This window comes from Afipia sp. OHSU_II-C1 (assembly GCF_000497575.1).
Classification (GTDB): domain Bacteria; phylum Pseudomonadota; class Alphaproteobacteria; order Rhizobiales; family Xanthobacteraceae; genus Afipia.
Genome location: NZ_APJI01000018.1, coordinates 1 through 55,206 on the forward strand (window position 1 = coordinate 1; position 55,206 = coordinate 55,206).

A 55,206-nucleotide genomic window follows, 5' to 3' on the forward strand; every position below is an offset into this window, starting at 1 on the left:
GCACGCGAGATTTCATCGGGTTTTATGCAAGCGCGCCAGTGTCGGTCGACACCGGGAGGCGGCATCGGAGGAAGATCATGACCCACAGTTCGGATGTGCGGATGCGGACGTTGCTGAACAAGGTGCCGGAAGTCACCGTCTACTTCTGGATCATCAAAATCCTTGCGACGACCGTCGGCGAAACCGCCGCCGATTTGCTCTCCACCCGCCTCGGATTGGGGCTCACGGTTACGTCGTGGATCATGACCGGCGCCTTCGTCGCCGCCCTCGTGGTGCAGCTGCGCGCCAGTCGCTACATTCCCACGCCCTACTGGCTCACTGTCGTCCTGATCAGCGTCGTGGGAACGCTGATCTCCGACAATCTCGTCGACGGCATGGGGATTAACCTCGTCACCACGTCGACCGCGTTCGCGATCATTCTGGCTGCGGTCTTCACGCTCTGGTATCTGAGCGAACGGACGCTCTCCATCCACACGATTGTCACGCGACGGCGCGAATATTTTTACTGGGCCGCGATCCTGTTTACTTTCGCGCTCGGCACCTCGGCCGGCGATCTCATGGCCGAGCGGTTCAACCTCGGATACGGTCCGGCGGCGGTCGTGTTCGCCGCGATGATTGCGGCGACCTTTGGCCTCTATCGCTTTGCCCGGATGAACGCGGTGCTCGCCTTCTGGATCGCCTACATCCTGACCCGCCCGCTCGGCGCATCGGTCGGCGACTTCCTCGCCAAGCCGGTCATTGCCGACGGCCTGGGATGGGGCACGGTCAACACCAGCCTGCTGTTCCTCAGCGCCATCCTTGCGTTGGTCGTCTTTCTGACCGTCACCAAGGCCGATCGCATCGAGAGTGTCCCTGCGAACGTCGGCGCGAAACGCTCCGCTGAAGCCTGATCACCAGATCGAGGCTGGTGACCGGCGCCGCTCCAGCCCTGGCGCTCATGCGAGCGAAACAATCGACGGCCCATCAACAAACAGGAGACTTCAATGACACAATCGCTGATCAAGACCGCCATCCTCGCCGCCGCAATCGGGATTGCCGCCACGTCGGCCGCGCGGGCCGATTGCGAAAGCGATCTCAAGCAACTCGAGCACGCGTTCACGACGCCGAATCTCGCCGCGCCCGCCAAGGCGGCTCTCGACGTGGCGAAGACCAAGGCGGTGGCCGCGCTGAAGAAAGACGACGACAAAACATGTCATGCGGCGGTCGCCGAAGGGCTGAGCAAGGCGGGCCTCAAGATGAAATAGCGCCTGGGCGTTTCGCTGGTTGCACTCTTTCCAAGGTCTCGTTCCATGCTCGACACTCTCAATCGGTCTTGGCTGGAATGGATGGTCGCGTCGCCGGATCTTTCCGGCGGCGCGTTTCTGCTTCCGCTCGTGCTCGCCGAGTGGGCGATTTTCACCGGCCCAGCGGCGCTAATTCTGCTTTGGGTGCTGGGCGACAGGCAGGATCGGCGTGCTGCCGTGGGAGCCTGTCTTAGTGCGCTTCTGGCGCTGGCTTTGGCCGCCGGGATTTCATCCGTCTATTTTCATCCGCGTCCTTTCATGGACGGCCTGGCGCGCAACTATTTGCATCACGCGGCGGACAGCTCGTTTCCGAGCGACCACGCGATCGTTCTCTTTACGCTCGCCTGGTCGCTGCTCCTGACGCGACCGGGTTGGCTGAAGCGCGTTTGGCTGGCGTTGCTGCTGGTTGCCTGCGCCGTTGGCTGGTCGCGCATATATCTAGGTGCGCATTATCCGCTCGACATCGTCGGCGCTGCAGTGCTCGGTCTTGTGACCGCCTACGGCGTCAACCGGTCCTCGTTGAATCGTTGGCGCGACCTCGGTACGGACCTGGCCGAGAAGCTCTACAGCCTTCCCCTCGACCTCCTAAGCAAACGCAAAAACTGAGCTGCGCGCTCATTTCGTGCTCATTCTTCGTTGTTAGAGCTTCTGCATCGGCTTGTTGCGTTACGACAAAACAGGAGCTTTCCATGACATCTTCGCCTCTAACCAGACGGCGCTTGCACGCGATCGGACTGGTGCTCATCCTCGCACCGGCGATTGGGATCGTCGTTCCGGCCGCAGCGCAGGAAAGAGCCATCGCGCCGGAAATCAATCCGCCAGGGGACATTCCTGACAATCAGCAGTTCGTTACTTTCGAGGCGACGCAAGGTGCGGCTTTGAAGGTTCCGGAAGGGTGGGCTCGGACGGATACGAAGGAAGGTGCGATCTTTGCGGACAAATATGGCCGCATCGAACTCACCATCCGACCATCGACATCGCCGCTTACGATCGACATTCTGCGCGCACAGCAGATTGCAGATCTCGAAAGAAGCGGGCGCGCGGTCAAGGTCCTGAGGACCGAGCAAGTGAAGCTGCCCGCAGGGTCGGCGATCAAGGTCGTCTATACGTCGAATTCGGACCCGAACCCGGTCACGAACAAGCAGATCCGGCTCGAAAGCGAACGCTTTTATCTGTCGCGCAACGGGAAGCTCGCTGAACTCACATTCTCGGCGCCGGCCGGCGCGGACAATGTCGATCAATGGACATTGATGAGTAAATCGTTTCGGTGGAAGTGACATGACCCTGCTGGTGGCTGACGACCTGTATCGTTTCTTTCATGTCGGCGAAACCGAAGTGCGGGCTTTGCGCGGCGCCAGTCTCCGCGTCGATCGCGGCGAAACAGTCGCTCTCGTCGGAGCATCTGGGAGCGGCAAATCGACTCTCATGGCGTGTATCGCAGGACTCGACGATCCAGACGGCGGACTGGTTACCATCGATGGCGAGTGCATGACACGGCACGCCGAGGACGAGCGCGCGGCGCTGCGAGGGCGCTGTATCGGGTTTCTTGCGCAGTCGCGCAACCTGTTTGGCCACTTGAGTGTATCCGAAAACATTCGCCTGCAATTGGAACTCGGAGGCGCAAAGGATAGCGAAAAGCGGATCGGCGAGCTTTTGAGTCTTGTCGGACTGTCGGAGCGTCGCCATGCACGGCCGCAGACCCTGTCGGGTGGTGAGGCGGCACGAGCCGGGCTTGCCGTCGCCCTCGCCAACGACCCGCCTCTGTTGATGGCAGATGAGCCAACGGCGGAGGTCGATTCGGAAACCGAACGCATGATTCTCGATGTGCTCGAAATGCGGCGATGCGACGGGGCCGCAGCCTTGATCGCCACTCACAGTCAAGCGATAGCAGCTCAAGCCACCCGCATCGTTAGGATCGTGGACGGCCGAATCATCGCGGCGGATGTGCTCGCCGCAACAGACGGCGTTCCCAAAGTCAACCGATCGATTCGAGAGCAGCGTGACGGCGCTATCCTGGTCGCAGCGCACGACCTTTCTCGCAGTTTTGCGTCTGGCGACCGGAGTTTCAGGGCGATCTCGTCGGTCGATTTCAGTATTCGCGCAGGCCAAAGCATAGCATTGGTGGGCCGCTCTGGCAGCGGCAAGTCAACTTTGTTGAATCTGATGGCGGGGCTGGTCGATGCGGACCAGCCCGGGTCGATGAGTTGGCCGGGATTTGACGAATCACGGCCATTGCGGCCGCAACAGATCGCCATGGTCTTCCAAGCGCCTTCGCTCATTCCTGCTTTGAGTGTTATCGAGAATGTTCGTCTACCGCTCGAACTCGCCGGCAGCAACTCAGTCGATTTTCTCGATCCGATGCAAGTCATGCATAGCTTGTCGATTTCCGATCTCGCCGAAAAGCTCCCCGATCAGTTGTCTGGCGGGCAGATGCAGCGTGTTGCGATTGCCCGCGCGCTCGTTACACGTCCCAAATTATTGCTGGCCGACGAGCCGACGGGGCAACTCGATCGCGCGACCGCACATGAGGTCGTTGCCGCTCTCTTGAAGGCGGTCGCCGCCATCGGGGCCACGCTTGTTGTGGCCACGCATGATCAGGCTGTCGCTGTCGAGATGGAGGAACAATGGACCATCGAGCGCGGCCGCCTGGCCGTCAGTCCAAATGAAAGAGATGCGGCATGATTAGGCTCTGGTTGAAGGGCACCGTCACCGCGCGCTGGCGTCATTTATTGGCCGCCGGAGCCGGGATTGCCTGCGCCACGGCACTCATTGGTCTAATCGGCGTGTTTGGCATTTCGAGCGCGAGAACAATGACGTCCCGCGCGCTCTCCGCCGTACCCGTCGACTGGCAGGTCGCGCTTGTTCCGGGCGCAAACCCGGGGGAACTGACGAAGAAGCTGCGCGATGCCGCGCCGGTCCGCGCGGTCGCGACGATCGGCTATGCCGACACCGTCGCACTGAGTTCCAAGACCAGAGAATCAACCCAAACCACAGGATCGGGCCAGGTTCTCGGTTTGCCGCCAGATTATCAGTTGCTCTTCCCCGGCCAGATTCGACCTCTACTGGGCGCATCCAGCGGTGTGCTGCTCGCTCAGCAGACGGCGGCCAACCTGCACGCGACGGTGGGCAGCATCGTCACTGTGGCATCGGTTGGCGCGGCGCCATTCGACGTTACTGTCGCCGGCATCATCGATCTTCCCAATGCAGATGCGTTGTTTCAGGTCATCGGCCCGCAACGCGGGGCGTCACCGACCGCTCCGCCTGATAACGTCATTATGCTTCCCGATCCAATCTGGCGGACGCATTTTGGAGAGGCGGCCCGCCTGGCTGGCGGCGGCGCTCGGCTTCAACTTCACGTCGGTCTCGATCACGCTCGTCTGCCTGCCGCGCCGGATGTCGCATTCGCGACGACGACCGGTATGGCGAAGAATTTTGAAGTGCGCGCGGCCGGCGAGGCCGTGGTTGGCGACAACATTTCGGCACGTCTGGACGCGGTGCGGCAAGATGCGCTGCTGGCGCGCATTCTGCTCCTGTTTCTCGGATTGCCGGGTGTGGTTCTGGCGCTCTTGCTGACGATCTCGGTCGTGCGCGCTGACAGCGTCCGTCGCCGGCACGACTTTGCGCTGCTGTCATTGCGTGGCGCGGGAGCGGCGCAGGTGGTGTCGCTGGTTGCGGTCGGAACAATGGTCGTGTCGCTCCTCGCGGTGTCTTTCGGTGTCGCGGCGTCGATAGCCTTGTCGCGACTCGCTTTGCATGTCGACGTCGGCATCTATGGAACGGCGGCTTGGCTGAGCGTGACTGCGTTTGCGGCCATTGCCGTATCCAGTCTTGCCGTGATCGGCCCCGTAGTGGCTGACTTACGCCAGTCGAGCGTTTCGGGCCGGATGTGGCTTCCAATCGAACATGCGGCCTCATGGGAGCGCGGCAAACTTGACATTGTGCTGTTGTTGCTCGCGGCGCTTATCTATTGGCGCTCGGCCTCTACTGGGTATCAACTCGTGTTGGCGCCGGAGGGCGTTGCTTCGACGGCAGTTGACTATACCGCGTTTCTTGCGCCGCTTCTGTTTTGGCTCGGCGCCGGCCTCGTGACGATACGGCTCGGCCGCGCGCTGTTGCGGCGGGCCGGCTCCTGGCTGCCAAAGATGCTATCACCGCTGTCCGGTCGTCTGTCGACGTTGACCAGTTCCTCTCTGATCAGGCAGCGGAGCAGGCTTGCCTCCGGCATGGCGCTCATCGCGATTGCGGCTTCATTTGCGGTGGCGACGACAGTGTTCAATTCGACCTATCGCAGCCAGCAGCTTGTCGACGCCCGGTTGACGACAGGCGCCGACGTGGCGGTGACCGGGACTACGGCGATCCCCGCCGGAGCGGCGTTGAGCCGCATATCGACCATTACCGGTGTTCTCGCGGCGGAGCCGATGCAGCATCGCTTCGCGTATGTCGGCAAGGATCTTCAGGATCTGTTCGGTATCGACCCTGTCAGGATTACGAACGCAACCGATATCGTCGATGGATACTTCTCGAATATTGGCGCTCGCGAGGCGTTGGCGCGGCTTTCGCGACAACGCGATGGTATCCTCGTATCGCAAGAAACGGTGAACGACTTTCAACTCGCGATTGGCGATCTGCTCAATCTGCGCATGCGTGCCGCGGACGGTTCGGAAAAAACTGTCGCATTCCATCTCGTAGGCGTCGTGAAGGAATTTCCAACCGCGCCACGCGATAGTTTTCTGGTCGCCAACGCTCGCTACGTCGCGGACCAAACCGGTGCAAACCAGGAGGAAACAGTTCTGATTAGAGCCGACGGTTCTACAGCCGTGTTGGCTCAACGTATCCGGGAATCGCTGGGGACGTCTCCACCACTGAAAGTCACAGACATCTCTCAAGCCGCACATCTCATCGGCTCAAGTCTGACGGCTGTCGACTTGGCCACGCTCGGTGCAGTGGAACTCGGATTCGCCGCGCTATTCGTAGCAATGGCTACCGGGCTGATTCTCTGGCTTGGTCAATCAGAACGAACGAAATCGAACGCAATTCTGCTCTCGCTCGGTGCCTCACGCCGCGAGGTTCGCTCCTTCATCTGGAGCGAAACGCTGATTGTCGCCGGCATCGGCCTTCCGGCTGGCGCGCTCATCGGTGTGATCGATGCCTGGATGCTCGTGCGGTTGCTGAGCGGGGTATTCGACCCTCCGCCAGATTATCTGAATTTCCCATTGGGTTCCTTGAGCTTCATGTTTGTTGGCGCGATTGCTGCGGTCGCACTGTCCGTCCTCGCGCAAAGTGCCTGGACAAAGGATGGGATAGCTCGGGAGTTGCGGAGCTGAACAAAGATCGGAAACCGCAATTGCAAGGAACGAAGCGTGGGTAGGCAGCGCAATGAATTCTGCTCGTAAAATCGAAATTCGTCATTTGCGCTATTTCGTAGCGGCGACAGAGCATGGCAGTTTTCGTAAAGCGGCCGACACGCTTTCGATTCAAGAATCCGCGATTAGCCGGCGTATCCGCGACATGGAAGATCTACTTGGCGCATCGTTGTTCCAGCGATATAGCGGCGGTGTATTCCTGACGCTTGCCGGCCAGCGATTTTTACGCCGAGCACGCACGGCACTCCAGCAGATCGACGATGGCTCCAAAGAGGTTGGCGCAATTGGCCGCTCCGACGAAGGACGAATCCGGATCGGTATTTTCTCCTCGCTCGCTTCCGGCTTCTTGGCTGACCTGCTGCGCGCATATGACAGAGATCACGCAGGCGTTCTGATCGATTTGATCGACGGCAACCCGCCTGAACATGTAGCTGCCATCCGACAGCTTCGGCTCGACGTCGCGTTTATCACTGGGACATCTGAGTGGTCGGGGTGTGAGACGGAAAATCTTTGGTTTGAGCGCGTCTTTGTAGTGTTACCAGTCGACCATCCGCTAACTGCCAAAAGCAGGCTCGATTGGCCCGATCTCGCCCACGAATCCTTTATCGTCAGTGACGGTGCACCTGGGCAGGAGATCCGCGACTATCTGGTGCAACGGCTGGCCGGTCTCGGCCATCATCCCGATATCCATCTGCAATATGTTGGACGTGACAACATGCTGGCGCTCGTAGCGATTGGACGCGGATTGACACTGACCAGCGAAGCCACCACGGTCGTGCGATTTCCCGGCATCGTCTATCGACCGGTTGCAAACGAAATCCTTCCATTTTCTGCTGTGCGGTCGCCGGGAAATGACAATCCTGCCTGCCGGCGATTGTTAAGCCTTGCACGGTCGATGGCCAATCGATGAATCAGGTTGAAATCAGGCGTCCTGCTTTGGAACCGGCGCTTCGCCTTCGCAAAGCCCGATCTGTCGCAATGAACCTCTCCAGCATCGGCCCGATCAGGCGAACGGGTTCTGCGGGTGACGAAATCAGCAACGTGAACGCTCAACCGAGGGCTAGAAATCTAGGTGGATGCCTTTGGAGACCGAGAAGAGCGTCGCGCTTTTATGAACTCCCGATCCGTAACCATAAATCGCTCGAGCATGGGCCCAATGAGCTTGATGGGGTCGGCGACAGGCTGGCTCGTGTCGCGAGCCAGGATTTCGGCATAGAGCTTCAAGTCCCGAAAGACCGTTGCAGGCAATTCGTGCGTCACTTTCACGGGTTTGTCGTCGGCGATGTGACCGAGTTTCAACTTGGCCATGGTCAACTCCTGTAGGGTTCGAGGACGAGATCGCGGGTGACGACAATCCTGACCGGGAAGCCCGGCCGGATGGTGAGTGTCGGCGCGACCTGTAGCTGGCGGCGGATGATTTGCTGACCCGCATCGTTGATGGTGTCCTGACCGCCATTACGGATGGCGCGGAGCAGCCGGTTCTCGTCACTGACGGCAAGCTCGGCTCCGACCGACAACAGCGTCGACAGGCCGGCGGCCTTGGCGAGATCCCACCAGTGATAATCGACGCCGTCCTCGAGACCGGCGTAGCCTTGGCCGTCTGCGCCCGGTTGGCGTTCCAGAACGATGGAGCGGCCATTCGGCAGGATGAGCCTGTTCCAGACAAGCAGGACGCGGCGCTGGCCGAACTGCACGTTGTTGTCGTACTGGCCGATGACTCGCGTGCCTTGCGGCACAAGGAGGATGCGACCGGTCGGACTGTCGTAGATATTTTCCGTCACTTGCGCCGTGATCTGGCCAGGCAAGTCGGAGCGGATGCCGGTGATCAGGGCGGCGGAGATGACGGCGCCGGCCTGAAGGACATAGGGCGATGCCGGAGCCATGACGCGATCCGACGACGTCGTGCGCCGATCGACGGCGGCGTTGAGGAAAGCGAGTTGCTTATCCTGCGCGGTCTGCTTAGCGGGCTGGCCTGTCAGACCGAGTCCCGTGAGAGCCGGCATGGTCATATCTGGCTGTGTCCCGACCGTCGCCGTATGGCCCGGCGCGGTCTGGAAGAAGACGCGCGACGTCCGGGCAGCCTCTTCCTCGGCTCGTCGGCGCTGTTCGGCTTCATCGACCGCCGGCGTCGTGATGGACGGCGGCACGACGGGCTGTCCCTTGTTCTGTGCGTCGACGATCGGACGGCCGAGATCGCCGGGCAGCGGCGGGCCGAGCACCGGGCCGGTATAGTCGCGCGGCAGGCCAGCGAGACCGTCGGCGGGTTGCCGATTGGCGGTGGAATAGAGTTCCTGGCCGCTATTGCCTGCATCGCGCGTGTGAAGGGCGTAGATCAGCGCGCCGCCGATACCGAGGGACGCGACGACGCCGATGCTCCCGAGCATCTTGCGCGACAGGCGGGTGACGCGCGGCGGCTCCGCGCGAAGCCGCATCGAGGCGGCAGCGGTCGGTTCATTATTTTCGCTCATGACGGCCTTCCATCGGTTCGGACGATCCTGACGGTCTGTTGCTTGTCGCCGCCACCAAGGCGCAGCTCGGCCGCGCCGAACAGGCGATCGACGATCAGGATGTTCCGATAGATGCGGCTGTTTGCGATCTGCGCCTCGCCGTCGGGGCCGATGACGAAGATCGGCGGCATTTCGCCTTGCACGATACCGCGCGGGAATTCGACATAGACGCGCCTGCCGTCGTCATAGATTGCGATCGGCTTCCACGGCGGATTGTCGCCGGAGAGACCGTAGCGATAATTGCGTGCTGCCGCGGCGGGGATAACCGGCGCTGCCGGGACGCTCGCCCGCTGCCCGGCCGGCAGTTGCGGATAGGCCCACGACACGGACGGCATGTAGGGTTTCGGGCCGGAGCGCAGTTCGAGCATATAGGTGCGCCGATCGGTCGTGATGACCAGATTGGTGGTGATGTCGGCGCGCGACGGCTTCACCAGCACATGGACACGCCGCGTGTCGCCAGACCCGCTTTCGGTATCGCCGATGATCCAGCGCGCGGTATCGCCGGCGGCGATCGGTCCGGCGCCAGTCAGATTCTCGCCCGGCTCGAGCGCGATGTCGCTGATCTGGCTGGGTGCGGCATAGACCTGATAGAGCGCACCATCGCTCCAGGGATAAATCTGGATGGCGTTATAATAGCCTTCGCGGCGTGGCTGGACGCGGGCGGCGGCGTTGGCGCTTTCGACGCGTGCGGTCGGCGTGTTGGCCGCCGCTCCGCCGCGCGTCGGCGTCCAGGCCGGCGGGATATGCAGCGGCTTTGGCCGATCGTCGGTGACGGATGCGGGCAACGCCGGAAGGGCCGGCACATTGGAGTCGTAGCTGATCTGCGGCGGCCTTTGCAGTGTGGCGCACCCGGCGAGCGTGGAGCCAGAAAGCAGCAAAGCAGCCACTACGGATTTACGGAAAGGCGGCTTTCCGCTTCTGCGGATCATTGGCCAGCTCATTGGCTCATCTCCCGCGACCATGAGATTGCGTTGACATAAATTCCGAGCGGATTGGCCTTGAGCCGGTCAGCGTCACGCGGCGGCTGGATCACGATGGTCAGGATCGCGGTCCAGCGCTCGGTGGTGGAGAGCTGGCCGCTCTCGTAACGGCGTTCGGTCCAGGCGACACGGAAGCTATCCGGCGACGCACGAATGACGCTAGAGACATCGACGGCGATTTGCTGCTTGCCGACCTTGGCGAAGGGGTCGTTGGCGCGCGCATAGTCGTTGAGCGCCGCCGATCCGCGATCCGTCGTCCACTCGTAGGCGCGCAACCAGTTCTGCCGGACGATGATAGGATCGGCAGGGATCGAACGGACCTGCTCGATGAAGCGCGCGAGATGCCACGCCACTTGCGGATCAGTCGGCCGATAATCGGCCGTTGCTGGCGCGACGGCCTGCGCCTGACCGAATTTATCGACCTGCACCACCCAGGGAACGACGATCCCGCGCGCCGATTGCCAGACGAGCGCCGTGGCGAAGCCGGCCGAGAGGATCAGCGATCCGAAGGCCATAGCGCGCCAGTTGCGGGCCTGAACGCGGGCGGAGCCGATGCGCTCGTCCCAGACCTGCGCTGCACGCTGATAGGGCGTTTCCGGTTGAGGTGACTTGCCGTAATGCGTGGCGGGTCGTTTGAAGAAACTCATTTGCGATCGCTTTCGGAAAGATTGACGGAAGAGCCGGAGCCATGGCTGTCGCCGGAGCGGACGGCATGTGCGGTAGTCTGGACGGCATGACTCATGTGTCCGCCGCGCCGCATACGTTGCGCCCAAGCTGGCGGAGTGTTCGGAGCGCTGGCCGATGCGCTGGCGGAGATGGAGGCGTCATTAGCGGCTGCCGCGCCGCCGCCGACCGTGCCCATGGTCGAGGAGCCGCCGGTCGCTGCGAACGAACCTTTGGCACCGCCCGCATAGCTTGATTTAACGCTGTCGGCGGCACGCGCGGCGGCACGCTTAAGGGGCGAAACGGCTACGGAGCCGGCTGCGCGAGCAATACCGCCGAGTCCGGAAGCTACGCCGGCCGCGCCTGACTGCCCCAGCGAACCGAGCGTGTAAGCCGACGACGAGGCCCCTGCCGCGGCAGCGCCGCCACGCACTGCTGCCGCGCCGCCGGAAAGAGCTGCCGCTCCACCTCGCGCCGCCAGCATCGCGCCGCCGCCAGTGGCAAGGGCAGCGCCTCCGACCGCAAGGCCGGTGCCGATGGCTGCACCGGCGCCGAGTTGCGGGCCGCCGGACACGAGGCCGTTGGCGATGCCGGGGCCGAAGATGCCGAGACCGAGGAGCGACAAGGCAGCAAGAACAATGGCCATCGCGTCGTCAACGGACGGCGTGTTGCCCCCGAATCCTTGCGTGAACTGGCTAAACAGCGTCGAGCCGATACCGATGACGACGGCGAGCACCAGTACCTTGATGCCGGACGAGACGACGTTTCCCAGGACCCTTTCGGCCATGAAGGCAGTCTTGCCAAACAGGCCGAACGGGATCAGCACGAATCCGGCAAGCGTGGACAGCTTGAACTCGATCAGCGTCACGAAAAGCTGGATCGCCAGAATGAAGAAGGCGAGGATGACGAGCGCCCAAGCAAACAGCAGGCAGGCGATCTGGATCAGGTTCTCGAACACTGCGATCCAGCCCATCAATGGCGAGATGGATTCGAGCAGCGGCCGCGCAGCATCGAGGCCGGTCTGCGCGACCTTGCCGGGGCGGAGCAGATCCTGCACGGTGAAGCCGGTGCCGCTCGCCTTCAGACCAAGGCCGGCGAAACTGTCGAAGATGATCTTCGCGAGATTGTTCCAGTTGGAAATGAGATAGGCGAAGACGCCGACGAAGAGTGTCTTCTTCACCAATCGCGCCATGATGTCGTCGTCCGCGCCCCAGCTCCAGAACAGGGCCGCGAGCGTCACGTCGATGACGATCAGCGTGGTGGCGATGAAGCCGACTTCGCCGGACAACAGCCCGAAGCCGGAGTCGATGTATCGGGTGAATACCCCGAGGAAATTGTCGATGACGCCCGCGCCGCTCATGGTTCACCGCCTTCCGTTGGACGTCGGCGACGTGGATACCGACCTGTGGCCGAGGAATCTGTTGCGGGTTTCGGTCCAGACGCGCAGACATTCCGCGTCGCTCGCAGCCTGCTGGCCAAGCTCCTGGCACCGAAGCTGGCCCTCGCGCACCGGATCGCGCTCGGGCTGGATCAGCCGTGGCGGCTGCTCTGCCGGTGCGTCGTCCTTGCGAGTAAGCTCGATCACCGTCATTGTGATGGCGGTCGCGACGAAGACGATCGCGCCAATCCGCGCCAGCAACTTGCCGTCCATGCGCGCGCCCTCAGTTGCCGTTGAACATCTGCGCATTGCCAGGCTGGTAGCCCGAACCCGGCGTGAGGAAGCGGCGGCGTTGCTCGCGCGCCTGTTCGGCCGCGGTGGCACGCTCGGCCTCGGTCAGCGCGCTCGCGCGACCGTTGGCCGACAGAAGCGCAACGAGATCGGAAAGCTGCTGCGACTGGAGCGCGAGGATCTGGTTGCCGGCCTGCGTTGCCTGCAACGCGCCGGTCGCCCCTTGGCTCTGGGTGACGAGCGTGGCCATTTGCGTGCGATTGCCGTCTATGTTGCCGACCACGCCGGCTTGCACGCGCATCGCGTCCTGCAAGCTACCAACCGTATTCTGCCAGCGGGTACGGGCATCGGCGACGAGTTGCTGATCGCTCGCCGACATCGCCACATTGCCGTATTGTTTTTGGAACGCCTGGTCGATCTGCTGCGCATTGAACGCGATGCCCTGGGCCTGACTTAGGAGCTGCTGGGTGCGCTGGACGTTCTGTTGAAGTTGCTGGAGCGCCGAATACGGCAGGCTCGCCAGGTTGCGCGCCTGGTTGATGAGCATCTGTGCCTGATTTTGCAGGCTGGTGATCTGGTTGTTGATCTGCTGAAGAGCGCGCGCGGCGGTCAGCACGTTTTGCGCATAGTTCGACGGATCGAACACGATGAGCGCGTGTGCGGTCGTGACGAGGAAGGGCGAAATTATGATCGGCGCGGAAAGCAGCGCGATAGCGAGCCGCGCTGCACAGGACTGGCGCAGGGTCATGAGGACGTCTCCTTGTTGATGAGGTTGGGAATGAGATCGACCGCCCAGCTCACATCGCGAGCGTTGAGCCATGCCGTGAGGAAGCCATCGCGGCCGTGCTCGGCGACGATCTGCGCGATCAGCGTCTGGTCGGACTTGGACGACGCGGCGCAGAGCGCGAGCCCGATATCGGACAGGCCCAGCTCGAACAGACGATTGCCGCGCCGCGACTGGCAGTAGTAGTCGTGCTTCGGCGTCGCCCGCGCGAGGATTTCGATCTGGCGGTCATTGAGGCCGAAACGGCGATAGATCGCCGTGATCTGCGGCTCGATCGCGCGTTCGTTCGGCAACAGCAGCCGCGTCGGGCAGCTCTCGATGATGGCCGGCGCGATGGCGGAATTGTCGATGTCGCTGAGCGACTGGGTGGCGAAAATGACGCTGGCGTTTTTCTTGCGCAGGGTTTTCAGCCATTCGCGGAGCTGCCCGGCGAAGCCTTCGTCATCAAGGGCGAGCCAGCCCTCGTCGATGATGAGCAGCGTCGGGCGGCCGTCGAGGCGGTCGCCAATGCGATGGAACAGATAAGCGAGCACAGCAGGCGCCGCGCCGGTCCCGACGAGACCCTCGATCTCGAACGCTTGGCAACGCGAATTGCCGAGATGCTCGGATTCCGCGTCGAGCAGCCGACCATAGGGACCGCCGACGCAATATGGGCGCAAAGCCTGCTTCAGGTCGTTCGACTGGAGCAGCACGGTGAGGCCGGTAATGGTGCGTTCCTCGACCGGCGCGGAGGCGAGCGAGGTCAATGCCGTCCAAAGATGCTCCTTCACCTCGGGCGTGATCGCGACGCCCTCGCGCATCAAGATGGCGACGATCCAGTCCGCCGCCCAGGCTCGCTCGTAAGTGTCATGGATGCGGGCGAGCGGCTGGAGCGCCACGGAAGTGTCGGAGCCTTCGGTCAGTCCGCCGCCGAGATCGTGCCAGTCGCCGCCCATGGCGAGGGCAGCCGCGCGGATCGAACCGCCGAAGTCGAAGGCGAACACCTGCGATCGGTCGTAGCGTCGGAACTGCAAAGCCATCAGCGCGAGCAGCACGGATTTGCCCGCGCCGGTCGGCCCGACGACGAGCGTGTGACCGACATCGCCGACGTGGAGGGAAAACCGGAACGGAGTGCTTCCCTCGGTCCTGCCGTAAAGCAGCGGGGGTGCGCCGAAGTGCTCGTCGCGTTCCGGCCCCGCCCACACTGCGGAGAGCGGGATCATATGGGCGAGATTGAGCGTCGATATCGGCGGCTGGCGGACGTTGGCATAAGCGTGCCCCGGCAGCGAGCCGAGCCAGGCATCGACTGCGTTCACCGACTCAATCATGGCGGTGAAGTCGCGACCCTGGATCACCTTCTCGACGAGGCGCAGTTTCTCATCGGCAAGGCGAGGATCGGCATCCCAGACTGTAATCGTCGTGGTGACGTAGGCCATGCCTGCCACATCGGCGCCAAGTTCTTGCAGCGCGACGTCGGCGTCGGCCGCCTTGTTGGCGGCGTCGGTGTCCACGAGCACGGATTGCTCGTTGGTCATCACCTCTTTCAGGATGGCTGCGATCGACTTGCGCTTGGCGAACCATTGCCGCCTGATCTTCGTCAACAGCCTGGTCGCCTCCAGCTTGTCGAGCAGGATCGCGCGCGTGCTCCAGCGATAGGGAAACGGCAGCCGGTTCAGCTCATCGAGCAGACCGGGCGTCGTCGTGGTGGGGAACCCGACGATGGTGAGGATGCGCAGATGCTGGTCGCCAAGGCGCGGCTCCAGGCCGCCGGTCAGCGGCTGGTCGGTCAGTAGCGCGTCGAGATAGATCGGCGTTTCCGGCACGCGGACGCGATGACGCTTCGTCGAAACGCAGGAATGCAGGTAGGTCAGCGTTTCCGCATCGTCGAGCCAAGTACATTCCGGCATGAAACCGTCAAGCAACGCCAGCACGCGGTCGGTGCGATCGGTAAAGGCGCGCAGGATTTCATATGGATCGACGCCGGCACGTTCGCGGCCTTCGTAAAGCCAGGCTTCCGTGCGCGCCGCTTCCTCGGCCGGTGGCAGATAGAGGAACGTGAGGAAGTAGCTCGACACGAAATGCGCGCCCGCTTCCTCGAAGTCGGCCTTGCGTTCGGCATCGACCAGAGCGGAAGCCGGATCGGGAAACGTGCTGTTCGGATAGGTCGCGGCCTCATGGCGCTGCGCCTCGACGAAGATACTCCAGCCTGAGCCGAGACGGCGGAAGGCGTTGTTGATGCGGCCGGCGACCGCGACCAACTCGGCGGCCACGGCGGAATCCAGATCGGGACCGCGAAAGCGCGCCGTGCGCTGGAAGCTGCCGTCCTTGTTGAGGACGACGCCCTCACAAACGAGCGCGACCCAGGGCAAATAGTCGGCAAGGCGAGAAGCGGTGCGACGATATTCGGCAAGATTCATCATGTGCGTGTCTCCCTCACACCGCCAGAAAAGCCGGGATGCGCAGATGCCTTCGCCCGACTTCCACGAACAGCGGATCGCGCTTCGCCGCCCAGACGGCGGCGAAGTGACCGATCGCCCAGATGACGAGGCCGACCAGCCAGAGGCGCAGGCCGAGGCCGACTGCGCCGGCGAGCGTGCTATTCATGATGGCGATACTTCTGGGAGCGCCGCCGAGCATGATGTGCTCGGTCAACGCCCGATGGACGGGAGCGGTAAATCCCGGCACGGCGTCGAGTTGTTCGAAAGCCACCGCCATCAGACGAGCGCTCCGCCGCCGAACGAGAAGAACGACAGGAAGAAGCTCGACGCCGCGAAGGCGATCGACAGGCCGAACACGATCTGGATCAGGCGACGGAAGCCTCCGGACGAATCGCCGAACGCCAGCGTCAGGCCGGTGACGATGATGATGATGACGGCGACGATCTTGGCGACGGGTCCTTCGACTGATTGAAGGATCTTTTCCAGTGGCTGTTCCCACGGCATGGACGAGCCAGAGGCTTGAGCGGCGGGCACAAGGACGAGGTTGGCGTAGGTGAAAGCGGCGACCGTCGTTATCAAACGGCGGACGCGCATCGTAGTGCGAATCATTCGGATTCTCCTGTGTTCGGGGTGGCTGGAGTGATGCGGTAGTCGCCATCGGGACCGAGCCCGTCGACACGGGCCAGTTCGGCAAGCCGGCGCGCGGAGCCGCGGCCGGAGAGGACGGCAACGAGGTCGATGGTCTCCGCGATCAGCGCACGCGGAACGGTGATGACGGCTTCCTGGATGAGCTGTTCGAGACGGCGCAGCACGCCGATGCCGGTGCCGGCGTGAATCGTGCCGATGCCGCCGGGGTGTCCCGTCCCCCACGCTTTCAAGAGGTCGAGCGCTTCCGCGCCGCGTACCTCGCCGATCGGGATGCGGTCGGGGCGGAGGCGCAACGACGAGCGCACGAGATCGGAGAGTGTCGCGACGCCATCCTTCGTGCGCATCGCGACGAGGTTAGGCGCGGCGCATTGCAGCTCGCGGGTGTCCTCGATGATAACGACGCGATCAGCGCCCTTCGCGACTTCGGCGAGCAGCGCGTTTGTCAGCGTGGTCTTCCCGGTCGAAGTGCCGCCGGCGACGAGGATGTTGGCGCGGGACGCGACGGCCGCGCGCAGCGTTTCCGCTTGATCGACGGTCATGATGCCGGCGGCAACATAGTCATCGAGCGTGAACACCGCGACGGCCGGTTTGCGGATGGCGAAGGCGGGCGCTGCGACGACGGGGGGCAACAGACCCTCGAAGCGTTCGCCGGTCTCCGGCAGTTCGGCCGATACGCGCGGCGAGCGGGGATGAACCTCCGCCCCGACATGATGTGCGACCAGGCGGACGATGCGTTCGCCGTCAGCCGCCGACATCGTCTCGCCGGTGTCGGCCAGCCCTTCGGAGAGGCGGTCGATCCACAATCGCCCATCCGGGTTCAGCATCACTTCGACGACGACAGGGTCTTCCAGAAACCGCGCGATCGCCGGTCCAAGCGCGGTGCGCAACATGCGCGCGCCGCGTGCGATCGCTTCCGGCTTATGGTGGTTGGAAGTCATACCCGCCCCGTTTCCTCACGGGGCGCGACAGACAGGTCCCCGGATGGGGATGACTAAAAGAGACTCAAGTCGGGTTCGTTCAACAAATTTCGGTCGTAGTAGCAGCGTAGCGTGCAAATACAGGAGAACGGCGGTGTCGCCTGTGCCCGCGGGTCTTTGTGTGAGCGAATGGATTTCGAATCAGCGACCTGCGCGGATCTGGACTTTGTCGACAGATGGCCGAGCAACTGCGTTGCTGCGAGCATCAATCCTTGGTCCAATCCTCCAGCCGCAATCCGGCGACGCGCTCGAACTCGGCGGTGTTGTTGGTGACGAGCGGCAGGCCGCGCGCCATCGCTTGACCGGCGATCAGGACGTCATAGGGGCCGATCGGCGTGCCGCGCCGCGCAAGCTCCGCCCTGATCTCGCCGGCCGCCCGCGCATCGTCACGCTCGAGGTCGAGAATTTCGAGATCCGTAAAGAGCAGGCGAAGCGTTTCGAGGTTGAAGTCCACTCTCTGGCTGCAATAGGCGCCGAAGTAGAGTTCATGGGCGACCACGGAAGAAACCGCGAGCGCGCCAGGCTCGCTGGATTCAACCTTGCGCAAGAGCGCCTCCGACCGGCGCGTCACCAACGCGATGACAGCATTGGTGTCGAGAAGCCATGTCGTCATTGAAACGCCCGGTCGAGATCGGGACGCTTCTGTTCGTCTGGCTGCTCTCGGCCTTCGGCCATGAAATCCGCGCTAAAGCCGCGCTCGACGGCCGCCCGCAGCGACGCCCAGCGTCCGGAGGCATCTGGCCGCGGACGCAGGATCACGGCGTCACCCTCGCGTGAGACTTCGACCTCATCGACGGTGAAACGAAAATCCTTCGGCAACCGCACGGCCTGAGAGTTGCCGGACTGGAAAACCTTGGCGATGTGGGGCATGGCAACCTCCCGTAGATACGAGACTGTATATACGCCTTAACCCCGATCCCTACAAGGCCGCTATCCCTCCGCTTCATGACCGGCTCCGGCCGTATCGACATCCTCCGAAATCTCCTGCCGCAACTTCGGCCCTTTGGCGAGGCGTCGGCCGAGCGCGGTGATGAAGGCTTCATAGCGCTTGCTGGCGAGGGCACGCGCGGCCTGCGCGGCGGGTTCTGGCAAGGCAGGTGTGGTGGTGGTCCAGAATCGGACGAACACCGCCAGGGTCTCGACAGCAATGCCGACATCGCGCTCCAGCCGTGCCATGCGGCGATCGAGCTGGTCGAGTCGCTTGGCAACGACCGCTTCGCGACGCTCGGCATCGTCCGGCGACAGGAACGAGGCGATCGCGGCTTCCGCGATCATCGACTGCGACTGATCGCGGCGCGCGGCGAAATCGGCGAGCGACCTGGTGACATCGGGATCAAGATAGACTGTGAATTTCGTCTTCTTCCTGATGTTGGCCACGGCGTTCACAACTCCATGTTGTCGCCGGGATCGAGCGAGACCTGCCGGGCGAGACCCTGCATCTGACGGAGCATCCGTCGATTGCGCACAGCGTCGCCCTCGTCAGTATCGTCGGGCGGCTCGAACTCGTTGTCGATCGGCGCCTTCTTCTCCACCGGCTTCACGCGATGGAGTTCGTGTTGCAGCCGGCGTTCGGATTGCGTCGGGTCATCGTCGTCGGATCGTTTTGCCGATTGCGACTCATCCGGCTCCGGTCGCGCCGGAATCGGCAGGGTGCTCCAATCGTCGAGACGGTTTGTGTTGGGACGTTTCGGCTCTGGTGGCGACAGCACACGCTCCCGGAGGCGGGCGTCCTCGTAATAGCGCGCCTTCTTCGCCCGGATCGGCGGGATGCCCGCGACCATGACGATCTCGTCGGTCGGCGGAAGCTGCATGACTTCGCCGGGCGTCAGCAATTGGCGGGCAGTTTCCGAGCGCGACACCATCAGATGGCCGAGCCAAGGCGACAGCCGGTGCCCGGCATAGTTCTTCATCGCCTTCATCTCGGTCGCTGTGCCGAGGGCATCGGAGACACGTTTGGCCGTTCGCTCGTCATTGGTGGCGAAGCTCACCCTCACATGGCAGTTGTCGAGGATCGAATTGTTCGGCCCGTAGGCTTTCTCGATCTGATTTAGCGACTGCGCAATCAGGAAGCTCTTCAATCCGTAGCCCGCCATGAAGGCCAGCGCGGTCTCGAAAAAATCTAACCTCCCCAAGGCGGGAAATTCATCCAGCATCAGTAGCAGGCGATGGCGTCCGGCTTTCGCTTGCAGATCCTCGGTCAGGCGGCGACCGATCTGGTTGAGCAGCAACCGGATCAGCGGCTTGGTGCGATTGATGTCCGAGGGCGGCACCACGAGGTAGAGCGTGGTTGGCCGCTCGCCGCCAACGATGTCGCGGATTCTCCAGTCGCAGCGGCGCGTGACCTCCGCGATGACAGGATCGCGGTAGAGGCCGAGAAACGACATGGCGGTGGACAGCACGCCGGAGCGCTCGTTGTCGGATTTGTTGAGCAACTCGCGCGCAGCGCTGGCGACGACGGGATGCGGTCCCGCCTTGCCGAGATGCGCGGTCTTCATCATGGCGCGCAGCGTGGATTCGACCGGGCGTTTCGGATCGGAGAGGAAGCCGGCGACGCCCGCCAGCGTCTTGTCGGGCTCGGCATAGAGAACATGCAGGATCGCACCGACGAGAAGCGAGTGGCTGGTTTTTTCCCAATGGTTGCGCTTGTCGAGTGATCCTTCCGGATCGACCAGGATGTCGGCGATGTTTTGGACGTCCCGCACTTCCCATTCGCCGCGCCGCACCTCGAGCAGAGGGTTATAGGCCGATGATTTTGGGTTGGTCGGATCAAACAGCAGCACCCGGCCGTGCTGCGACCGGAAGCCTGCGGTTAGAATCCAATTTTCACCCTTGATGTCGTGAACAATGGCCGAGCCCGGCCAGGTCAGAAGCGACGGCACGACAAGGCCGACGCCCTTGCCCGATCGGGTCGGCGCGAAGCACAGCACATGCTCCGGGCCATCGTGGCGCAAATACTCATGCTCGTAGCGGCCGAGCACCACGCCATCGGGATCGAGCAGACCCGCGGCCTTGATCTCAGGCTTCTCGGCCCAGCGCGCCGAGCCATAGGTAGCGACATTCTTCTGCTCGCGCGCCCGCCAGACCGACATGCCGATGGCGACAGCGATGGCAATGATGCCGCCGGACGCTGCGATGATCCCGCCCGTCGCGAAGATCCCCGGCGCATAGGCGTCGTAGAAGTACCACCACCATATAATGGCGAGGGGAAAATAGACGGGCACGCCGAGCAGCTTAAACCACGGGTGGCCAAGCTGCGCCTGATAGCCGAGACTCCAGGCGACATATTGGGTCGCGCCCCATGTGGTGACGAGCACGATGAGGAAGACGACGGCGATCGGTCCCCACAGGATTTTGGTACCGGACATGGCGATGTTCCTTTCCGATTGGCGCTAGAGGCCGAGCCCGCGCTTGCGGCCGAAATCCCAGTCGATGCCGCCGTCGTCGCGGGCGACGCCGGAGACGTGGCGACCGAGTTGCTTTTCGAGGGAGGGCGACCAGGGCACGAGCTGGAAGCCGAGGCCGTCGTCGATCATGGCGAAGCGGCCGGAGGCGAGCGTGAAACGCTGGCGATAGGAGCCGGCGACATATTCGCCGCTGTCCGCGCGGTTGAACGGAAGGCCGGTCTCGGTCGCGAGCTTCTCGCCGAGCGCGCTCAGTTCCCGATCGCGCAAGGTGTTAAGCAGCCGGCGGGCGAAGACGACGCGCCCATTCTGGCGCTCGGCGAGCCCTTCACCGATCAGGTGCTCGGCGCGCTGGTCCATCGTCTCATGCACTTCGGCGCCGAAGCCTCCTTCGGAGAGAGCGATGGGATCGCGAGCGACAGCTTGGCGGTCGAGCCAGGTCGCACCGGTTGCATTCACCTGGGCCTGGATATCGAGATCAGCGCGCACCGCCAGCGCGACACGACGCTCGCCGCGCGCATCCTCAAAGGTGCGCAGCTCGACGATCGATCCGGGCCGGCTATCACCGGCGGCGTCGAGATGCGGCAGCTTGATGTGATGGGTCCGGCCATCCACCCCGTCGACAACGGCGTAGGCCGTGCCCTTCAGCTCGTCATCGAGGCCGCGTTCGATGAGGCGGCCGACGATGGGCACGTCGAGGCTTTCGCCGGCCAGGACATAGTTCGCCGAGCCGCGCTCGATGCCGCGTTCGGTGAGCGCGCGGTGCATCCGCTTGATGATGTCACCGCGCTCGCCGAGTTCGCGCAGGACGGTCTCGGCTTCCGGCTTGATGAACCATTGCGAATGCCCGACCTGTCCGGCGACGCCGAGGACTTCGAGGGTGCGCAGCCGGCCGACCTTCAGCGCATGAAACTCGTCGGGCTGGCGGTCGGCGCGCGGGGCGAGATCGATGATGCCGGATTTGCCGGCGTCGCGGACAAGCTGACGGTCGAGCTGCGTCCACCGTTCCGCCTCGATCTGACTTTCGAGTGTGCGGTGAATGTCGAAATCCGAGCGAAGCCCCAGCTCCTGGGTGACGAGATCCTGGGCGCGGGCACGCATCCCCTCCTTGATGTAGTCTCGCGAGATCACGAGATCCTGGCCGTCGTCGGTGCGGCCACGCAGGATGATATGAAGGTGTGGGTTGTCGGTGTTCCAGTGATCGACGCCGACCCAATCCAGCTTCGTGCCGAGGTCTTTTTCCATCTGCCCCATCAGCTCGCGCGCGTGTGCTTTGAGGTCGGCCATATCCGCGGCGTCCTCGGGCGAGACGATGAAGCGGAAATGATGCCGGTCGTTCTCGCAGCGATCGGCGAAGGCGCGCGCGTCGATGTCGTCGCTCTCCGGGCCGAACAGCCGCGCCTTCTCCCCGTCACGGGTCACGCCGTCGCGGTGCAGATAGTTCAGATGCGCGCCCAGCGGTGCGGAGCGTGCGGTGTGGCGGACAACGCGGGTCTTGATGACGACGATGCGCGAGCGGCCGGTCAGCAGGCGATTGGCCTGGATGCTGGCGCGCTGGCCGCGCCCGAAGCGCGAGCGGTTGCCGGGCGTGATCCTGCCGGAGCGCGACACGCGGCCTCCGGCCTTCTGCGCGGCGGCCAACGCCTGTGCGATGAACGGGCGGGCCTGCTGGGCGCGTGTCGAGCGGATGCGCCCCGGACGGACACGGAACTCGCGGTCATCGGTCATGGCGAAACCCCGCACGGTGCAAAACTGCTTGTGAAAAGAGAGAGATGAGTGCGAAGCGCACGGTGCGGGCGAGCGCCGCACGGCGCGGAACGCGCCAGAAAAACAAGCAGAAACAACCACTCGACCGAGGCGCACCGTGCGCCTTTTTATCTCGCCATCGGTCGGTTGTTGCGCCTGCCCCCACCCTCCGCGCCCTCCATGACACGCCGGCATACGCGGGGATGCGAATTGCCGCGCAGCCGGTCATGGCCGACCTCCATCGGTACTGGGAGCGACAAACAGCCCCCTCGACTGGAGCGCGGCAAGCGCGTCGGATGTTGCCGGAACGGGTGGGCGGGCTTTGTCCGGCGAGCCTTCCCGTGGCGCGGCATTGGCGGCGGAATCGCTGAACACGCTCACGACAAAGAGTGTCGCCTCGCGCCAGTCGAACGGTCGCGCCGCCGTCGACGCACCCTTCGATGGACGCTCGCCGCGCAGCGCGGGCGCAAGAAAATCGACATAGGCGCGCGTTTCGGCAGGCAACGGGCGCCCGGTTGCACGGTGCTCATCATAGCGTGCGGGGCCGGCGTTGTAGGCAGCGAGCATCGCACCGATGTCGCCGTAGCGATCCCACATCTCGCGAAGATACGCAGCGCCCGCGAGAATGTTGTCGCGCGGTGTATAGGGATCGCGGCCGAGACCATAGCGGGTGCGCAGTTCGGCCCAGGTGTCGGGCATGATCTGCATCAGGCCCACTGCGCCGGCCGAGGACACGGCGCGAACATCGCCTGCGCTTTCGCCGCGCATGACGGCGACGATCCAGCGCACCGGAATGCCGAAGCGCTGCGCGGCTTCGGAGAGGTGTGCGGCATGGACGTTGATCGAAGCGGCGCGGACCGGACGAGAGTTCTGCGCCAAAGCATGAGGCGCTGCGGCTGCGGAGAAGATCAGGCCGGAAAGAAGAAGGAGGAAGATGCGGCGGCGGTCGCCGCATCTTCTGATCGCGAAACGAACGCAGGAATTATCCATGGTCATTCCTGCTCGTCGCGTTTCTTCTGACGGGTCCAGTGCAGGCTCCACTCGCGGCCGTCTTCGTCCGCCTGGAACAGGCGGGCGCGGATCGGCTGCTGAAAGACGGGATCGTCGAGGACAACCGAAACGAACGGCCCGGCGCGATCGCCGGTGCGCTTCCATCCCGCGCCGACTTCCGGTCCGTCCTCGTCGCCAAGATGGATGCGATAGGCCGGCGCGTTCTCGACATCGGCGTTCTCGGCCGGAACGAAGGTCAGGTCGAGATCGAGCGAGAGCGTGCGGATATGTCCGGAATAACCGGACGGGGTGCGGGTGAATTGACCAATCTGCGCCATTGAAGGCTCCTTTCATGAGCGGTGAAGTTGATGCGGGCCACTCGGACAGCCCGCAGCGAGCGCGCGATCACCGCGTTGGCGCGCGCCATTCGAAGCGGCCGTCGCCTTCCTCGTCGGTCCACAGCGGGACCGCGCGGCCGATGATCTGGTCGGTGGAGAGAAGGCCGAAGTAGCGGCCATCGAGGCTGCCTTCGACCTGCCAGTTCATCGCGAAGAACTCGCCGGTCTGGATGCGTTGGCAGCCTTGCCATTCGGGCAGATCGCGGCCGGCGCGATCGCGTTCGAGCGCATGGCCCATGTCGACGCCATCGACAGTGATGACGAGACCCGTCCGGCAGACCACCTGTCCGGAAACCGCGAGCACGCGCTTCAGGAGCGGCACGCCCTTGGGCAGGTAGCCGCGCTTGTCGAGAAAGTCCGCGAGCGGCTCTGGCGCGTCGATGGCCACAAGGTCCGTGACCTCGAAAAGACCGTCGAAGTCGATCGTGTAGAAACCGATCGGCGCACTGGCCGAGGCGTTCCACATCAGCTTGATCGGCATCGGCGTGAGGCCCGGATAGCCGACGCCGAACGACGCGAGCGCCGTGCAAAGGAAGAGACTGACGCGCGTCATGGCGTCACCCGGCGGCGCATCAGCCACGCCTCATGACGTGCCGGCGTATAGGCGGACGGCTGTTCGCTGGCGCGCAGGCAATGGTGGACATGCCGCCAGTGATCGGGATCGACGTCGGCGGGATCGATGCCGAGGCTCTCGATCGCGTCGATGTGCTGCAGCACGCGCTCGACCGTGGGCCAGCTTTCCGCCTTGAGCAGGATTTCGCCGCCCGGACGCACGAAGGGCAGCGTCTGGAACGGCTCCCCGCGCCCGATGGCCCGCACGATGTCGATGCGCGAGACGATCGTGCCGTAGTCGTTGGCGGCCCAGCGGACGAACGCGAAGACGCTGTTCGGTGCGAAGCCGACGACGCTGCGATGTCGATCGAGAATCTGTTCGTGGCTTTTGTGGCCGAACCTGATCCAGTGCTCGATCGTCTTCTGACGCCATGTCAGATGTACGAGCGTGGTGAACGGTGCTGGTGCGTCCGGCGACGGACACCAGCGCGAGCGGCGTGCCGCATTGCCGGTCATGAGGGATCTCCTGACTTTTCGGGGAATTCGCGCGCGAGCAGGTCGCGCAGCATGTCGGCGACGGTGACGCTGCGGCTGAAGGCGGCGACCTTGATGCGGCCGCGCAGGGCTGGGGTGACGTCGATGGTCAGCCGGGCCGTATAGATCGCGGCCGCGCTGCAGCCGGCCGGCGGCGTGTCACCGGCCTTGATCCAGCCATCGGGATCGGCGGGTCGCTGCGCGAAGACGCGCTTCTCCGTGCGCGCCGTCATGATGCGCCTGCGTCATGGAACGGCAGCACGGCCGCCATGCGCGAGCAGGCGCGCTCGGCCATGGCGACGTCGATCTCACAACCGAGATAGCGCCGGCCGGACAGCCGGCAGGCTTCGCCAGCGGAGCCGGAGCCGGCGAACCAGTCGCCGACCAGGCCGCTTTCGGGACAACTGGTACGAATCAGAATTTCGAGCAGCGATGACGGCTTCTCGGTCGGATGGATCGCGCGACCGTGGCAGTTGCGGACATAGATGACTGACCGCATGAGGCGCGGCCCGCCGTCGTGGCTGACATAGTGGCCGGCGTCGATCTGGCCGGTGTGGGGAGGACGTTGCTTGCGCCGAACCGTGCGCGCTGTCGCATCCGGCGTGGTCTGGACGTCGTTGTAGATGTCGCGCCAGGCCGTCTCGGCGGGATAGAACTGGACGGCCAACTCATGCACGCGCTTGAAGCGGTCATTGTGGAAGCCGGTGCCGTTCTGCTTCTCCCAGACGATCTCCTGCGCGATCCGCAGCCCCGCCTCAGTGAACCGATCCGCAGTCGCCATGAAGCAACGGAGCGATCCGAACACCCACAGCGAGCCGGTGAGATTGAGCGCCTCACGCGCGAGCGCGATCCAGCCCTCGACGCGCCGGTCCCATGCAAGCGATGTGTCGCCATAGGGCGGATCGGCGAGGATCATGTCGAACGGACCGTGCGGCGGCATAATCTCGCGGCAGTCGCCGGTAAGGACCGTCATGGCGGGGTCCTCCCGATGCGCAGTCGCTCGATCTCGACGGCGAGCGCGGCGATCTCGCGTGCAGCAGGAGATCGGCTGTCGATGTCCGAGGCTAAACGTCCGGTCTGCGCGGCGTCGGCGAAGACAACGCGCTGGCCGATGGTGCTGGCGAGCACCGGCGGATCATGGTCCGCCAGCGTCTCGGCGGTCTCCCGCGCGATCACGGTGCGGGCGGCGCAGCGATTGAGCACGAAACGCGCCGCGAGTTGCGGCCGGTAGATGCGAGCCTCCGTGAGGAGCGAAAGCATCTCGGCCGAGGCCCAGCCGTCGAGCGGCGACGGTTGCACCGGGATCAGTACGAGGTCGGCGGCGAGGAGCGCGGAGCGCATCAGGCCGGCGACACGCGGCGGGCCGTCAATGACGACGTGGTCGGAATTGCGGGCGAGTTCGGGGGCCTCGCGATGCAGCGTGTCGCGCGCCAGGCCGACGACGCCGAAGGCGCGCGGCAAGCCCTCGCGCGAGCGTTGCTGCGACCAGTCGAGTGCCGAGCCTTGAGGATCGGCGTCGATCAGGGTGACGCGGTGTCCTCTCGCGGCCCACGCGCCGGCGAGGTGCAGCGCCAGCGTCGTCTTGCCGACGCCACCTTTTTGATTGAGCAGCGCGACGATCATCGGCGTCCTCCCGACGGATCGCGAGGACGATGGAGTGTTTCCGAGTGATCGGTGGTCGAGAGGTCGTCTTTACCGAGGGACGGAGTTGGCGCCGTCGTTGCGGGCGGGAGGTCCGCGCCCTTGCCGGCCTCTATGCCGAGGTTTCCGGCGGCGTCGCGGGCGAGGTTGTCCACATCGCGCGCGCGCTCTTCAAGGTTAGAATCTATGTTAGATTCTAAGTTAAGGGCGCGATTTCGTGTTTGATCTTCGGCCGTTAGACTCGGTTTGGGTTCCCGATAGCACGAGCCTCCGGTTCCCGATAGCACGATAGTCCGGGTTCCCGATAGCACGAGCCCGTCCACAGGCTGTCCACAGCGCATCGTCGGCTCGAAGGCGAGCAGCGTCCGGCCGCCGATCTCGACCTCGAGGAATAGCGTGTAGCCCGGCAGCGGCTGGCGCCGGATGATGTCGCGCAGCTCGAAGGCAAAGCGCTTGAACGGCGACAGGCTGCCGGACTTTTGATGGAGATGGCGAAAGTCGAAGCGCCATCCATTGCGCTGGCGGCCGCCGTGCTTGCGCACCAGGCGGTAGAGCCAGCGGTCGAGGCCGCCCGTCAGATCGAAATAAGCGCGGTCGATCGTGAGCACGAGCGCGTCGTCAAGAACGGCTTGGTAGAACCAGTCCGGCACGATCAGCTCGATGCCCTCCGGCCGGCCGTTGCGATCGGTGCGCTCCTGCCATTCGTTGATCCACGAGAAGCGATGGCGGCGGCCTTCCGCCGGCTGGCGGATCGATGTCGCAACGGTCGTCGATTGCAGCCGGTCGAGCGCCGCCTTCAGGCGCTGGTAGTCGCGCAGCGACGTGCCGCGCCCGACATAGGTGAGAATTTCGTAGGGCGTGGCGGCCATCAGCCGCGAGGTGCGAAGCCCGGCATCCCGCGCCTCGACGATCTGGCTCGCCGCCCAGATCAGGATGTCGGCGTCCCAGATTGTCGCCATGCCATGATCGGGCACGGCCTCGACGCGGATCGTCACGTTGCCGGCGACGAAATCGATCGGCGCAACGCGATGGGATTTGGAGAGCGAGAAGAACGGATAGGCCATGAGATCCTGCGCGTCTCGTAGCGCGAAGTCGCCGGGGCGTGCTCGGAACAGATCGAGTTGTCCGCGCTCCGAAAGGGATCGACGCCGCACCGCCATGAAGAAGTCCGGTTGCGGTCAGCGTGCGTAGCGACCGGCGTGGGTCGGCTGCGTGGGCGCGTGGCGTTTGGCGGGAAGGACCGAACCGCGCGGGTCCGACGTCGAGGTGACGGAGCCGCGCGCGGCCCAGGTTTCGAGATCGTCGATGGCGTAAACGACGCGGCCGCCGAGTTTGCGATAGGCGGGGCCGGTCCCGTAGGTCCGGTGCTTTTCGAGGGTTCGGGCGGAGAGGCTGAGAAATTCGGCAGCTTCCTTGGTGCGCAGGAAGCGCGGCGGCAGAACGACGGGTTCGTGTGGCATGGATCGGGCCTCCGTGGTGTCAGGGACGGTCGCTGCGGTTCAGGGGCGAACGGCGACCACGGTGGCGGAGGGAATGCGTCAGGGGGGATGGGGAAGTTGAGGGGGCTAAAATCCCCACCCTTCGCCCAGGCATCGACCGGCTAAGGTCGACGGCGATGCCGAAGGAGGTTCAGATAGCCGCCGCCGACCATGACGAGGCCGCTCTCGATCAGCCCGATGACGGAATCGCGCAACGGCGAGGTCTTCCACGGATCGGCGGTAACGCGCGCCTCGCCGTAGATCGCGCTGGCAATCTCGCGATAGCTTGCGCCGTTCATGCGGCCGTCGACCGCCTGAAGCATCAGGCGCAGGCGTCGGCGCTGCTGGCGCGTCAAGCGGGTGTCGGCGAGGGCTTTGCGGCCGTAGAGGGCACGCCAGAAGCGGGTCAGCGCATCGACGCGATCGAGCAGATCGATGTCGATCGGGACCAGGGCGACAAGCGCGCGGCGATCGCTGCCGGGAAGAAAAAGCAACTGTGCAGGCATGTCGGCCGGATAGACCGCGTAAATGCCCTCGGGGCCGTCGCGGAACGATTGGAGCCCGACCAGCTCAGGAGTCGGCGTGGCGGGCAAATGATCAGGTGCGGACGCAAACGTCAGCACGGACGGCGCGGCGGCCGGCGACCAGAAGATGGTTTGCGCGAGCGCAGACAGACTCGGTCGCGCCGGGAAACCGCAACCCCCAACGCCGCTGATCCTCTACAGGAAGCGGCGCGGTGTCCTCCCGAGCGCTGGCGAGTGCCTGATATTGATGTTGATAGGGTGTGTGCCGGCGCAAGCACTCCCACGCCAAGCCTTCGGTCGCGAGCTTGTCGAAGTAGTCGTAACTGCTGTGTTCTCTCCATCGAGAAGTATCGGGCCGCATCCCTTCGCCTCCCCTGTTTTATCAAGGTCGAGCAGAAAATGATTGCCGCACGCGAGAGGTGATGGAAGCTTGGTCAACGGCATTAGGCGATGCCGTAGCGGCATCGCCTTTGCGAAATAATCTCTAAATTGCAATTAATTACTCGGGCCAAGCAGAAGCTGGCGATAGCCGGTATGCGTCATCCAGCGGGCGCGCTGGAGATGGCTGTTGTGAACACGCCGCGCCCTGTCGGGCTCGCTGGCAGGATCGATTCCGAACAGCACTTCGACAGCCTCCCGCCAGTCGGCGCCATCGGCGTCGGCGTCGAGAAGGCGGACATAAAGCTTGACGTGCTTTCTGTCGTATTTCGTCAGATTCTGACAGGACGGGGCGATGTCCTCGAACGGCTCAATCATAGGGCGGCACGCTTGGTGTGGCGGTGTGGCGGGCGGAAGCTAGTGGAATTGAAGATGGAATATAACCGTTGGAAAGAGCACCGCTCGATGCTGTCCTGGCATCGCCGGCCCACAACCCATCAACCTTTCCGACCCTCGCGATCATCGACAAGCAGTACTCCCTGTCCGCGATCGGTGGTCAGGAGGACAACGCCTGCCGCTTCGATGGCCCGCCGAACCTGATCGCGCGTACCCTCATGCACCCGCAATCCGTTTTCGGATTCGAGGCGCTTGAGGGCGGTCAGCGCAACGCGGGCCTTGTCAGCAAGGGTCTCCTGCGTCCACCCCAGTAACGCGCGCGCGGCCCGTGATTGTCGGGAGGTGATCATGCATGATCACCTCCCACTCGGGCCTACGCGCACGCCAGATGCGAGCTGAAATCATCGCTCAGCACAATACCGCAGACAACACGGCCGAAACTGATTCGGTCGGCTTAAGGAAAAGCCAGCCCAACGCCGATTTCCCCATGTCGCCCCTCACGGGGCGAACGGGTCCATCTCGTCGACGATCGCATCATCCTCACCATCATATTCGGTTGCGGGCATCACGCCCATCGTGCCATCGCCGGCGCGGAAGATGACGATGGAGACCATAAGCGTGGAAGCGAGGCTGAAGGCGAAGGCGTGGGCATCTGCAAGGGACATTTTCCGGCTCCTGTTTGGAGGCGGGGACCATTCCCCGCTCGACAGGCGCCCGAAGTGTTTTGGTCTCGGCCGGGGTCATCGCGGAGGCAAAGCCGACGCGACCGCACGCTCGCGTAGCGGACCCCAAGCGGGTTGACCTTGGAAGGCCGGGATTGAACCAAGGTTGCGTCTCAAAGAGCGGGTGGTGCGCGCTGACCGAAGCCGAAAACCCTTGCCATGTCATCATGCTGAAATCTGACGCTGCTTTTATTCTGGTGGCCTCGATCATCTGCACTGAGATCGCCCATGTCGACGGGCTCGATCCAGCGACGGGCGATTACCGCACGCTCAATGCGCTGCTCCCATCCTCACACGCCGCAAAAGGAGACTCCGAATGATCCGACTTTCCCTGTCCCGTGTGCGCCACCGTCTTGCCGAGGCGACAGCGCTTGCCACCATCACGCTGCTGATGGCGGCACCCGCCCATGCCTCCGGCTCTTCCATGCCGTGGGAAGAGCCCCTTCAGAAGATCCTCGAAAGCATCGAGGGGCCGGTCGCCAAGATCGTCGCGGTCATCATCATCATCACCACGGGATTGACGCTCGCCTTCGGCGACACGGCGGGCGGCTTCCGGCGGCTGGTGCAGATCGTGTTCGGCCTGTCGATCGCGTTCGCGGCCAGCTCCTTCTTTCTCAGCTTCTTCAGCTTTGGCGGCGGAGCGCTGGTCTGATGGAGGAAGACGTCCGCGGCTTCTTCGCGCCGGTGCATCGCGCGCTCACCGAACCGATCCTGCTCGGTGGCGCCCCACGCACGGTCGCCATCGCCAACGGCACGCTCGCCGGCGCGGTCGGTCTCGGCCTGCGTCTGTGGATCGCGGGTCTTGTCATCTGGGCGATCGGGCATTTCGCGGCCGTCTGGGCCGCGAAGCGCGACGCGCAGTTCGTCGACGTCGGCCGCCGGCACCTGCGCTACCCCGCGCACATGGACGTGTGAGGTGCGCCCATGCTGAACCTCGCCGAATACCGGAAAAAGAGTGCGCAGCTTGCCGACTTCCTGCCCTGGGCTGCTCTGGTCGCGCCCGGCGTCGTGCTCAACAAGGATGGCAGCTTTCAGAGAACGGCGCGCTTTCGCGGTCCCGATCTCGACAGCGCCACCCCGGCCGAGCTGGTCGGCACGACGGCGCGTCTCAACAACGCCTTGCGCCGGCTCGGCTCCGGCTGGGCGATCTTCGTCGAGGCGCAGCGTCATCCCGCCACCGACTACCCGGAAAGCCTGTTTCCGGAACCTGCGCCCGCGCTGCTCGACATCGAGCGCCGCGAGCAGTTCGAGGACTCGGGCGTCCTGTTCGAGTCGAGCTACTTCCTGACTTTCGTCTGGCTGCCACCGGCCGAGGAAGCCTCGCGCATGGAAGCCTGGCTCTACGAGGGTCGCGAGCGCGGCGGCGTCGATCCGTGGGAGCTGCTGAAAGGTTTCGTCGACCGCACCGACCGCGTCCTCAATCTCGTTGAAGGCTTCGTGCCGGAAGCGGACTGGCTCGATGATCCGGAGACGCTGACCTACCTGCATTCGACCATCTCGACGAAGCGGCATCGCGTGCGCGTGCCCGAGACGCCGATGCACCTCGATGCGCTCCTGGCCGATCAGCCGCTCGCCGGCGGGCTGGAGCCGCGGCTTGGCGACTTCCATGTCCGCACGCTCACCGTCATCGGATTCCCGACCACGACATTCCCTGGAATCCTCGACGACTTGAATCGACTCGCGTTCGTGTACCGCTGGTCGACGCGCGCCATCATGCTCGACAAGACCGACGCCACGCGGCTGGTGACAAAGATCAGGCGGCAGTGGTTCGCCAAGCGCAAATCGATCGCGGCCATCGTGAAGGAGGTGATGACCAACGAGGCGTCGGTGTTGATGGACACCGACGCCGCCAACAAAGCGGCCGACGCCGATGCGGCCTTGCAGGACCTCGGCTCCGACCACGTCGGCGAAGTCTATGTCACCGCGACCGTCACCGTATGGAGCGCCGATCGCACTGTCGCCGACGAGCGGCTGCGGCTGGTCGAGAAAGTCATCCAGTCCCGCGACTTCACCTGCATCGTCGAAGGCGTCAACGCCATCGAAGCCTGGCTCGGTTCGATCCCCGGACAGACCTACGCCAATGTCCGCCAGCCGCCGATCTCGACACTGAATCTCGCGCATATGATGCCGCTGTCGGCGGTCTGGGCCGGGCCGGCGCGGGACGAGCATCTCGGCGCGCCGCCCTTATTCTACGCCAAGACCGAGGGTGCCACCCCGTTCCGCTTCGCGCTCCATGTTGGCGACGTCGGTCACACCATGATCGTCGGGCCGACAGGGGCGGGGAAGTCGGTCCTGCTGGCGCTGATGGCGCTCCAGTTCCGCCGTTATCGCAATTCACAGGTCTTCGTCTTCGATTTCGGCGGCAGCATCCGCGCCGCAACCTTGGCGATGGGCGGCGACTGGCAGGACCTCGGCGGTTCGCTCACCGACGACGCGGAACCCACATCCGTTCAACTCCAGCCGCTGGCGCTCATCCATCACGTTCCGGAACGGGCCTGGGCCGCCGACTGGATCGTCGACATCCTCCTGCGCGAGGGCACGCGTCGTTCTTTTTCCGCGCACCTGGCTTCGTGCGTCCCACGCCCATACCAAAATCAGCACAAGGGGATCTTTACTCATGGAAATGACCGGTTCGCAGCGTATCGAGGCTTCTCGCGAGCGCGTTTGGCAGGCGCTGAACGACCCCGAGATTCTCAAAGCGAGCATCCCGGGCTGTGAGCGCATTGAAAAGCTGTCGGATACGGAGATGGCAGCCACCGTTACCCTGAAGGTCGGCCCCGTCAAGGCGTCATTCCAAGGCGATGTGAAGCTTGCAGATCTCGATCCGCCCAACGGCTATACCATCACCGGCGAAGGAAGGGGCGGCGCGGCCGGTTTCGCGAAAGGGGCTGCCCGGGTCTCGCTCATCCCGGAGGGGAGCGCGACTGTTCTCAGCTACTCCGTGAAGGCCGACGTTGGCGGCAAGCTCGCTCAGCTCGGCGGGCGCCTCATCGACTCGACCGCGCGGAGGCTCGCAGCCGAGTTTTTCGACCGTTTCGCCCAGGCCATGGCCGAACTGCACGGCGTTGTCGTATTGGCCGATGATGCGGGTGCCCTGCGGCACGAGGAGAATCCGCCCGGTCGGGCTGTCATAGATGTTTTCCGTGACTTGCGCCGTGATCTGTCCGGGCAGATCGGAGCGAATGCCGGTGATCAGCGCGGCCGGGATCACCGCGCCGGCTTGCAGGACGTAGGGTGAGGCCGGCGGCATCACCCGATCCGGGGCGACGGTGCGGCGGTCGGCGGCGGCATTGAGGAAGGCGAGCTGCCGCTCCTGTGCGCGCTCTTGCACCGTCGGCGTGAACTGGCCGGGAAGCCCGAGGCCGGTCAGATTCGCGGTGGTGGCGGCACCGCCGGGCGCTGTGGAGGCCGCCACCGTCCGCACCTGCGTCTGGAAAAAGACGCGACTCGTGCGCGCTGCTTCCGCTTCGGCGAGCCGGCGCTGCTCGGCTGCATCCACGGTCGGCTGGATGGATGGTGGCACGACTGGCTGTCCACGATCCTGCGCGCTCAGAATGGGGCGGCCCAGGTCGCCTAGCAGCGGCGGTCCAAGCCGCGGGCCGGTGTAGTCGCGCGGCAGTCCGGCGAGTCCATCGGCCGTGGGCCGATTGGTGGTGGAATAGAGTTCCTCGTTGCGGGGGCCGGCATCGCGGGTTTGCAGCGCGTAGATCAGGGCGCCGCCGAGGCCGATCGACGCGACCAGGCCGAGACCAGCTTCGCTAACGCCGGTGAAGTGTCGCCGGGCTACGCTTCGCCTTGGGCGGGGCCCGGCGTGCCGTTGAAGGCCATCCGCTGGATTCTGGACAGCCACGGACCCCTGGTGGTGCGTCCGCAACTCGACCCGGCGATGTGGCGGTGGATGTTTCAGATGCTGCGCAACTGCACGGCCGCGCGTTATGCCGTGAACAAAGCGCGCATGGTCGGGATCGCTGAATACAGCCGCGATTGCTTGCGCGCGCTGCGTACCGAGATCGGTATCAGTTACGACGAGCGCAGCCAGGGCACGCTCCAGCTTTTCCGCAAGCAGGCGCAACTCGACGCGATCGGCGGCGATATCGAAGTGTTGAAGCAATATAACGTGCCTTACGAGGTGCTCGATCGCGACGGTTGCATCCGCGTCGAGCCGGCGCTGGCCGCGGTGCGCGAGCGCTTCGTTGGTGGCCTGCGTTTGCCCGACGACGAGACCGGCGATTGCCATCTATTTACGCAGCGACTCGAACGGATCGCCGCCGAGCGCGGGGTGAAATTCGTTTACGACACGACGATCCAATCGGTGGACGTGAGCGGTGGTCGCGTGGCCCAGGTCGCGACGGATCGCGGTGCGCTTGCGGCCGATGTCTATGTGATGGCGCTCGGCAGCTTTTCGCCGCTGTTGCTGCGGCCGCTCGGCATCGACATCCCGGTCTATCCGGTCAAGGGCTATTCGCTCACGGTCCCGATCACGGACAAGAACGCGGCGCCGGAGTCCACCATCATGGACGAAACCTACAAGGTTGCGATCACCCGACTCGGCGATCGCATTCGCGTCGGTGGCACCGCTGAAGTCGGTGACTATCAGGTTCGGCTGCGGCCAAGCCGGCGTGCGCCGCTGGATCGCTCGCTGACGGACCTATTTCCGCGCGGCGGCGATCTGTCGCGCGCGACGTTCTGGAGCGGGCTGCGGCCGATGACGCCAGACGGGCCGCCCATTATTGGGCCAACGCGTTTTGAGAATCTGCATCTCAATACGGGCCACGGCACATTGGGATGGACCATGGCCTGCGGCGCGGCGCGCGTCGTCGCCGATCAGATCGCCGGAGTTGTGCCGGAGGTGCCCGCCGCCGATCTGTCGGTCGCGCGATACACGTAGCCGCCAGCGCCGCTTCCAGCCGCGTTGCCTCGGCTCGATGACGGGGGGCCATGCATGGATGGCGTTGATCCCTGGCCCGACGACGCTTATGACATTTCAAGCGTCGCGGATGCGGCGGCGAACTTGCATCGACCAATGGCGATTGGAAATTGAGGATGGCGGATCAGCAATCTGGCGAGACGGGCGCGCTTCTGAACGAGAGCGCCGGTCGGTTGTTTGGGTCGTTTGACGAGAAGGATGTTCGCGCGGTCGAGCAGGGGGAATGGCCGGACGCTGTGTGGGCCAAGGTGCAGGACGCAGGTTTCCCTCTGGCTTTGGTGAGCGAGGCAGCCGGCGGTTTCGGCATTGCGTCGGCGGAGGCGATTTCGCTGCTGCGCATTGCAGGCTATCACGCCGCGCCGGTGCCGCTGGCGGAGACCATGCTCGCCAATCGGCTATTGAGCGAAGCGGGCTTCGATGTCGCCGAAGGACCGGCAACCGTCGTCGTCGCGGAGACCGGCGCGTTTGCGCTGGCGAAGCACGGCGGCAACTGGCGGATCAGCGGCAGTGCGGCTGGCGTGCCGTGGGCGCGCCATGCCGAGACGATCGTTCTGTTGGTCGGGCACGAAAGCAAGCTGTTCGTGGTGCGGTTGAAGCGTGGCGTTGCCAGCATCGCACCTGCGATGTCGTTCGCAAATCTTCCTGCGGATGATGCCGCCGTCGATGCGGAAATCGCTGCCGACGATGTGCGGCCGGCGCCGGCGAACTGGACGTCGCAATCGCTTAAAGCAGCCTTCGCAGCATTGCGCGTCTCCGAGATGGCGGGCGCACTGGCGCGGGTCATGGAGATCACCGTCGGCTATGCCAACGAGCGCGTGCAGTTCGGCAAGCCGATCGGCAAGCAGCAGGCGATCCAGCAGCAACTCGCCGTGCTCGCCGGGCAGGCCGCGGCCTGTGGCGGCGCGGCCGATGTTGCCAGCGCGGCGTTCGACAGTCTCGACGTCATCGCGATCGCGGCGGCCAAGGTGCGCGCCGGCGAGGCCGCCAGCATCGCCGCGCCGATCGCGCATCAGGTGCACGGCGCCATCGGCTTCACCGAGGAGCATCGTCTGCATTTCTTCACGCGGCGGCTATGGGGCTGGCGCGACGAATGTGGCTCGGAGCGCTACTGGAGCAAGGTGGTGGGGCAGGCGGCGATCGCGGCCGGCGCCGATGGGCTGTGGCCGTTTGTTGTGTCGGTCGGTGCAGGTCAGGGGGCATGATGTCGTTCTTCACCTTTCCGAATCCGCCCGTGATGCCGGAAGCCGAGACGCTGCGCGGCGAAGTGCGTGCTTTCCTCGCCGAAGAACTGAAAACGATTCCGCCGCATGTGCGCGCGGCATCGTGGAGCGGCTTCGATGCCGACTTCTCCCGCAAGATGGGGCAGCGCGGCTGGATCGGCATGACATGGCCGAAGCAATACGGCGGCCATGAGCGCACCAGCCTGGAGCGTTATGTCGTGCTCGAGGAGATGCTGGCGGCGGGCGCGCCGGTGGCCGCGCACTGGATCGCGGATCGCCAGAGCGGCCCGCTGCTGCTGCGGTTCGGGACTGAAGAACAGCGCCGGACCGTGCTGCCGAAGATCGCCGCCGGCGAGCTGTTCTGCTGCATCGGCATGAGCGAACCGGATTCCGGCTCCGATCTGGCCGCCGTGCGCACCCGCGCCGAGCCGGTCGACGGCGGCTTCCGCGTCAACGGCACCAAGCTGTGGACCACCTTCGGCCATCGCGCGCACTACATGCTGCTGTTCTGCCGCACCAGCGGCAGCCCGAGCGATCGCCATGGCGGCACCAGCCAGTTGCTGGTCGACCTCAAGACTCCGGGCATCACCATCCGCCCGATCGCCGATCTCACCGGCGCGAAACACTTCAACGAGGTGGCGTTCGAGGATGTCTTCGTGCCATCGTCGGCGCTGATCGGCGAGATGGGCAACGGCTGGCATCAGGTGACCAGCGAACTGGCCTATGAGCGCTCCGGCCCGGAACGCTTCCTGTCGTCGTTCGTGCTGTTCTCCGAAGTGGTCCGCGTGCTACGCGACCATCCATCGGAGCAGGCGACCATCGCGGTCGGCCGGCTGGCATCGCATTTCGTGGTGCTGCGGCAGCTCTCGCGCGGTGTGGCGTGGCTGTTGCAGAACGGCCAGAATCCGGCGCTGGAAGCGGCGGTGGTGAAGGATCTGGGCGCGCTGGTGGAGCAGGAGATTCCGGATATCGTCCGCTCGCTGGTCGAGATCGAACCCGGCTCGGAACGCACCGCCGAACTGGCGCGCACGCTGCACTACACCGTGCTCGCCGCGCCCTCGTTCTCGCTGCGCGGCGGCACCCGCGAGATCCTCCGCGGCATCATCGCTCGCGGCCTCGGCCTGCGCTGAGGAGGCGCGTCTACTTCCAACGGCCCCTCGCGGCGCGAGGCCGGCCAGTGTAGCCTGATCGGCAACACTGGCGGAGCAGCGCAGGACCGGATGAGACACGAGGAACGACGCCCGACCGCCGCGATCGACCAGATCGTGGTGCCGATCGATCTGAGTTCGGCCGCGACCAAGTCGCGTCGCCCGGAGATCACGCTGCACCAGCTTCGCGTCTTCTGGACCGTGGCGCATGCCGAGACGCTGACCAAGGCCGCCAAGCAACTCGGCCTCGCGCAGCCGTCGCTGTCGCAGCAATTGTCGAAACTTGAATCGATTTCCGGTGCGCGGCTGTTCGACCGTCGCTCGAACCAACTGAAACTGACCGACGCAGGCGCGCGGCTGATGCCGAAAGTTGAGGCCGTGCTGCGCAGCATGGGCGAATTCGAGGACAGCCTGAACGAGCAGGCCGGCGGCGCGCGCGCCACCATCCGCCTTGCCGGCGTCAACTCGATCCTGGGCGTGATCCTGCCGGCCGCGATGCAGCGATTCCATGCGACCTTTCCCGATGTCGATTTCGATATCCACGAACAGGCGCCTGCCGACGTGCTCGAGCTTCTGAATACCCGCCGCGTCAACATCGGCCTCGTGGCCGCAAGCTCCATCACGCAGGCGAGCGATGGTTTCCAGCGTATCCCCATCGTCGACGACCCTTACGTTCTGGTGGTGCCCGAACGCCTCGACTTGTCGAAGTCGAAGCCGACGAACCGCGATCTGCGGGCGCGGGATCGCGCCATTCTCAATCAGGTGATCCAGTTCGTGTTCGGCAGTCCTCATGCCAAGCAGACCGCAAACTGGTTCGGCGAAATGCTGCCGGACCATCGGGTCATCGCCCGCTGCCGCAGCTTCGAGGTCGCGATCCGGCTGGTGCGGGCGGAACTCGGAGTTTGCCTCGCGCCGACCTTGTCGGCCGTCGTCGGGGCCGGAGCACTCGACGGCGTGAAACTTTATCGGGTCGATCTGCCGCCGCGCCAGATCGTGGCGCTGCTGCCGTCGCAATACCGGCGGCTTGAGCCCTACGCCGCGTTTCTGGATGCGCTGCGGGAAGCCGGTGAAGGCTTCAAGATGCCGCCGCTGCTCGATACGCCGCCGTTCCTGCGCAAAGCCGATAAGGCGTAACGCGAAGAATTGCTGCGTTGCGAAATAGGCGTTTCCTATTCGCCGAATAGGTGGCGAACTTCGCGGCGGCAGGTAGATTTATTTTGTGGCAATCGCGCCATCTAGGAGACGGAAATGGCCTGGAAAGCACCGAAGATCGTTGAAGTGCCGGTTGGCATGGAAATCAACATGTACGCCTGCGCGGCCCGCAAGTAAGCAGCTTCGCGACGACCTGTCCGGGTCCAGGGGCGAGGCCATGCTTCGTGTTGTCGTTCTTGGAGCCGCGGCAGGCGGCGGCGTTCCGCAATGGAATTGCGGATGCGCGGTGTGCCGCGCTTCGCGGAACGATCGCCCCGAGTTGCAAAGCACCCAATCGTCGATCGCCGTCAGCGTCGACGATGCACATTGGTTCCTGATCAATGCCTCGCCGGATATCCGGCAGCAAATCACCGCGACGAAGCAGTTGCACCCAAAGCCCGGCGCTCTCCGGCACAGCCCGATCACGGGCGTCATTCTCACCAATGGCGAAGTCGATGCGGTGGCGGGTCTGTTGTCGCTGCGCGAAAGCTCGCCGTTCACGATTTACGCCCATCGGCAGGTGTTGGCGATCCTGGCCAGCAACAGCATCTTCAACGTGCTGAACGACAAGCTGGTGCGGCGCGAGCCGATCTCGGCCGATCACGCCTTCGAGCCGTTGTTGCCGGACGGTTCGCCCTCGGGGCTCGAAGTTCTGCCGTTCGTCGTGCCGGGCAAACGCGCGTGGTATCTCGAAGGGCAACAGCATCCCGGCGACGACAACGCCGACGGCGATACGCTGGGCTTGTGCGTCACCGACCGACGCAGCGGCCAGTATTTCTATCATCTCGCCGCTTGTGCGCGGGTGACGCCGGATCTGGCGCAACGCATCACGGGCGCGCCGCTGGTGTTCTTCGATGGCACCGTGTGGCAGGACGACGAACTGATCGCGGCGGGGCTCGGCAGCAAAACCGGGCAGGCGATGGGACACATCGCGATGTCGGGCGCGGACGGCGCCATCGCCGCGCTCGCGCCGCTCAATATCGCGCGAAAGCTGTTCCTGCATATCAATAACTCGAATCCGGCGCTGTTGGCCGACTCGCCCGAGCGCAAAGCTGCGCGGCAGGCGGGATGGGAGATCGCTTCGGACGGAATGGAGATCGCGTTGTGATTGCAACCACCGCTTTTTCGCTGATCGCGGACAAGCCGCTGCAAAATGCCGAGGACCTTGAAGCGGCGCTGCGCCATATCGGCGCGAGGCGCTATCATAACCTGCATCCGTTTCATCGCCTGCTGCACGGCGGCAAACTGAACAAGGGGCAGGTGCAGGCCTGGGCGCTCAACCGCTACTATTATCAGAGCACGATCCCGATCAAGGACGCGGTGGTGATCTCGCGCTTCCGCGATCGTCAAACACGGCAGGAGTGGCGGCATCGCATCGAGGATCACGATGGCGATAGCGGCAGCGAAGGCGGCATCGAACGCTGGCTCAAGCTCACCGAAGGTCTCGGGCTCGATACAGTCTACGTCGAATCGACTGAAGGCATTCTCCCGGCGACGCGCTTTGCGGTGGAAGCCTACGTGCATTTCGTCCGCGACCGCACGCCGCTGGAGGCCATCGCGTCGTCGCTCACGGAATTGTTCGCGCCGAACCTGCATGAGGAACGCATCTCCGGGATGCTGGCGCATTACGATTTCGTCAATCCGGACATCATGAGCTACTTCAAGCGCCGGCTTGCGCAGGCGCCGCGCGATGCCAATTTCGCGCTCGACTACGTCAAGACACACGCCGCGACACCGGCGGAACGCGAAGCGGTCTGCAATGCGCTGATCTTCAAGACTAACGTGCTTTGGGTTCAGCTCGACGCGCTGTATCATGCCTATGTCGACGGGCATGTGCCGCCGGGCGCCTTCGTTCCCGCGGCGGGCTGAAAGGCATCGTCATGGCCGCATCGCGCAGTCGGAAATTGAGCGTGACCGAAGCGAGCCGGCCGGTTCTGCCGCGCCATGCGCAGTTGAAATTCGACAAGACCCGCGAGCGCTGGGTGATTCTCGCCCCGGAACGCGTGCTGGCCCCCGACGAAATCGCGGTCGAGGTTTTGCAATTATGCGATGGGCGTAGTGTTGCGGACATGCTCGATCAATTGGCGGCAAAATACGCCGCACCGCGCGACGACATCGGCGCTGATGTCGTCGCGATGTTGCAGGACCTTGCCGACAAGGGATTCCTGATCGAAGCGAAGGAGCCCGCGCCGTGACTCCGACGCCGACCAATGTGACGAACGTGGCAGGCGAGCCGGTCGACAGTCTCGCCGTACTGGAGTCGCGCGGGTCGGTCGCCGAGACATTCGGCATTCCGCTCGCGGTGCTGGCGGAATTGACCCATCGCTGCCCGCTGCAATGTCCGTACTGCTCCAACCCATTAGAGCTTGACCGTGCCAACACCGAACTCACCACCGACGAGTGGAAGAAGGTGTTGAGCGAACTCGCCGAGATCGGCGTGCTGCAAATCCACTTCTCCGGTGGCGAACCGACCGCGCGCAAGGATCTTGCGGAACTGGTGCAGCACGCGACCGACGTCGGACTTTATTCCAATCTAATTACATCGGCAGTACTGCTGACGAAGGACAAGCTGCGCGCGCTGGCCGATGCCGGCTTGTGCCATATCCAGATCAGCTTCCAGGGCAACGAGCCAGCGGTGGCGGATCGTGTCGCCGGCATGAAGGATGCACACGCCAAGAAGATCGAGGTGGCGCATTGGGCGCGCGAACTCGATCTGCCGCTCACCGTCAACGCTGTGATGCATCGGCAGAACCTGCACCAGCTTGCCGACATCATCCAGATGGCGGTCGATCTCGATGCCGACCGGCTCGAAGTCGCCAACGTGCAATATTATGGCTGGGCGCTGAAGAACCGCGCGGCCCTGATGCCGACGTTGCAACAGATCGAGGAGACCAGCCGCATCGTCGAGGAGGCCGAGGTGCGGCTGAAGGGAATCCTCGCCATCGATTACGTGGTGCCGGACTATTATGCGTTGCGGCCGAAGAAGTGCATGGGCGGTTGGGGCCGGCAGTTCTTCAACATCTCGCCGACCGGCAAGATTTTGCCATGTCATGCGGCGGAAACTATCACCGGCCTCGATTTCGAGTCGGTGCGCGGCAATCACTCGATCGCTTGGATTTGGCAGAACTCCGGCGCCTTCAATCGCTACCGTGGCACCGGCTGGATGCCGGAGCCGTGCCGGAGTTGCGAGTTCAAGGAAATCGATTTCGGCGGTTGCCGTTGTCAGGCCTTCGCGTTGACCGGCGATGCTGGCAATACCGATCCGGCCTGCACGCTGTCGCCGATGCACGAGCGGATATTCAAGATGGCGGAAACGGAAGCCGCGCGCGACGTCAATCGCTTCATCTACCGCAACTTCAAGGGCGGCACGCCGGAAGACGATATCGATCGGAGCGGCTGAGCGCGGAACCTACGACCAAAGTACGCATCTGACGCGGCAGGGCCGCTGCTAGGCTCATGCGTGATGGATTTCGCGACCAACAAGACCTTGTCCCGTCGCGCGGCATTGGTGGGCGGGCTCTGCCTGTGCTGCGTGCCGTCGCGGTTGCGCGCGGAAGCGGCGGGAGCGCCGCAGCCGGCAACGATGGTCGAAGTCTCGCCCGGCATTCATGTGCGTCAGGGCCTCACGGAGGATGCGACCGCCGGCAATTTCGATGCCATCGCCAATCTCGGCTTCATCGTCGGGCGCGACGCCGTGGCGGTGATCGATCCCGGCGGCAGTCTGCATGACGGTCGTAGTCTGCGCCTCGCGATCCGCGCGCGGACGCAACTGCCGATCCGCTACGTCGTGCTGTCGCACGTCCATCCCGATCACGTCTTCGGCGCTGCTGCCTTCAAGGACGATGCGCCCACGTTTGTCGGTCACGCCGGATTGCCGCAGCAACTCGCCGCGCGCGGCGCGTTCTATCGCGAGGGCCTCGAAAAAATTCTCGGCGCGGGGGAGGTGGGCGAGGTGGTGATGCCGACCATGCTGGTGGCGAGGGACAAGCCGGCCGAACTCGATCTTGGCGGTCGTGGTCTCATCCTGACCGCGCATCAGCCGGCGCATACGGTCAGCGATCTCAGCGTGCGCGACAAGCAATCCGGAATTCTGTTCGCCGGCGATCTGTTGTTCGTCGGGCGGGCGCCGTCGCTCGATGGCGATCTCAAGGGATGGCTGAAGGAGCTGGCAGCGATGCGCGCCTCGGGTGTGGGTCAGGCGGTGCCCGGCCATGGTCCGCCGCTGGTGCCGATGCGGGATGCGGTGGCGCCGCTGGAACGCTACTTGACGGTGCTGCGCGACGAGACGCGCGCGGCGATCGCGAAAGGTATGCCGATCGAAGAAGCCGCAACCACGCTGGCGCTGTCGGAGCGGTCGCACTGGGCGATGTTCGATGCCTACAACGGCCGTAACGTGATCGAGGCCTATCGGCGGCTGGAATGGGAATGAGGCGGTCATTCATTGTGCGCCGCACGTTTACGCTATGCCTCGTTGCGGCGACGGTGATGCTGGTCGCTGTCGTGAATGTACGCGCGCAGGCGGACGCGCCGCCGGAGCCCGAGGGCTATTGGCAGGGGCCGATGAACGGCCGGGTGCCGGCCACCATTGCCGGCGGCGCCGTGATCGATACCCGGGCGCTGGCGGCGTTGCTGGAGCGCGAGCAGGTTGTCGTGATCGATGTGTTTCCCGCGCCGCGTCGCCCCGAACATCTCGCGTCGCCGTGGCGGCCGGTGCCGCATCACGGTATTCCGCGTAGCGTCTGGATTCCCGGCATGGGCTCCGGCGTGATCGCAACCGCGATGACCGATTACGTGAAGGCGCGATTGTCGGCGCTCACGGGCGGCGATCGCGACAAGCCGGTAATCTTGTATTGCCGCGCCGATTGCTGGGCGAGCTGGAACGCCGCGAAGCGCCTGATCGCCGAAGGCTATCGTCGCGTATTCTGGTATCCTGACGGGATCGAGGCATGGCAGGATGCGGGGCTGCCGACCGCGGTGGTCGAACCGGAAGGGCCGGGCGTGCAATGAGTTGTCATCAGGGAGAGCACGGATGAAACGATTGCTGATGGTGGCGCTGCTGATGGTATCCAGTATCACGTGCGCGGTGGCGGACGACGAGATGGCCGAGCGTGAAGCGCGCTGGCGCAGCGTGGCGACCGACATCTTCGGCGAACGCGCCATCGAGGACGGCAGCGCACTGCTGAAATTGAAAGTGCCCGAGCAGGCGATGAACGCGGCGCTGGTGCCGATCAGCGTGGAGTTGATCGGCGACCGCCCGATCACGACGGTATCGGTGGTCATCGACAACAATCCGATGCCGCTTGCCGGCCGCTTCAAGCTCGGTCCGGCCTTCGTGCGTGACGACATCAAGATGCGGGTGCGCGTCAACGAGTACACGCTGATCCATGCGGTCGCCGAGACCGAAGACGGCAAGCTCTATGCAGTGTCGCATTATATCAAGGCGGCGGGCGGCTGCTCCGCGCCGGATGCGCGGGCGTCTGCCGATGTGCTGGCGCGGATGGGCAAGATGCAGTTGCGGCGCGAGCGCTCGTCGGACCTCGCGCAAGTGCCGACGCGATTGCTCATCAGCCACCCGAACTACAGCGGCATGCAGCAGAACGCGAGCGGTGAATATACGCCGGCGCGCTATCTGGAGCGCGTCTCGGTCAGCGTCGGCGGCACCAAGGTATTCGATATGGAAGGCGGCATCTCGTTGAGCGAGGACCCCTCGATTGCTTTCAGCTATGCTCCGAAGGGGAACGGCGAAGTCGAAGTGAAAGTGCAGGACAGTTCGGCCGCGCAGTTCTTGCAGCACTTTGATGCGCTGAAATAAGGAAGCATTGGCTTCTGCGGTCAGAATAGATGAATCTGGATTAGAATCGTCATTGCGAAGAGCGTAGCGACGAAGCAATCCAGTCCTTGCTTTACAGTTTTCTGGATTGCTTCGCTTCGCTCGCAATGACGATAAAAGCTGGTTTGGTTCAGATAATCAACAACTCGTCATCGCCGGGCAAAGCCGTTCAACGAACGGCGTCGCTTCGCTCGCCCGTAGCCGTTCGAGGAACGCCTATGACCGGGCATGACAGATTGGATTGAGTCCGGTCTTACTCAAAAACGAAAATCCCAAAAAGAAACGGCGCACCTTGCGATGCGCCGGAGTGGTCCTCTGCGGGAGAGCTGTTTTACGCGGCGTCCTTGACGGCGCGTTGGGCCATGACCTTGACGAGGTTGGCGCGATAGTCGGCAGCGCCGTGGAGGTCGGCCATCAGGCCGTCGGCGGAAACCGAGATGCCATCCAGTGCCGCGGCCGACCAGTTGGCCTTGAGCGCCTGCTCGATGGCGGGTACACGCATCACGCCATTTTGCGAGGCGCCGGTGGCGGCGACGCGGACCTCGCCCGATTTGGTCTGCGCCACGAACACGCCGGTCAGCGCGAAGCGCGAGGCCGGGTGACGGAACTTGGCGTAGCCGGCCTTGGCCGGGATCGGGAAGGTGACCGCGGTGATGATCTCGCCGTCTTCAAGCGCCGTCGAGAACAGACCCTTGAAGAAATCGGCCGCCGCGATGCTGCGCTTGTTGGTCTTCACAGTGGCGTCGAGCGCCAGCACCGCCGCCGGATAGTCCGCCGCCGGGTCGTTGTTGGCGAGCGAGCCGCCGATGGTGCCGCGATAGCGCACGGCCGGATCGCCGATCACGCCGGCCAGCGCCGCCAGCGCGGGAAGCGCCTTCTGCAAGGCCGTATTGGTGGCGACGTCGTAATGCGTCGTCGCCGCCTTGATGGTGACGCTGTCGCTGCCGAAATCGATGCCGATCAGTGCCGGAATCCTGGCGAGGTCGATCACGTCGGACGGCGCGGCGAGGCGCTGTTTCATCACCGGCAGCAGGGTCTGCCCGCCGGAGAGATATTTGGCCTCGCTGCCGTTGGCGAACTGCGCCGCGGCGTCGTCGACCGAGGAGGCGCGATGATAGTGAGTCTCGTACATGATGCGTCTCCCTTGTCTTATGCGCGGGCCTGGATGGCGTGCCACACCCGGTCGGGGGTGGCCGGCATCTCGAGGCTGTTGTTGCCGATGGCGTCGGTGATGGCATTGATTACCGCCGCCGAAGCGCCGATGGCGCCGGCTTCGCCGCAGCCCTTGACGCCGAGCGGATTGCCCGGACACAGCGTCGTGGTGTGTTGCAGCTTGTAGGACGGAACGTCGTCGGCGCGCGGCATCGCGTAGTCCATGAAGGACGCCGTGATGAGCTGGCCGTTGCCGTCATAGACCGCGCTTTCCAGCAGCGCCTGTCCGATGCCTTGGGTCAGGCCGCCATGGACCTGGCCCTCGACGATCATCGGATTGATGAGACGCCCGAAGTCGTCCGCCGCCACGAAGTTGACGAACTCGGTCTTGCCGGTGCCGGCATCGACTTCGATCTCGCAGATGTAGGTGCCGGCCGGGAACGTGAAGTTCGACGGATCGTAGAACGCGCTTTCCTTCAGGCCCGGCTCCATGCCGTCCGGCAGGTTGTGCGCGGTGTAGGCGGCGAGCGCCACCATCGGCAGCGCGATCGACTTGTCGGTGCCGGTCACCTTGAACTCGCCGTTCTCGATGACGATGTCGCTCTCGGACGCTTCGAGCTGATGCGCCGCGATCTTCTTGGCCTTGGCCTCGACCTTCTCCAGCGCCTTGACGATGGCCGAGCCGCCCACCGCCAGCGAGCGCGAGCCGTAGGTGCCCATGCCGAACTGTACCTTGTCGGTATCGCCGTGCAGGATCGAGACCTGGCTCACGGGCACGCCGAGCCGTTCCGCCACCAACTGGCAGAACGTCGTCTCGTGGCCCTGGCCGTGGCTGTGCGATCCGGTGAGCACTTCGATGGTGCCGACCGGGTTCACCCGGATCTCGGCGGATTCCCACAGGCCGACGCCGGCGCCGAGACTGCCCACCGCCTTCGACGGCGCGATGCCGCAGGCCTCGATGTAGCAGGACAGGCCGATGCCGCGCAGCTTGCCTTCGCTCTTGGCCTTGGCCTTGCGCGCCGGGAAGCCGGCATAGTCGATCGACTTCATCGCGGCATCCAGCGAGGCCTGGAAGTCGCCGATGTCGTAGGCCATGATCACCGGGGTCTGGTGCGGGAACTGGCGGATGAAGTTCTTGCTGCGCAGTTCGGCCGGATCGACCTTCAACTGCCGCGCCGCGGTTTCCATCATCCGCTCGATCAGGTAGCTCGCTTCCGGCCGCCCGGCGCCGCGATAGGCATCGACCGGCGCGGTGTTGGTGTAGACGCCCATCACCTCGGCATAGATCGCCGGGATGTTGTACTGGCCCGACAGCAGCGTCGCGTAGAGATAGGTCGGCACCGAGGACGAGAACAGCGACATGTAGGCGCCGAAATTGGCCAGCGTCTTGACCCGCAGGCCGAGGATCTTGTTGTCCTTGTCGAAAGCCATTTCGGCGTGGGAGACGTGATCGCGGCCGTGGGCGTCGGTGAGGAACGCTTCGGTGCGGTCGCCGGTCCACTTCACCGGACGATTGACCTTCTTGGAGGCCCACAGGGCCACCATTTCTTCCGGATAGATGAAGATCTTCGAGCCGAAGCCGCCGCCGACGTCGGGGGCGATCACCCGCAGCTTGTTTTCCGGGGCGATGTTGTAGAATGCCGAGAGCACGAGGCGCGCGACGTGCGGGTTCTGCGAAGTGGAGTAGAGCGTGAAGTGCTCCTCCGCCTCGTCGTAGCTGGCGATCGCCGCGCGCGGCTCCATCGCGTTGGGCGCGAGGCGGTTGTTGACGAGGTCCATCTTGACCACGTTCGCCGCTTTGCTGAAGGCGTCGTTGGTGGCGGCTTCGTCGCCCAGTGCCCAGTCATAGACGATATTGTTGGGCGCCTCGGGATGCAGTTGCGGTGCGCCGCCGGCGATCGCCGCCTTGAGATTGGTGACCGCCGGCAGTTCCTCGTAGTCGACCTGCACGGCTTCGGCGGCGTCACGCGCCTGGTTCTTGGTCTCGGCGATCACCACCGCCACGGCTTGCCCGACGAAGCGCACGGTCTCCGGCGCCATCGCCGGCCATGCACCCATCTTCATCGGCGTACCGTCCTTGGAATGCACCGCCCAGCCGCAGATCAGGTTGCCGACCTTGTCGTCGACGATCTGCTGCCCGGTCAGCACGGCGACCACGCCCGGCATTTTCAGCGCGGCCGATGAATCGATGCCCTTGACCTTGGCGTGACCGTGGGGGCTACGCACGAAATGCGCGTGTGTCATGCCTTGCAGCTTGATGTCGTCGACGTATCGGCCCTTGCCGGTGGTGAACCGCCGGTCTTCCTTGCGCAGTACGCTTGCGCCGATGCCTTCCACTCCCATGGGATCTCTCCTTGTTCGATCGCAGGCCGCGCCGTTACAGGCCGCGTGCCCGATCGCTGGTTCAATTCGCGTGGCCCGCGCATCGCTCCGAATCTCGGGAGCGCCAACGCGCGAAACCTGACTTTACAAAAAGCGAAGCGGCGATGCCCGCCCGCACGACGTTTGCGTGCGTATCCGCGCTACTCCGCGGCCTGCGCCGTGCTCATTCGGCCGGCGGCGTCCAGCACCGACTTGACGATGTTGTGATAGCCGGTGCAGCGGCAGATGTTGCCTTCCAACTCCTGCCGGACCGTTGCCTCGTCGAGCTTGCCGCCAGGATTCTGAACGACATGGCGCTGCACGATATCGACCGCCGACATGATCATGCCCGGCGTGCAATAGCCGCATTGCAGCCCGTGATTGTCGCGGAATGCCGCCTGCATCGGATGCAACTCGTCGCCGTGGGACAACCCCTCAATCGTCGTCACGCTTGCGCCGTCCGCCTGGCCCACCAGCATCGTGCACGACTTTACCGCGCGTCCGTCGACATGCACCACGCAGGCCCCGCACTGGCTGGTGTCGCAGCCGACATGCGTTCCTGTCAGATTCAGATGATCACGCAGAAAATGGACCAGCAAGGTCCGGTCTTCGACGTTGCCGGAAACCAACTTCCCGTTCACCGTCAAACTTATGGCCGTCACGAGACACCTCCCGTTGAATTGTTATAGTTCCAAATTAGAGGCATCCCGGTCCGACTTGGCAACAGCGATCTTGGTAGTAGGGGCCCGTCGGGCGCACGCGGCGCGCGGCGGATTGCTTTCGGTGTCTCAAAAATTCATACCGAACAGCAAGCGGACCTGATGGCGCTCGAAATTGACCAGATCGAGCGGGCCGGGCGCATTTGCCGCTCGGCCGGCGATCTGCGCGCTCCAGGCGGCGGCGATCCAGGAGCGTTGCGACAGTTTGACGAACAGCGTCGGCCCGAGAAAGCCCGCGTGCCCGGCGAAGTCGTCGAAGCCGAGGCTCTCGTAGCGTCGCAGATAGCGGCCCTCGATGCCGAGGAAGACGCCCGGCGACACCTGCGCCATCAGCGCCGTGGCGATGCCGGCGGTCGCTTCCCGCGCCCAGTCGCCACCTGTCTTCGCGCGCGAGATTTCCGGCTGGTAGAGCAGGTTGAAGGCCGCGACGATCCGGTTCGGGACGATCTCCTTGTCGAACGCCGCCACCAGATCGGCCCCGTACTCGCGCACGCGCGCGCCCGAACCGTCGTCGATACGGGAGCAGTGCGGCTCGATGCCGAGCGCGAAACCGAACGGTGCTGCGGTGCGGTCGAGCAGACGATAGCGGAAATCCGCCGAGAAGCCACCGATTGCGAGCTGACGGCGATTCTCAAATCCGTTCACGCCGGCGATGTCATGAGTGACGATCGCGGCGCTGTATTCCGTGCGCAGATTTTGAATTGGAACGAATTCAGCGGAAAGGGTCTGCTCGCCGGTGACGTATCTACCCGCGCGTTTGCCGAATCGAGCCGTCGTCCCACCTTCGAATTCGCGCTCGCCGAGCGTTCCGACGTCGCTTCCGGTGGTGAAGCCGAACAGATGCTCGGTCTCGATTTCATCAGCACGTACAGGCGCGATGAATTGTGCAAGCGCGAACAACACCGCGCAGGCTGTCACACCCATGCATGCCGCCATGCGTGGCTTTCGCGCGGAAAAGCCTGCAAAAGGCGGGAAAATATCGGTGCATCGCCGCCATGACGGCCGCAACCGCGAGGCGCGGCCGATGTTCGATGGTAAGCGCATGCCGAAGGCTCTTGGCCGGGAAAATTTCCCGATATTATCGTGGACTACTACCTTCCGCCTATACTTGTTGCGAAAATCCGATGTTGTAATTCCGTTGCGATGGCGGCCGCGGGTTGCCGGTCGACGCCTTGCGATACGTCCTGCGGATCCGGTTCGTCGAATTGCGAACGCAGCGAAAGCAAACATTGGGAGGAAGCAGATGAGGTTGAGGAGCAGGGGATTCTTGGCTGGCGTTTCGGTGATCGCCAGTCTGGCCGCGGGATCGCTGGGCGCCAGCGCCAACGACTCCGTCGCCAAGGCGGTATCCGACACCAATCAATGGGCGGTCGCCGGGCACGACTATGCCAATACGCGTTTCAGTCCACTGAACCAGATCAACGCCGACAACGTTGGCAAGCTGTCCCTCGTCTATTCCTTCTCGCTCGCCTCGCTGCGGTCGAATGAATCCTCGCCGGTCATCATCGGCGATACACTCTACGTCACCACCTCCTGGGGTCCGAAATACGTCTACGCGCTGGATGCGGCGACCGGCGCCCGCAAGTGGACCTATGAACCTGAAATTCCCGATGACGTGCTGCAGTATGCCTGCTGCGACGTGAACAATCGCGGCGTCGCCTACGCCGACGGCAAGCTCTATATCGGCCGCCTCGACGGCAAGCTGACCGCGCTCGATGCCAAGACCGGCAAGGAACTGTGGACCTCGAAGGTCGTCGATTACAAACAGGGATCGGTGATCACGTCGCCGCCGCTGGTGGTGCGCGACAAGGTCATTACCGGCTTCGGCGGCGGCGAATACGGCGTGCGCGGTGCGTTGCAGGCCTTCGACGCCAATACCGGCAAGCAGCTCTGGCAGACCTTCACCACGCCCGCACCCGGTGAAGAAGGCAGCGACACCTGGAAGGGCGACACCGGCCTGCATGGCGGCGGCGCGCCGTGGCTGGTCGGCTCCTACGATGCCAAGTCCGACACCGTGTATTGGGGCACCAGCAACCCCGGACCGTGGAACACCGGGGTGCGCTCGACCGGCGACGGCAACTTCGGCAAGCTCACCAATCTCTACACTGCTTCGACGCTGGCGCTCGATCCGAACACCGGCAAGATCAAGTGGCACATCCAGACTACGCCGGCCGATGCTTGGGACTATGACGGCGTCAACGAAGCGGTGCTCGCCGACCTCAAGGTGGAGGGCAAGACAGTTCCGGCGCTGCTGAAGGCCGACCGCAACGGCTTCTTCTTCGTCGCCAACCGCGAGACCGGCAAGGTGCTCTCGGCCGAGAAGTTCGTGCCCTCGACCAACTGGGCGAAGTCCTGGGACATCAAGACCATGCGCGCGGTCGAGGATCCGGACAAGCGCCCCGGCCCGAATCATCCGGCGAAGGACATCTGCCCGAACCTGATCGGCGGCAAGAACTGGCAGCCGATGTCGTTCAATCCGAACACGGGCCTGGTCTACATCCCGACCAACAACGTCTGCATGGACTGGTCGGTTAGTGACGTGTCCTACAAGCGCGGCGTGTTCTATCTCGGAGCCGAATTCCCGACCAAGGAAGGGCCGGGCGGATATCTCGGCGAACTGGTCGCTTGGGATCCGGTCAAGCAGAAGAAGGTCTGGGGCATCAAGGAAGATCTCCCCTTCAACGGCGGCACGCTGACCACCGGCGGCAATCTGGTCTTCTCCGGCAATCTTCATGGCGACTTCCGCGCCATCAACGCCAAGGATGGCAAGGTGTTGTGGAAGAAGAACCTCGGCTCCGGCATCGGCGCCGGTCCGGTGACCTATTCGGTCAAGGGCAAGCAGTATGTCGCCATCGTCGTGGGTCGTACCGCGTCGATCCCGGCGTTCCTGGGAGACATCGGCAAGAAGATGACCGCGGCAGCGCCCGAAGGCGGTTCGCTGTTCGTGTTTGCGCTGCAATAACGTAACGTTGGGAGTCAGGGATGCTTGCAAATTTTTCGGAGTGGAACGGAATGTCATTCAATCGCCGAACCTCTCGCGCCCTTGCAGGCATCCCGGCTCTTGCCGTTGCGCTGTCGCTGATGGCGCCGGCCTCGCAGGCCGTCGCGGATGATCGTCAGCCGCTGCGGTTCTGCGCCGATCCGACCAACCTGCCGTTCTCGAGCGACGATCCGGCCAACCCCGGACTTTATCTCGAGATCGGTCAGGCGCTGGCGAAAGCGCTCGACCGTCCGGTGGTTTACGATTGGTACAAGTCGTATTTCGGCAAACGCACCGTGCGGGTGACGCTGCTCGGCAAGCAGTGCGACGCGATGATCGGATTGACTCCCACCACCGATTTCATGGGCCCGGCGGTGATCTTCTCCAAGCCGATCATCAAGGAAGGCTATGCGCTGGTGACGGCGAAAGGCCGCAAGATTTCCGGGCTTGCGGACCTCAAGCAGTTGCGGGTCGCGGTTCAATACCAGACCACGCCGCAAAACATGCTGGCGCAGCGCGACGAGATCGAGAAAGTCACGGTCCTCAGTCCCGACGAAGGCATGAAGGCGCTCGATCAGGGCAGGGCCGATGTCGCTTTCGTGTGGGGGCCGGTCGCGGGCTGGCTCAACAAGACGGTCTACAGCGGCAAGTATGACATCCAGAGCGTGGATGGTGAGGCGCTGTCGTGGCCGGTTGCGATCGGCTTCGCCAAGGCGTCGAAGGATCTGCGCGACGAGATCGATGCGGCGTTGCCGAAGGTCGAGGCGATGATTCCCGCGCTCGTCGAGAAATACGGATTGCCGACCGACGCACCGGTCAAGCTGACGGCGCTTGCGCAGCCTCTGGTGCGATTGGCGTCGGCGGAGACGCAGGCGAAACCCCTCGTGGTCGCCGACTCCACCACCGCGCCGTCACCGACGGCCGCTGCGCCAGCGACGCTGACACCAGAAGTCATCAAGAGCCGCGAGAACGATTCCGAGGCAGTGACCTCCGGCCGCGAGACCTTCAACGGAACCTGTGCGCATTGTCACGGCCCGGACGCGGTGCAGAGCGAGCGTCACATCGATCTTCGCCGGCTGCACAAGAAGTACGGCGACGACATGCGCGATACTTACTGGAAGACGGTTCATAACGGTCGGCCCGCCAAGGGAATGCCGGCATGGAAGGACGTCTTCGACGACAAGCAGCTCAACGAGATTTATGCCTATCTGCTCACGGTGCAGGTGCCGGGAGACTAGGGTTGCTCCTCGAAAGGCGGCACGGTTGCATGCCACCCGAAGCGCTGTGCTATTCGGATATCGGTGAGTTTGCCGCCGGATGTTCGTGTGTGAATTGGGCCGGCGTTGATTGGGCTTGCCAAGGACGGTCACTGTCGCGGAAGCTGCATGCCGAAATCGGATCGCGTTGGAACCGGATTGCTATGACGGCTGCTCGTCGGCGTCCCGCCGGCGATGTGGTCAGCCGCTGACGAGGCCGGCAGATGACGAACTTTTTGATCATCGACGATCATCCGCTGTTCCGCGAGGCATTGGGCAACGCCGTGCGGCAGGCGCATCCCGATGCGGTGATCTTCGAGACCATGTCGATCAAGGGCGCGCTGCATATCCTTGCCGAGAAGAAGGGCATCGATCTGGCGCTGCTGGATCTCACCTTGCCCGACGCGACCGGGTTCTCCGGATTCATGCGGCTACGCGAGACCTATCCGCGACTGCCGGTCGCGATCGTCTCGAGCCATGAGGATCAGGAGGTCGTCAGCGAGGCCTTGTCGCTCGGCGCCGCCGGCTATCTGCCGAAATCGACGTCGAAGAACGAATTGGCCCAGGCGATCGACTGTGTGTTGAGCGGATCGGTCGCGGTCCCGAAGAACTTTGTCGTTTCGGGCGAGCGCGGCGACACCGATTTCACACAGACGCTGCGCCAGCGCTTGCAGGAACTGACGCCGCAGCAGCTTCGCGTGCTGGACCTGATCCGCCGCGGCTATCAGAACAAGCATATCGCCGCCGAACTCAAGCTCGCGGAATCCACCGTCAAGGCGCATGTCACGGAAATCCTGCGCAAGCTGAAGCTGTTCAGCCGTAACAAGGCGGTGATCGAGATCGGCAAGATCAGCCTGCCGGTCCCGAAGAAGCGTGGTAGCAACAAGGGTGAATCCGCATTTCCCGAAAGCGGCGATCACAAGCCGGCTGAGATGGGCGGCATGGCCAAGCGCCGCTAAATGCCGCAAGATGGGATGATCGCCGTCAACGACGGCAACATCGATGCTGGGCCGGCCCAAACCAGGTTCAGAACAGGCCGAGGAAATTTTGTTTTGCTCCGTATCGCCATCGCCGCCATTCTGATCCTCGTCAATGTTCCTTCCTTCGCTGCGGATACGCTGCGCATCGGCCTGCAAAAGACCGGCACCTTCGCGTGGCAGCTCGATGTCATCAAACGCCATGGATTGGCCTCGGCCGCCAATCTCGATCTCAAGCTCACCGAAATGTCCTCGGCAGATGCCGGCAAGCTGGCGCTCAACGCCGGCTCGGTGGATGTCGCGGTGGTGGACTGGCTGTGGGTGGCGCGTGAGCGGGCGCTCGGCACCCGGCTGCAATTCTATCCGTATTCGACCGCTATCGGCGCGATCATGGTGAAGCAGGATGCGCCGCTGCAAAAGCTCGCCGACCTCAAGGGCCAAACCCTGTCGATCGCAGGCGGGCCGCTCGACAAGAGCTGGCTCATCGTGCAGGCGGTCGCGATGCGCCGCGGCCTCGATCTCAAGCGCGACGTTACGCTGCAATATGGCGCGCCGCCGCTGATGTTCCAGAAAACGTTGCAGGGCGAATCGCAGGCCAATTTGAACTACTGGAATTTTTGCGCGCGGCTGGAGGCGCGCGGCTTTCGCCGGCTCTATGACATTCGCGAAGCGCAGGTCGAGCTTGGCTTGAAGGAGCCGCTGGCGCTGACCGGCTATGTCTTCTCCGAAAAGTTCGCGGCGGCGCACCGCGAGGCCATCGAGCGTTTCCTGACGGTAGTGCAAAAGGCCAACGATATCCTGATGCAGTCGGATGCGGAGTGGGAAGCGCTGCGTCCGCTGATGCAGGCCGAGGATCAGGCCACCTTCCTTGCCTATCGCGACCGCACCCGGGAAGGCATCCCGCGCCGGACTATCCTTGCCGAGGAAACCGACGCGCGGATGCTGTTCAAGACGCTGACCGAGATCGCCGGCCCTTCGCTGCTCGGTTCCGTGAAGGAAATTCCCGCCGGCATGTATTATCATCGCTCGTCGTCGGGAGGATGAGCGTTGGCAAAGGTTGTCTCGCTGGCGCTGCTGCTTGGCCTATGGGCGTTGATCGCGTGGCTGGCGCAGTCGCCGCTGCTGCCAAGCCCCATGAGTGTCGGCGAAATGATCGTCACCGACACGCGGTCGGGCGAACTGCCGTTCCAGATGGCGTGCACGCTGGCGCGCGTGGTGGCGGCATTCGCCATCGCCTTCACGCTGGGTGTCGCCGGCGGTTACGTCATGGGTCGTTCGAAGCTGATCGACCGTTACGCCGATCCATGGCTGGTGGTGCTGCTCAACCTGCCGGCGCTGGTCATCATCATCTTCGCCTACATCTGGATTGGCCTTAACGAGACCGCCGCCATCGT

62 protein-coding genes and 3 pseudogenes (1 of these 65 only partly in view) are annotated in these 55,206 nt (G+C 64.0%); 29 read left to right on the top strand and 36 right to left on the bottom strand.

Annotated features, from left to right (window positions below):
• Window positions 1–77: 77 nt before the first annotated feature.
• From I554_RS0120035 to I554_RS0120065, 7 genes are all read left to right on the top strand, one after another.
• Window positions 78–890: a membrane protein gene (locus I554_RS0120035; RefSeq protein WP_029659391.1), complete on the top strand. Its 813-nt coding sequence runs from the start codon at window positions 78–80 to the stop codon at window positions 888–890.
• Between the two features lie 93 nt (window positions 891–983).
• A complete protein-coding gene (locus I554_RS0120040; protein WP_024578063.1) occupies window positions 984–1,244 on the top strand; it encodes a hypothetical protein in 261 nt (86 codons plus the stop codon).
• Window positions 1,245–1,289: 45 nt separating this feature from the next.
• Complete coding sequence (locus tag I554_RS25750; RefSeq protein WP_024578064.1) at window positions 1,290–1,889, top strand: undecaprenyl-diphosphatase; 600 nt, start codon at window positions 1,290–1,292, stop codon at window positions 1,887–1,889.
• Window positions 1,890–1,972: 83 nt separating this feature from the next.
• The gene (locus tag I554_RS0120050) at window positions 1,973–2,560 is read left to right on the top strand and encodes a hypothetical protein (protein WP_024578065.1); all 588 of its coding nucleotides are present in this window, start codon (window positions 1,973–1,975) and stop codon (window positions 2,558–2,560) included.
• Between the two features lies 1 nt (window position 2,561).
• A complete protein-coding gene (locus I554_RS27380; RefSeq protein ID WP_024578066.1) occupies window positions 2,562–3,965 on the top strand; it encodes an ATP-binding cassette domain-containing protein in 1,404 nt (467 codons plus the stop codon).
• Entirely contained in the window at window positions 3,962–6,607 is a 2,646-nt protein-coding gene (locus I554_RS0120060) for an ABC transporter permease (protein ID WP_024578067.1), read from the top strand. Before I554_RS27380 ends, I554_RS0120060 begins: the two co-directional genes overlap by 4 nt.
• 52 nt (window positions 6,608–6,659) lie before the next feature.
• A complete protein-coding gene (locus I554_RS0120065; protein WP_029659394.1) occupies window positions 6,660–7,556 on the top strand; it encodes a LysR family transcriptional regulator in 897 nt (298 codons plus the stop codon).
• 1 nt (window position 7,557) lies between these two features.
• Here I554_RS0120065 and I554_RS26980 read toward each other — a convergent pair whose 3' ends face one another.
• The 31 genes from I554_RS26980 to I554_RS27390 form a co-directional block, all read right to left on the bottom strand.
• Entirely contained in the window at window positions 7,558–7,686 is a 129-nt protein-coding gene (locus I554_RS26980) for a DUF2274 domain-containing protein (protein WP_152527740.1), read from the bottom strand.
• Window positions 7,687–7,714: 28 nt separating this feature from the next.
• Complete coding sequence (locus I554_RS0120070) at window positions 7,715–7,954, bottom strand: DUF2274 domain-containing protein (RefSeq protein WP_009337896.1); 240 nt, start codon at window positions 7,952–7,954, stop codon at window positions 7,715–7,717.
• A gap of 2 nt (window positions 7,955–7,956) precedes the next feature.
• Complete coding sequence (locus tag I554_RS0120075) at window positions 7,957–9,114, bottom strand: TrbI/VirB10 family protein (protein ID WP_024578068.1); 1,158 nt, start codon at window positions 9,112–9,114, stop codon at window positions 7,957–7,959.
• The gene (gene trbG, locus I554_RS0120080; protein WP_029659395.1) at window positions 9,111–10,082 is read right to left on the bottom strand and encodes a P-type conjugative transfer protein TrbG; all 972 of its coding nucleotides are present in this window, start codon (window positions 10,080–10,082) and stop codon (window positions 9,111–9,113) included. Before trbG ends, I554_RS0120075 begins: the two co-directional genes overlap by 4 nt.
• An 8-nt stretch (window positions 10,083–10,090) precedes the next feature.
• Window positions 10,091–10,780 carry a conjugal transfer protein TrbF gene (gene trbF, locus I554_RS0120085; protein WP_024578070.1) on the bottom strand — a complete coding sequence of 230 codons (690 nt, stop codon included), beginning with the start codon at window positions 10,778–10,780 and terminating at the stop codon, window positions 10,091–10,093.
• On the bottom strand, window positions 10,777–12,156 hold the full coding sequence (gene trbL, locus I554_RS0120090) for a P-type conjugative transfer protein TrbL (protein WP_024578071.1): 1,380 nt from the start codon (window positions 12,154–12,156) through the stop codon (window positions 10,777–10,779). The genes trbF and trbL overlap by 4 nt, the downstream gene beginning before the upstream one ends.
• Before the next feature lie 3 nt (window positions 12,157–12,159).
• The gene (gene trbK-alt / locus I554_RS0120095) at window positions 12,160–12,447 is read right to left on the bottom strand and encodes a putative entry exclusion protein TrbK-alt (RefSeq protein ID WP_024578072.1); all 288 of its coding nucleotides are present in this window, start codon (window positions 12,445–12,447) and stop codon (window positions 12,160–12,162) included.
• A 10-nt stretch (window positions 12,448–12,457) separates the two neighbouring features.
• Window positions 12,458–13,213, bottom strand: coding sequence for a P-type conjugative transfer protein TrbJ (gene trbJ / locus I554_RS0120100; protein ID WP_024578073.1), 756 nt, complete (start codon window positions 13,211–13,213; stop codon window positions 12,458–12,460).
• Entirely contained in the window at window positions 13,210–15,648 is a 2,439-nt protein-coding gene (gene trbE / locus I554_RS0120105; RefSeq protein WP_024578074.1) for a conjugal transfer protein TrbE, read from the bottom strand. Before trbE ends, trbJ begins: the two co-directional genes overlap by 4 nt.
• Before the next feature lie 13 nt (window positions 15,649–15,661).
• Window positions 15,662–15,943: a VirB3 family type IV secretion system protein gene (locus tag I554_RS0120110; protein ID WP_009337888.1), complete on the bottom strand. Its 282-nt coding sequence runs from the start codon at window positions 15,941–15,943 to the stop codon at window positions 15,662–15,664.
• Window positions 15,943–16,275 (bottom strand): TrbC/VirB2 family protein, encoded by a 333-nt coding sequence (locus I554_RS0120115; RefSeq protein ID WP_024578075.1) that lies wholly within the window; start codon window positions 16,273–16,275, stop codon window positions 15,943–15,945. The genes I554_RS0120110 and I554_RS0120115 overlap by 1 nt, the downstream gene beginning before the upstream one ends.
• Window positions 16,272–17,252, bottom strand: a complete 981-nt coding sequence (gene trbB, locus I554_RS0120120) for a P-type conjugative transfer ATPase TrbB (RefSeq protein WP_024578076.1) — start codon at window positions 17,250–17,252, stop codon at window positions 16,272–16,274. Before trbB ends, I554_RS0120115 begins: the two co-directional genes overlap by 4 nt.
• 244 nt (window positions 17,253–17,496) lie before the next feature.
• The gene (locus I554_RS0120125) at window positions 17,497–17,904 is read right to left on the bottom strand and encodes a type II toxin-antitoxin system VapC family toxin (protein ID WP_024578077.1); all 408 of its coding nucleotides are present in this window, start codon (window positions 17,902–17,904) and stop codon (window positions 17,497–17,499) included.
• Complete coding sequence (locus I554_RS0120130; RefSeq protein ID WP_024578078.1) at window positions 17,901–18,161, bottom strand: AbrB/MazE/SpoVT family DNA-binding domain-containing protein; 261 nt, start codon at window positions 18,159–18,161, stop codon at window positions 17,901–17,903. Before I554_RS0120130 ends, I554_RS0120125 begins: the two co-directional genes overlap by 4 nt.
• Before the next feature lie 60 nt (window positions 18,162–18,221).
• Complete coding sequence (locus I554_RS0120135) at window positions 18,222–18,668, bottom strand: CopG family transcriptional regulator (RefSeq protein ID WP_009337882.1); 447 nt, start codon at window positions 18,666–18,668, stop codon at window positions 18,222–18,224.
• 5 nt (window positions 18,669–18,673) lie between these two features.
• Window positions 18,674–20,656 carry a conjugal transfer protein TraG gene (locus I554_RS0120140; RefSeq protein WP_024578079.1) on the bottom strand — a complete coding sequence of 661 codons (1,983 nt, stop codon included), beginning with the start codon at window positions 20,654–20,656 and terminating at the stop codon, window positions 18,674–18,676.
• A 24-nt stretch (window positions 20,657–20,680) separates the two neighbouring features.
• Window positions 20,681–22,420, bottom strand: coding sequence for a VirD2 family relaxase/mobilization nuclease (locus I554_RS0120145; protein WP_024578080.1), 1,740 nt, complete (start codon window positions 22,418–22,420; stop codon window positions 20,681–20,683).
• A 243-nt stretch (window positions 22,421–22,663) separates the two neighbouring features.
• Entirely contained in the window at window positions 22,664–23,428 is a 765-nt protein-coding gene (locus I554_RS0120150) for a lytic transglycosylase domain-containing protein (protein ID WP_024578081.1), read from the bottom strand.
• Window positions 23,429–23,430: 2 nt separating this feature from the next.
• Window positions 23,431–23,766, bottom strand: a complete 336-nt coding sequence (locus I554_RS0120155) for a DUF736 domain-containing protein (protein WP_024578082.1) — start codon at window positions 23,764–23,766, stop codon at window positions 23,431–23,433.
• Window positions 23,767–23,833: 67 nt separating this feature from the next.
• Window positions 23,834–24,379, bottom strand: a complete 546-nt coding sequence (locus tag I554_RS0120160) for a S26 family signal peptidase (protein WP_024578083.1) — start codon at window positions 24,377–24,379, stop codon at window positions 23,834–23,836.
• Window positions 24,376–24,894 carry a DUF2840 domain-containing protein gene (locus I554_RS0120165; RefSeq protein ID WP_024578084.1) on the bottom strand — a complete coding sequence of 173 codons (519 nt, stop codon included), beginning with the start codon at window positions 24,892–24,894 and terminating at the stop codon, window positions 24,376–24,378. The genes I554_RS0120160 and I554_RS0120165 overlap by 4 nt, the downstream gene beginning before the upstream one ends.
• Window positions 24,891–25,145, bottom strand: coding sequence for a hypothetical protein (locus I554_RS0120170; RefSeq protein WP_024578085.1), 255 nt, complete (start codon window positions 25,143–25,145; stop codon window positions 24,891–24,893). Before I554_RS0120170 ends, I554_RS0120165 begins: the two co-directional genes overlap by 4 nt.
• Entirely contained in the window at window positions 25,142–25,885 is a 744-nt protein-coding gene (locus tag I554_RS0120175; RefSeq protein ID WP_024578086.1) for a site-specific DNA-methyltransferase, read from the bottom strand. Before I554_RS0120175 ends, I554_RS0120170 begins: the two co-directional genes overlap by 4 nt.
• Complete coding sequence (gene parA / locus I554_RS0120180; protein ID WP_024578087.1) at window positions 25,882–26,535, bottom strand: ParA family partition ATPase; 654 nt, start codon at window positions 26,533–26,535, stop codon at window positions 25,882–25,884. The genes I554_RS0120175 and parA overlap by 4 nt, the downstream gene beginning before the upstream one ends.
• Window positions 26,532–27,713: a replication initiator protein A gene (locus tag I554_RS0120185; RefSeq protein ID WP_024578088.1), complete on the bottom strand. Its 1,182-nt coding sequence runs from the start codon at window positions 27,711–27,713 to the stop codon at window positions 26,532–26,534. The genes parA and I554_RS0120185 overlap by 4 nt, the downstream gene beginning before the upstream one ends.
• A gap of 18 nt (window positions 27,714–27,731) precedes the next feature.
• Window positions 27,732–28,013 (bottom strand): helix-turn-helix domain-containing protein, encoded by a 282-nt coding sequence (locus I554_RS0120190; RefSeq protein WP_009337866.1) that lies wholly within the window; start codon window positions 28,011–28,013, stop codon window positions 27,732–27,734.
• Window positions 28,014–28,153: 140 nt separating this feature from the next.
• Complete coding sequence (locus I554_RS0120195) at window positions 28,154–28,624, bottom strand: DUF2285 domain-containing protein (protein ID WP_343205833.1); 471 nt, start codon at window positions 28,622–28,624, stop codon at window positions 28,154–28,156.
• A gap of 4 nt (window positions 28,625–28,628) precedes the next feature.
• Window positions 28,629–28,916: a DUF6499 domain-containing protein gene (locus I554_RS27640; RefSeq protein ID WP_081710824.1), complete on the bottom strand. Its 288-nt coding sequence runs from the start codon at window positions 28,914–28,916 to the stop codon at window positions 28,629–28,631.
• Window positions 28,917–29,050: 134 nt separating this feature from the next.
• On the bottom strand, window positions 29,051–29,311 hold the full coding sequence (locus I554_RS0120200; RefSeq protein ID WP_024578090.1) for a DUF2285 domain-containing protein: 261 nt from the start codon (window positions 29,309–29,311) through the stop codon (window positions 29,051–29,053).
• A gap of 119 nt (window positions 29,312–29,430) precedes the next feature.
• Window positions 29,431–29,679: an XRE family transcriptional regulator gene (locus I554_RS27645; protein ID WP_009337858.1), complete on the bottom strand. Its 249-nt coding sequence runs from the start codon at window positions 29,677–29,679 to the stop codon at window positions 29,431–29,433.
• 147 nt (window positions 29,680–29,826) lie between these two features.
• Window positions 29,827–29,994: a hypothetical protein gene (locus I554_RS27390; protein WP_009337856.1), complete on the bottom strand. Its 168-nt coding sequence runs from the start codon at window positions 29,992–29,994 to the stop codon at window positions 29,827–29,829.
• 224 nt (window positions 29,995–30,218) lie between these two features.
• On the opposite strand from I554_RS27390, the gene I554_RS26985 reads away from it, so the two are divergent.
• The 5 genes and pseudogenes from I554_RS26985 to I554_RS27650 all read left to right on the top strand — a co-directional run.
• Window positions 30,219–30,371, top strand: a complete 153-nt coding sequence (locus I554_RS26985; protein ID WP_244432803.1) for a hypothetical protein — start codon at window positions 30,219–30,221, stop codon at window positions 30,369–30,371.
• Window positions 30,368–30,703: a TrbC/VirB2 family protein gene (locus I554_RS0120220; protein ID WP_024578092.1), complete on the top strand. Its 336-nt coding sequence runs from the start codon at window positions 30,368–30,370 to the stop codon at window positions 30,701–30,703. Before I554_RS26985 ends, I554_RS0120220 begins: the two co-directional genes overlap by 4 nt.
• Window positions 30,703–30,966, top strand: a complete 264-nt coding sequence (locus I554_RS0120225) for a VirB3 family type IV secretion system protein (protein ID WP_024578093.1) — start codon at window positions 30,703–30,705, stop codon at window positions 30,964–30,966. Before I554_RS0120220 ends, I554_RS0120225 begins: the two co-directional genes overlap by 1 nt.
• A 9-nt stretch (window positions 30,967–30,975) precedes the next feature.
• Window positions 30,976–32,589 (top strand): annotated as a pseudogene (locus I554_RS0120230) (conjugal transfer protein TrbE); the annotation flags it as partial.
• An 85-nt stretch (window positions 32,590–32,674) separates the two neighbouring features.
• Window positions 32,675–33,040: pseudogene (locus I554_RS27650) on the top strand (carbon monoxide dehydrogenase subunit G); the annotation flags it as partial.
• 60 nt (window positions 33,041–33,100) lie between these two features.
• On the opposite strand, the pseudogene I554_RS27655 reads toward I554_RS27650, so the two are convergent.
• A pseudogene (locus I554_RS27655) lies at window positions 33,101–33,805 on the bottom strand (TrbI/VirB10 family protein); the annotation flags it as partial.
• Here I554_RS27655 and I554_RS0120240 point away from each other — a divergent pair.
• From I554_RS0120240 to I554_RS0120295, 12 genes are all read left to right on the top strand, one after another.
• The gene (locus I554_RS0120240) at window positions 33,746–34,939 is read left to right on the top strand and encodes a D-amino acid dehydrogenase (protein WP_024578094.1); all 1,194 of its coding nucleotides are present in this window, start codon (window positions 33,746–33,748) and stop codon (window positions 34,937–34,939) included. The pseudogene I554_RS27655 and the gene I554_RS0120240 sit on opposite strands and share 60 nt — an antisense overlap.
• A 155-nt stretch (window positions 34,940–35,094) precedes the next feature.
• The gene (locus I554_RS0120245) at window positions 35,095–36,180 is read left to right on the top strand and encodes an acyl-CoA dehydrogenase family protein (protein ID WP_024578095.1); all 1,086 of its coding nucleotides are present in this window, start codon (window positions 35,095–35,097) and stop codon (window positions 36,178–36,180) included.
• Window positions 36,180–37,328 (top strand): acyl-CoA dehydrogenase family protein, encoded by a 1,149-nt coding sequence (locus I554_RS0120250; RefSeq protein ID WP_024578096.1) that lies wholly within the window; start codon window positions 36,180–36,182, stop codon window positions 37,326–37,328. The genes I554_RS0120245 and I554_RS0120250 overlap by 1 nt, the downstream gene beginning before the upstream one ends.
• Window positions 37,329–37,418: 90 nt before the next feature.
• Window positions 37,419–38,480, top strand: a complete 1,062-nt coding sequence (locus I554_RS0120255; RefSeq protein ID WP_024578097.1) for a LysR family transcriptional regulator — start codon at window positions 37,419–37,421, stop codon at window positions 38,478–38,480.
• Window positions 38,481–38,594: 114 nt separating this feature from the next.
• A complete protein-coding gene (pqqA, locus tag I554_RS25760; protein WP_012029362.1) occupies window positions 38,595–38,675 on the top strand; it encodes a pyrroloquinoline quinone precursor peptide PqqA in 81 nt (26 codons plus the stop codon).
• Window positions 38,676–38,715: 40 nt separating this feature from the next.
• Window positions 38,716–39,645 carry a pyrroloquinoline quinone biosynthesis protein PqqB gene (pqqB, locus tag I554_RS0120265; RefSeq protein WP_024578098.1) on the top strand — a complete coding sequence of 310 codons (930 nt, stop codon included), beginning with the start codon at window positions 38,716–38,718 and terminating at the stop codon, window positions 39,643–39,645.
• Entirely contained in the window at window positions 39,642–40,406 is a 765-nt protein-coding gene (gene pqqC / locus I554_RS0120270) for a pyrroloquinoline-quinone synthase PqqC (protein WP_024578099.1), read from the top strand. The genes pqqB and pqqC overlap by 4 nt, the downstream gene beginning before the upstream one ends.
• Window positions 40,407–40,417: 11 nt before the next feature.
• The gene (gene pqqD, locus I554_RS0120275; RefSeq protein ID WP_024578100.1) at window positions 40,418–40,732 is read left to right on the top strand and encodes a pyrroloquinoline quinone biosynthesis peptide chaperone PqqD; all 315 of its coding nucleotides are present in this window, start codon (window positions 40,418–40,420) and stop codon (window positions 40,730–40,732) included.
• Window positions 40,729–41,937, top strand: a complete 1,209-nt coding sequence (gene pqqE, locus I554_RS0120280) for a pyrroloquinoline quinone biosynthesis protein PqqE (protein ID WP_024578101.1) — start codon at window positions 40,729–40,731, stop codon at window positions 41,935–41,937. Before pqqD ends, pqqE begins: the two co-directional genes overlap by 4 nt.
• A gap of 63 nt (window positions 41,938–42,000) precedes the next feature.
• Window positions 42,001–42,966, top strand: a complete 966-nt coding sequence (locus tag I554_RS0120285; protein WP_024578102.1) for a quinoprotein relay system zinc metallohydrolase 2 — start codon at window positions 42,001–42,003, stop codon at window positions 42,964–42,966.
• Window positions 42,963–43,544 (top strand): rhodanese-like domain-containing protein, encoded by a 582-nt coding sequence (locus I554_RS0120290; protein ID WP_024578103.1) that lies wholly within the window; start codon window positions 42,963–42,965, stop codon window positions 43,542–43,544. Before I554_RS0120285 ends, I554_RS0120290 begins: the two co-directional genes overlap by 4 nt.
• A 22-nt stretch (window positions 43,545–43,566) precedes the next feature.
• Window positions 43,567–44,349 carry a quinoprotein dehydrogenase-associated SoxYZ-like carrier gene (locus I554_RS0120295; RefSeq protein WP_051373177.1) on the top strand — a complete coding sequence of 261 codons (783 nt, stop codon included), beginning with the start codon at window positions 43,567–43,569 and terminating at the stop codon, window positions 44,347–44,349.
• A 349-nt stretch (window positions 44,350–44,698) separates the two neighbouring features.
• Here I554_RS0120295 and I554_RS0120300 read toward each other — a convergent pair whose 3' ends face one another.
• The 4 genes from I554_RS0120300 to I554_RS0120315 form a co-directional block, all read right to left on the bottom strand.
• A complete protein-coding gene (locus I554_RS0120300; RefSeq protein WP_024578105.1) occupies window positions 44,699–45,499 on the bottom strand; it encodes a xanthine dehydrogenase family protein subunit M in 801 nt (266 codons plus the stop codon).
• A gap of 17 nt (window positions 45,500–45,516) precedes the next feature.
• Window positions 45,517–47,862 carry a xanthine dehydrogenase family protein molybdopterin-binding subunit gene (locus I554_RS0120305; protein WP_024578106.1) on the bottom strand — a complete coding sequence of 782 codons (2,346 nt, stop codon included), beginning with the start codon at window positions 47,860–47,862 and terminating at the stop codon, window positions 45,517–45,519.
• Between the two features lie 179 nt (window positions 47,863–48,041).
• Window positions 48,042–48,542, bottom strand: a complete 501-nt coding sequence (locus tag I554_RS0120310; protein ID WP_024578107.1) for a (2Fe-2S)-binding protein — start codon at window positions 48,540–48,542, stop codon at window positions 48,042–48,044.
• A 126-nt stretch (window positions 48,543–48,668) separates the two neighbouring features.
• Complete coding sequence (locus I554_RS0120315) at window positions 48,669–49,643, bottom strand: hypothetical protein (protein WP_244432805.1); 975 nt, start codon at window positions 49,641–49,643, stop codon at window positions 48,669–48,671.
• 223 nt (window positions 49,644–49,866) lie between these two features.
• Between I554_RS0120315 and I554_RS0120320 the strand changes: the two genes are divergently transcribed.
• The 5 genes from I554_RS0120320 to I554_RS0120340 form a co-directional block, all read left to right on the top strand.
• Complete coding sequence (locus tag I554_RS0120320) at window positions 49,867–51,561, top strand: PQQ-dependent methanol/ethanol family dehydrogenase (RefSeq protein WP_024578109.1); 1,695 nt, start codon at window positions 49,867–49,869, stop codon at window positions 51,559–51,561.
• A gap of 50 nt (window positions 51,562–51,611) precedes the next feature.
• Complete coding sequence (locus I554_RS0120325; protein ID WP_024578110.1) at window positions 51,612–52,817, top strand: transporter substrate-binding domain-containing protein; 1,206 nt, start codon at window positions 51,612–51,614, stop codon at window positions 52,815–52,817.
• Window positions 52,818–53,059: 242 nt separating this feature from the next.
• A complete protein-coding gene (locus tag I554_RS0120330; RefSeq protein ID WP_024578111.1) occupies window positions 53,060–53,794 on the top strand; it encodes a response regulator transcription factor in 735 nt (244 codons plus the stop codon).
• Between the two features lie 93 nt (window positions 53,795–53,887).
• Window positions 53,888–54,856 carry an ABC transporter substrate-binding protein gene (locus tag I554_RS0120335; RefSeq protein WP_034462291.1) on the top strand — a complete coding sequence of 323 codons (969 nt, stop codon included), beginning with the start codon at window positions 53,888–53,890 and terminating at the stop codon, window positions 54,854–54,856.
• A 3-nt stretch (window positions 54,857–54,859) separates the two neighbouring features.
• On the top strand, window positions 54,860–55,206 hold the beginning of the coding sequence (locus I554_RS0120340; RefSeq protein WP_024578113.1) for an ABC transporter permease subunit. Its footprint extends 391 nt past the window's final position; only the first 347 of its 738 coding nucleotides appear in the window; the start codon lies at window positions 54,860–54,862; the stop codon falls past the right edge of the window.

Coding starts and splice junctions, on each gene's coding strand:
- I554_RS0120035 (WP_029659391.1), top strand. CDS start 78: ATGACCCACAGTTCGGATGTGCGGATGCGGACGTTGCTGAACAAGGTG.
- I554_RS0120040 (WP_024578063.1), top strand. CDS start 984: ATGACACAATCGCTGATCAAGACCGCCATCCTCGCCGCCGCAATCGGG.
- I554_RS25750 (WP_024578064.1), top strand. CDS start 1,290: ATGCTCGACACTCTCAATCGGTCTTGGCTGGAATGGATGGTCGCGTCG.
- I554_RS0120050 (WP_024578065.1), top strand. CDS start 1,973: ATGACATCTTCGCCTCTAACCAGACGGCGCTTGCACGCGATCGGACTG.
- I554_RS27380 (WP_024578066.1), top strand. CDS start 2,562: ATGACCCTGCTGGTGGCTGACGACCTGTATCGTTTCTTTCATGTCGGC.
- I554_RS0120060 (WP_024578067.1), top strand. CDS start 3,962: ATGATTAGGCTCTGGTTGAAGGGCACCGTCACCGCGCGCTGGCGTCAT.
- I554_RS0120065 (WP_029659394.1), top strand. CDS start 6,660: ATGAATTCTGCTCGTAAAATCGAAATTCGTCATTTGCGCTATTTCGTA.
- I554_RS0120070 (WP_009337896.1), bottom strand. CDS start 7,954: ATGGCCAAGTTGAAACTCGGTCACATCGCCGACGACAAACCCGTGAAA.
- I554_RS0120075 (WP_024578068.1), bottom strand. CDS start 9,114: ATGAGCGAAAATAATGAACCGACCGCTGCCGCCTCGATGCGGCTTCGC.
- trbG (WP_029659395.1), bottom strand. CDS start 10,082: ATGATCCGCAGAAGCGGAAAGCCGCCTTTCCGTAAATCCGTAGTGGCT.
- trbF (WP_024578070.1), bottom strand. CDS start 10,780: ATGAGTTTCTTCAAACGACCCGCCACGCATTACGGCAAGTCACCTCAA.
- trbL (WP_024578071.1), bottom strand. CDS start 12,156: ATGAGCGGCGCGGGCGTCATCGACAATTTCCTCGGGGTATTCACCCGA.
- trbK-alt (WP_024578072.1), bottom strand. CDS start 12,447: ATGGACGGCAAGTTGCTGGCGCGGATTGGCGCGATCGTCTTCGTCGCG.
- trbJ (WP_024578073.1), bottom strand. CDS start 13,213: ATGACCCTGCGCCAGTCCTGTGCAGCGCGGCTCGCTATCGCGCTGCTT.
- trbE (WP_024578074.1), bottom strand. CDS start 15,648: ATGATGAATCTTGCCGAATATCGTCGCACCGCTTCTCGCCTTGCCGAC.
- I554_RS0120110 (WP_009337888.1), bottom strand. CDS start 15,943: ATGGCGGTGGCTTTCGAACAACTCGACGCCGTGCCGGGATTTACCGCT.
- I554_RS0120115 (WP_024578075.1), bottom strand. CDS start 16,275: ATGATTCGCACTACGATGCGCGTCCGCCGTTTGATAACGACGGTCGCC.
- trbB (WP_024578076.1), bottom strand. CDS start 17,252: ATGACTTCCAACCACCATAAGCCGGAAGCGATCGCACGCGGCGCGCGC.
- I554_RS0120125 (WP_024578077.1), bottom strand. CDS start 17,904: ATGACGACATGGCTTCTCGACACCAATGCTGTCATCGCGTTGGTGACG.
- I554_RS0120130 (WP_024578078.1), bottom strand. CDS start 18,161: ATGCCCCACATCGCCAAGGTTTTCCAGTCCGGCAACTCTCAGGCCGTG.
- I554_RS0120140 (WP_024578079.1), bottom strand. CDS start 20,656: ATGTCCGGTACCAAAATCCTGTGGGGACCGATCGCCGTCGTCTTCCTC.
- I554_RS0120145 (WP_024578080.1), bottom strand. CDS start 22,420: ATGACCGATGACCGCGAGTTCCGTGTCCGTCCGGGGCGCATCCGCTCG.
- I554_RS0120150 (WP_024578081.1), bottom strand. CDS start 23,428: ATGGATAATTCCTGCGTTCGTTTCGCGATCAGAAGATGCGGCGACCGC.
- I554_RS0120155 (WP_024578082.1), bottom strand. CDS start 23,766: ATGGCGCAGATTGGTCAATTCACCCGCACCCCGTCCGGTTATTCCGGA.
- I554_RS0120160 (WP_024578083.1), bottom strand. CDS start 24,379: ATGACGCGCGTCAGTCTCTTCCTTTGCACGGCGCTCGCGTCGTTCGGC.
- I554_RS0120165 (WP_024578084.1), bottom strand. CDS start 24,894: ATGACCGGCAATGCGGCACGCCGCTCGCGCTGGTGTCCGTCGCCGGAC.
- I554_RS0120170 (WP_024578085.1), bottom strand. CDS start 25,145: ATGACGGCGCGCACGGAGAAGCGCGTCTTCGCGCAGCGACCCGCCGAT.
- I554_RS0120175 (WP_024578086.1), bottom strand. CDS start 25,885: ATGACGGTCCTTACCGGCGACTGCCGCGAGATTATGCCGCCGCACGGT.
- parA (WP_024578087.1), bottom strand. CDS start 26,535: ATGATCGTCGCGCTGCTCAATCAAAAAGGTGGCGTCGGCAAGACGACG.
- I554_RS0120185 (WP_024578088.1), bottom strand. CDS start 27,713: ATGGCGGTGCGGCGTCGATCCCTTTCGGAGCGCGGACAACTCGATCTG.
- I554_RS0120190 (WP_009337866.1), bottom strand. CDS start 28,013: ATGCCACACGAACCCGTCGTTCTGCCGCCGCGCTTCCTGCGCACCAAG.
- I554_RS27640 (WP_081710824.1), bottom strand. CDS start 28,916: ATGCGGCCCGATACTTCTCGATGGAGAGAACACAGCAGTTACGACTAC.
- I554_RS0120200 (WP_024578090.1), bottom strand. CDS start 29,311: ATGATTGAGCCGTTCGAGGACATCGCCCCGTCCTGTCAGAATCTGACG.
- I554_RS27645 (WP_009337858.1), bottom strand. CDS start 29,679: ATGATCACCTCCCGACAATCACGGGCCGCGCGCGCGTTACTGGGGTGG.
- I554_RS27390 (WP_009337856.1), bottom strand. CDS start 29,994: ATGTCCCTTGCAGATGCCCACGCCTTCGCCTTCAGCCTCGCTTCCACG.
- I554_RS26985 (WP_244432803.1), top strand. CDS start 30,219: ATGCTGAAATCTGACGCTGCTTTTATTCTGGTGGCCTCGATCATCTGC.
- I554_RS0120220 (WP_024578092.1), top strand. CDS start 30,368: ATGATCCGACTTTCCCTGTCCCGTGTGCGCCACCGTCTTGCCGAGGCG.
- I554_RS0120225 (WP_024578093.1), top strand. CDS start 30,703: ATGGAGGAAGACGTCCGCGGCTTCTTCGCGCCGGTGCATCGCGCGCTC.
- I554_RS0120245 (WP_024578095.1), top strand. CDS start 35,095: ATGGCGGATCAGCAATCTGGCGAGACGGGCGCGCTTCTGAACGAGAGC.
- I554_RS0120250 (WP_024578096.1), top strand. CDS start 36,180: ATGTCGTTCTTCACCTTTCCGAATCCGCCCGTGATGCCGGAAGCCGAG.
- I554_RS0120255 (WP_024578097.1), top strand. CDS start 37,419: ATGAGACACGAGGAACGACGCCCGACCGCCGCGATCGACCAGATCGTG.
- pqqA (WP_012029362.1), top strand. CDS start 38,595: ATGGCCTGGAAAGCACCGAAGATCGTTGAAGTGCCGGTTGGCATGGAA.
- pqqB (WP_024578098.1), top strand. CDS start 38,716: ATGCTTCGTGTTGTCGTTCTTGGAGCCGCGGCAGGCGGCGGCGTTCCG.
- pqqD (WP_024578100.1), top strand. CDS start 40,418: ATGGCCGCATCGCGCAGTCGGAAATTGAGCGTGACCGAAGCGAGCCGG.
- I554_RS0120285 (WP_024578102.1), top strand. CDS start 42,001: ATGGATTTCGCGACCAACAAGACCTTGTCCCGTCGCGCGGCATTGGTG.
- I554_RS0120290 (WP_024578103.1), top strand. CDS start 42,963: ATGAGGCGGTCATTCATTGTGCGCCGCACGTTTACGCTATGCCTCGTT.
- I554_RS0120295 (WP_051373177.1), top strand. CDS start 43,567: ATGAAACGATTGCTGATGGTGGCGCTGCTGATGGTATCCAGTATCACG.
- I554_RS0120300 (WP_024578105.1), bottom strand. CDS start 45,499: ATGTACGAGACTCACTATCATCGCGCCTCCTCGGTCGACGACGCCGCG.
- I554_RS0120305 (WP_024578106.1), bottom strand. CDS start 47,862: ATGGGAGTGGAAGGCATCGGCGCAAGCGTACTGCGCAAGGAAGACCGG.
- I554_RS0120315 (WP_244432805.1), bottom strand. CDS start 49,643: ATGCGCTTACCATCGAACATCGGCCGCGCCTCGCGGTTGCGGCCGTCA.
- I554_RS0120325 (WP_024578110.1), top strand. CDS start 51,612: ATGTCATTCAATCGCCGAACCTCTCGCGCCCTTGCAGGCATCCCGGCT.
- I554_RS0120330 (WP_024578111.1), top strand. CDS start 53,060: ATGACGAACTTTTTGATCATCGACGATCATCCGCTGTTCCGCGAGGCA.